The sequence below is a fragment of the Bacillus timonensis genome, from assembly GCF_000285535.1.
GTDB classification, from domain to species: Bacteria; Bacillota; Bacilli; order Bacillales; family Bacillaceae_L; genus Ferdinandcohnia; species Ferdinandcohnia timonensis.
Map to the genome: position 1 here is coordinate 1,166,348 of NZ_HE610985.1, position 57,671 is coordinate 1,224,018.

64 protein-coding genes, 1 tRNA gene and 1 riboswitch (1 of these 66 cut by a window edge) are annotated in these 57,671 nt (G+C 35.7%); of the genes, 26 read left to right on the top strand and 39 right to left on the bottom strand.

Going from position 1 to position 57,671, the window contains the following annotated elements; translation table 11 throughout:
- Window positions 1-297 precede the first annotated feature (297 nt).
- The 5 genes from BTHG_RS24340 (at window position 298) to sstT (ending at window position 4,638) form a co-directional block, all read left to right on the top strand.
- A complete protein-coding gene (locus BTHG_RS24340; RefSeq protein ID WP_232284436.1) occupies window positions 298-1,293 on the top strand; it encodes an ATP-binding protein in 996 nt (331 codons plus the stop codon).
- 19 nt (window positions 1,294-1,312) lie between these two features.
- Entirely contained in the window at window positions 1,313-1,990 is a 678-nt protein-coding gene (locus BTHG_RS06065; protein ID WP_010283290.1) for an SOS response-associated peptidase, read from the top strand.
- A gap of 134 nt (window positions 1,991-2,124) precedes the next feature.
- Window positions 2,125-2,802, top strand: a complete 678-nt coding sequence (locus tag BTHG_RS06070) for a YetF domain-containing protein (RefSeq protein WP_010283291.1) — start codon at window positions 2,125-2,127, stop codon at window positions 2,800-2,802.
- A gap of 27 nt (window positions 2,803-2,829) precedes the next feature.
- Window positions 2,830-3,108: a hypothetical protein gene (locus BTHG_RS06075; protein WP_010283292.1), complete on the top strand. Its 279-nt coding sequence runs from the start codon at window positions 2,830-2,832 to the stop codon at window positions 3,106-3,108.
- Between the two features lie 294 nt (window positions 3,109-3,402).
- On the top strand, window positions 3,403-4,638 hold the full coding sequence (sstT, locus tag BTHG_RS06080) for a serine/threonine transporter SstT (protein WP_010283293.1): 1,236 nt from the start codon (window positions 3,403-3,405) through the stop codon (window positions 4,636-4,638).
- 99 nt (window positions 4,639-4,737) lie between these two features.
- Here sstT and BTHG_RS06085 read toward each other — a convergent pair whose 3' ends face one another.
- Together BTHG_RS06085 and BTHG_RS06090 are read right to left on the bottom strand one after the other, a co-directional pair.
- Window positions 4,738-5,007: a hypothetical protein gene (locus BTHG_RS06085; RefSeq protein WP_042341579.1), complete on the bottom strand. Its 270-nt coding sequence runs from the start codon at window positions 5,005-5,007 to the stop codon at window positions 4,738-4,740.
- Window positions 5,008-5,182: 175 nt separating this feature from the next.
- Complete coding sequence (locus BTHG_RS06090) at window positions 5,183-6,679, bottom strand: pyruvate kinase (protein ID WP_010283295.1); 1,497 nt, start codon at window positions 6,677-6,679, stop codon at window positions 5,183-5,185.
- A gap of 307 nt (window positions 6,680-6,986) precedes the next feature.
- Between BTHG_RS06090 and BTHG_RS27295 the strand changes: the two genes are divergently transcribed.
- On the top strand, window positions 6,987-7,151 hold the full coding sequence (locus BTHG_RS27295; RefSeq protein ID WP_408605271.1) for a ferritin family protein: 165 nt from the start codon (window positions 6,987-6,989) through the stop codon (window positions 7,149-7,151).
- A 139-nt stretch (window positions 7,152-7,290) separates the two neighbouring features.
- Here the strand turns inward: BTHG_RS27295 and BTHG_RS06095 are convergent, their stop codons facing one another.
- Both BTHG_RS06095 and BTHG_RS06100 read right to left on the bottom strand, forming a co-directional pair.
- Complete coding sequence (locus BTHG_RS06095) at window positions 7,291-8,001, bottom strand: DUF421 domain-containing protein (RefSeq protein WP_010283296.1); 711 nt, start codon at window positions 7,999-8,001, stop codon at window positions 7,291-7,293.
- A 132-nt stretch (window positions 8,002-8,133) separates the two neighbouring features.
- Window positions 8,134-8,205: transfer RNA gene (locus tag BTHG_RS06100), tRNA-Val, on the bottom strand.
- Window positions 8,206-8,433: 228 nt separating this feature from the next.
- A riboswitch (cyclic di-AMP (ydaO/yuaA leader) is annotated at window positions 8,434-8,587 on the top strand.
- 138 nt (window positions 8,588-8,725) lie between these two features.
- On the opposite strand from BTHG_RS06100, the gene BTHG_RS06105 reads away from it, so the two are divergent.
- The 5 genes from BTHG_RS06105 to BTHG_RS06125 all read left to right on the top strand — a co-directional run bounded on the left by BTHG_RS06105 (window position 8,726) and on the right by BTHG_RS06125 (window position 12,790).
- Entirely contained in the window at window positions 8,726-9,955 is a 1,230-nt protein-coding gene (locus BTHG_RS06105; RefSeq protein WP_010283297.1) for a dicarboxylate/amino acid:cation symporter, read from the top strand.
- A 96-nt stretch (window positions 9,956-10,051) separates the two neighbouring features.
- Window positions 10,052-10,774 (top strand): alpha/beta hydrolase, encoded by a 723-nt coding sequence (locus BTHG_RS06110; protein WP_010283298.1) that lies wholly within the window; start codon window positions 10,052-10,054, stop codon window positions 10,772-10,774.
- Window positions 10,775-11,078: 304 nt separating this feature from the next.
- Entirely contained in the window at window positions 11,079-11,594 is a 516-nt protein-coding gene (locus BTHG_RS06115) for a YjcG family protein (RefSeq protein WP_010283299.1), read from the top strand.
- A 7-nt stretch (window positions 11,595-11,601) separates the two neighbouring features.
- Window positions 11,602-12,024: a GNAT family N-acetyltransferase gene (locus BTHG_RS06120; RefSeq protein ID WP_010283300.1), complete on the top strand. Its 423-nt coding sequence runs from the start codon at window positions 11,602-11,604 to the stop codon at window positions 12,022-12,024.
- Between the two features lie 91 nt (window positions 12,025-12,115).
- A complete protein-coding gene (locus BTHG_RS06125) occupies window positions 12,116-12,790 on the top strand; it encodes a DUF421 domain-containing protein (RefSeq protein WP_010283301.1) in 675 nt (224 codons plus the stop codon).
- Between the two features lie 12 nt (window positions 12,791-12,802).
- On the opposite strand, the gene BTHG_RS24345 is transcribed toward BTHG_RS06125, so the two are convergent.
- From BTHG_RS24345 to BTHG_RS06150, 5 genes are all read right to left on the bottom strand, one after another.
- Window positions 12,803-13,045, bottom strand: a complete 243-nt coding sequence (locus BTHG_RS24345; protein WP_010283302.1) for a hypothetical protein — start codon at window positions 13,043-13,045, stop codon at window positions 12,803-12,805.
- A 120-nt stretch (window positions 13,046-13,165) separates the two neighbouring features.
- Window positions 13,166-13,420, bottom strand: coding sequence for a stage VI sporulation protein F (locus BTHG_RS06135; RefSeq protein WP_010283303.1), 255 nt, complete (start codon window positions 13,418-13,420; stop codon window positions 13,166-13,168).
- Window positions 13,421-13,566: 146 nt separating this feature from the next.
- Window positions 13,567-13,704 (bottom strand): YjcZ family sporulation protein, encoded by a 138-nt coding sequence (locus BTHG_RS26150; protein ID WP_026021714.1) that lies wholly within the window; start codon window positions 13,702-13,704, stop codon window positions 13,567-13,569.
- Window positions 13,705-13,805: 101 nt separating this feature from the next.
- Window positions 13,806-14,036 carry a hypothetical protein gene (locus BTHG_RS06145; protein ID WP_010283304.1) on the bottom strand — a complete coding sequence of 77 codons (231 nt, stop codon included), beginning with the start codon at window positions 14,034-14,036 and terminating at the stop codon, window positions 13,806-13,808.
- A 67-nt stretch (window positions 14,037-14,103) separates the two neighbouring features.
- A complete protein-coding gene (locus BTHG_RS06150) occupies window positions 14,104-15,435 on the bottom strand; it encodes a S8 family peptidase (protein ID WP_010283305.1) in 1,332 nt (443 codons plus the stop codon).
- Window positions 15,436-15,698: 263 nt separating this feature from the next.
- Between BTHG_RS06150 and BTHG_RS06155 the strand changes: the two genes are divergently transcribed.
- On the top strand, window positions 15,699-16,064 hold the full coding sequence (locus BTHG_RS06155) for a hypothetical protein (RefSeq protein WP_010283306.1): 366 nt from the start codon (window positions 15,699-15,701) through the stop codon (window positions 16,062-16,064).
- 338 nt (window positions 16,065-16,402) lie between these two features.
- On the opposite strand, the gene BTHG_RS06165 is transcribed toward BTHG_RS06155, so the two are convergent.
- Complete coding sequence (locus BTHG_RS06165; protein ID WP_010283307.1) at window positions 16,403-16,780, bottom strand: hypothetical protein; 378 nt, start codon at window positions 16,778-16,780, stop codon at window positions 16,403-16,405.
- A 218-nt stretch (window positions 16,781-16,998) separates the two neighbouring features.
- Between BTHG_RS06165 and BTHG_RS06170 the strand changes: the two genes are divergently transcribed.
- Both BTHG_RS06170 and BTHG_RS06175 read left to right on the top strand, forming a co-directional pair.
- Complete coding sequence (locus BTHG_RS06170) at window positions 16,999-17,757, top strand: BMQ_0737 family morphogenetic spore coat protein (RefSeq protein WP_010283308.1); 759 nt, start codon at window positions 16,999-17,001, stop codon at window positions 17,755-17,757.
- 104 nt (window positions 17,758-17,861) lie between these two features.
- A complete protein-coding gene (locus BTHG_RS06175; RefSeq protein WP_010283309.1) occupies window positions 17,862-18,707 on the top strand; it encodes a hypothetical protein in 846 nt (281 codons plus the stop codon).
- 62 nt (window positions 18,708-18,769) lie between these two features.
- On the opposite strand, the gene BTHG_RS06180 is transcribed toward BTHG_RS06175, so the two are convergent.
- From BTHG_RS06180 to speD, 4 genes are all read right to left on the bottom strand, one after another.
- Entirely contained in the window at window positions 18,770-19,663 is an 894-nt protein-coding gene (locus tag BTHG_RS06180; RefSeq protein ID WP_010283310.1) for a BMQ_0737 family morphogenetic spore coat protein, read from the bottom strand.
- 150 nt (window positions 19,664-19,813) lie between these two features.
- Window positions 19,814-20,485, bottom strand: coding sequence for a hypothetical protein (locus BTHG_RS06185; RefSeq protein ID WP_010283311.1), 672 nt, complete (start codon window positions 20,483-20,485; stop codon window positions 19,814-19,816).
- Window positions 20,486-20,630: 145 nt separating this feature from the next.
- The gene (locus tag BTHG_RS06190; RefSeq protein WP_010283312.1) at window positions 20,631-21,518 is read right to left on the bottom strand and encodes a hypothetical protein; all 888 of its coding nucleotides are present in this window, start codon (window positions 21,516-21,518) and stop codon (window positions 20,631-20,633) included.
- A 310-nt stretch (window positions 21,519-21,828) separates the two neighbouring features.
- Complete coding sequence (gene speD / locus BTHG_RS06195; RefSeq protein ID WP_010283313.1) at window positions 21,829-22,194, bottom strand: adenosylmethionine decarboxylase; 366 nt, start codon at window positions 22,192-22,194, stop codon at window positions 21,829-21,831.
- Window positions 22,195-22,393: 199 nt separating this feature from the next.
- On the opposite strand from speD, the gene BTHG_RS24350 reads away from it, so the two are divergent.
- Window positions 22,394-23,317, top strand: coding sequence for a spermine/spermidine synthase domain-containing protein (locus BTHG_RS24350; protein WP_052307742.1), 924 nt, complete (start codon window positions 22,394-22,396; stop codon window positions 23,315-23,317).
- A gap of 61 nt (window positions 23,318-23,378) precedes the next feature.
- Here the strand turns inward: BTHG_RS24350 and BTHG_RS06205 are convergent, their stop codons facing one another.
- Together BTHG_RS06205 and BTHG_RS06210 are read right to left on the bottom strand one after the other, a co-directional pair.
- Window positions 23,379-23,732, bottom strand: coding sequence for a DUF1360 domain-containing protein (locus BTHG_RS06205; protein ID WP_010283315.1), 354 nt, complete (start codon window positions 23,730-23,732; stop codon window positions 23,379-23,381).
- 194 nt (window positions 23,733-23,926) lie between these two features.
- Window positions 23,927-25,264, bottom strand: coding sequence for an arsenic transporter (locus BTHG_RS06210; RefSeq protein ID WP_408605272.1), 1,338 nt, complete (start codon window positions 25,262-25,264; stop codon window positions 23,927-23,929).
- 606 nt (window positions 25,265-25,870) lie between these two features.
- On the opposite strand from BTHG_RS06210, the gene BTHG_RS06215 reads away from it, so the two are divergent.
- Window positions 25,871-26,311: a hypothetical protein gene (locus tag BTHG_RS06215; RefSeq protein ID WP_010283317.1), complete on the top strand. Its 441-nt coding sequence runs from the start codon at window positions 25,871-25,873 to the stop codon at window positions 26,309-26,311.
- 65 nt (window positions 26,312-26,376) lie between these two features.
- Here BTHG_RS06215 and BTHG_RS06220 read toward each other — a convergent pair whose 3' ends face one another.
- From BTHG_RS06220 to BTHG_RS06230, 3 genes are all read right to left on the bottom strand, one after another.
- Window positions 26,377-27,078: a glycosyltransferase gene (locus BTHG_RS06220; RefSeq protein WP_026021715.1), complete on the bottom strand. Its 702-nt coding sequence runs from the start codon at window positions 27,076-27,078 to the stop codon at window positions 26,377-26,379.
- Window positions 27,079-27,179: 101 nt separating this feature from the next.
- Window positions 27,180-28,097 (bottom strand): methionyl-tRNA formyltransferase, encoded by a 918-nt coding sequence (locus BTHG_RS06225; RefSeq protein ID WP_010283319.1) that lies wholly within the window; start codon window positions 28,095-28,097, stop codon window positions 27,180-27,182.
- A 150-nt stretch (window positions 28,098-28,247) separates the two neighbouring features.
- The gene (locus BTHG_RS06230) at window positions 28,248-28,496 is read right to left on the bottom strand and encodes a hypothetical protein (protein ID WP_010283320.1); all 249 of its coding nucleotides are present in this window, start codon (window positions 28,494-28,496) and stop codon (window positions 28,248-28,250) included.
- Between the two features lie 84 nt (window positions 28,497-28,580).
- Here BTHG_RS06230 and BTHG_RS06235 point away from each other — a divergent pair, with 84 nt between their 5' ends.
- Window positions 28,581-29,210 (top strand): LysE family transporter, encoded by a 630-nt coding sequence (locus tag BTHG_RS06235; protein WP_010283321.1) that lies wholly within the window; start codon window positions 28,581-28,583, stop codon window positions 29,208-29,210.
- On the opposite strand, the gene BTHG_RS06240 is transcribed toward BTHG_RS06235, so the two are convergent.
- Both BTHG_RS06240 and BTHG_RS06245 read right to left on the bottom strand, forming a co-directional pair.
- Window positions 29,207-30,553, bottom strand: coding sequence for an amino acid permease (locus BTHG_RS06240; RefSeq protein ID WP_010283322.1), 1,347 nt, complete (start codon window positions 30,551-30,553; stop codon window positions 29,207-29,209). The two genes, BTHG_RS06235 and BTHG_RS06240, sit on opposite strands and share 4 nt — an antisense overlap.
- Before the next feature lie 7 nt (window positions 30,554-30,560).
- On the bottom strand, window positions 30,561-31,793 hold the full coding sequence (locus BTHG_RS06245; protein WP_010283323.1) for an MFS transporter: 1,233 nt from the start codon (window positions 31,791-31,793) through the stop codon (window positions 30,561-30,563).
- Between the two features lie 200 nt (window positions 31,794-31,993).
- Between BTHG_RS06245 and fabI the strand changes: the two genes are divergently transcribed.
- The gene (fabI, locus tag BTHG_RS06250; RefSeq protein ID WP_010283324.1) at window positions 31,994-32,773 is read left to right on the top strand and encodes an enoyl-ACP reductase FabI; all 780 of its coding nucleotides are present in this window, start codon (window positions 31,994-31,996) and stop codon (window positions 32,771-32,773) included.
- A 39-nt stretch (window positions 32,774-32,812) separates the two neighbouring features.
- Here fabI and BTHG_RS06255 read toward each other — a convergent pair whose 3' ends face one another.
- Both BTHG_RS06255 and mgtE read right to left on the bottom strand, forming a co-directional pair.
- Complete coding sequence (locus tag BTHG_RS06255) at window positions 32,813-34,660, bottom strand: monovalent cation:proton antiporter family protein (protein ID WP_010283325.1); 1,848 nt, start codon at window positions 34,658-34,660, stop codon at window positions 32,813-32,815.
- A gap of 18 nt (window positions 34,661-34,678) precedes the next feature.
- On the bottom strand, window positions 34,679-36,058 hold the full coding sequence (gene mgtE / locus BTHG_RS06260) for a magnesium transporter (RefSeq protein WP_010283326.1): 1,380 nt from the start codon (window positions 36,056-36,058) through the stop codon (window positions 34,679-34,681).
- A 285-nt stretch (window positions 36,059-36,343) separates the two neighbouring features.
- On the opposite strand from mgtE, the gene BTHG_RS06265 reads away from it, so the two are divergent.
- Entirely contained in the window at window positions 36,344-37,519 is a 1,176-nt protein-coding gene (locus tag BTHG_RS06265) for an FtsW/RodA/SpoVE family cell cycle protein (RefSeq protein WP_010283327.1), read from the top strand.
- A 106-nt stretch (window positions 37,520-37,625) separates the two neighbouring features.
- Window positions 37,626-38,363 (top strand): bis(5'-nucleosyl)-tetraphosphatase PrpE, encoded by a 738-nt coding sequence (gene prpE, locus BTHG_RS06270; RefSeq protein ID WP_010283328.1) that lies wholly within the window; start codon window positions 37,626-37,628, stop codon window positions 38,361-38,363.
- Between the two features lie 223 nt (window positions 38,364-38,586).
- Here prpE and BTHG_RS06275 read toward each other — a convergent pair whose 3' ends face one another.
- The 4 genes from BTHG_RS06275 to BTHG_RS06290 form a co-directional block, all read right to left on the bottom strand.
- A complete protein-coding gene (locus BTHG_RS06275) occupies window positions 38,587-39,486 on the bottom strand; it encodes an RluA family pseudouridine synthase (protein ID WP_010283329.1) in 900 nt (299 codons plus the stop codon).
- Between the two features lie 200 nt (window positions 39,487-39,686).
- A complete protein-coding gene (locus BTHG_RS06280; protein ID WP_010283330.1) occupies window positions 39,687-40,481 on the bottom strand; it encodes an NAD kinase in 795 nt (264 codons plus the stop codon).
- 17 nt (window positions 40,482-40,498) lie between these two features.
- Window positions 40,499-41,140, bottom strand: coding sequence for a GTP pyrophosphokinase (locus BTHG_RS06285; protein WP_010283331.1), 642 nt, complete (start codon window positions 41,138-41,140; stop codon window positions 40,499-40,501).
- 100 nt (window positions 41,141-41,240) lie between these two features.
- Window positions 41,241-41,618 (bottom strand): UPF0738 family protein, encoded by a 378-nt coding sequence (locus BTHG_RS06290; RefSeq protein WP_010283332.1) that lies wholly within the window; start codon window positions 41,616-41,618, stop codon window positions 41,241-41,243.
- A gap of 146 nt (window positions 41,619-41,764) precedes the next feature.
- Between BTHG_RS06290 and BTHG_RS06295 the strand changes: the two genes are divergently transcribed.
- From BTHG_RS06295 to BTHG_RS27300, 5 genes are all read left to right on the top strand, one after another.
- The gene (locus BTHG_RS06295; RefSeq protein WP_010283333.1) at window positions 41,765-42,361 is read left to right on the top strand and encodes a CYTH domain-containing protein; all 597 of its coding nucleotides are present in this window, start codon (window positions 41,765-41,767) and stop codon (window positions 42,359-42,361) included.
- Window positions 42,361-42,975, top strand: coding sequence for a lytic transglycosylase domain-containing protein (locus BTHG_RS06300; protein WP_010283334.1), 615 nt, complete (start codon window positions 42,361-42,363; stop codon window positions 42,973-42,975). Before BTHG_RS06295 ends, BTHG_RS06300 begins: the two co-directional genes overlap by 1 nt.
- Before the next feature lie 159 nt (window positions 42,976-43,134).
- Window positions 43,135-43,521 (top strand): globin domain-containing protein, encoded by a 387-nt coding sequence (locus tag BTHG_RS06305; protein WP_010283335.1) that lies wholly within the window; start codon window positions 43,135-43,137, stop codon window positions 43,519-43,521.
- 32 nt (window positions 43,522-43,553) lie between these two features.
- Entirely contained in the window at window positions 43,554-44,393 is an 840-nt protein-coding gene (locus BTHG_RS06310; protein WP_042341584.1) for a ClpXP adapter SpxH family protein, read from the top strand.
- A gap of 251 nt (window positions 44,394-44,644) precedes the next feature.
- Window positions 44,645-44,824 carry a hypothetical protein gene (locus BTHG_RS27300; protein ID WP_010283337.1) on the top strand — a complete coding sequence of 60 codons (180 nt, stop codon included), beginning with the start codon at window positions 44,645-44,647 and terminating at the stop codon, window positions 44,822-44,824.
- A gap of 34 nt (window positions 44,825-44,858) precedes the next feature.
- Here BTHG_RS27300 and pepF read toward each other — a convergent pair whose 3' ends face one another.
- From pepF to BTHG_RS06345, 6 genes are all read right to left on the bottom strand, one after another.
- Window positions 44,859-46,682 (bottom strand): oligoendopeptidase F, encoded by a 1,824-nt coding sequence (gene pepF / locus BTHG_RS06320; RefSeq protein WP_010283338.1) that lies wholly within the window; start codon window positions 46,680-46,682, stop codon window positions 44,859-44,861.
- Between the two features lie 78 nt (window positions 46,683-46,760).
- Window positions 46,761-47,882 (bottom strand): competence protein CoiA, encoded by a 1,122-nt coding sequence (locus tag BTHG_RS06325; RefSeq protein WP_010283339.1) that lies wholly within the window; start codon window positions 47,880-47,882, stop codon window positions 46,761-46,763.
- Entirely contained in the window at window positions 47,879-48,019 is a 141-nt protein-coding gene (locus tag BTHG_RS26680) for a hypothetical protein (protein WP_157256132.1), read from the bottom strand. The genes BTHG_RS06325 and BTHG_RS26680 overlap by 4 nt, the downstream gene beginning before the upstream one ends.
- Window positions 48,020-48,153: 134 nt before the next feature.
- Complete coding sequence (gene mecA / locus BTHG_RS06335) at window positions 48,154-48,822, bottom strand: adaptor protein MecA (protein ID WP_010283340.1); 669 nt, start codon at window positions 48,820-48,822, stop codon at window positions 48,154-48,156.
- 350 nt (window positions 48,823-49,172) lie between these two features.
- On the bottom strand, window positions 49,173-49,568 hold the full coding sequence (gene spxA, locus BTHG_RS06340; protein WP_010283341.1) for a transcriptional regulator SpxA: 396 nt from the start codon (window positions 49,566-49,568) through the stop codon (window positions 49,173-49,175).
- Window positions 49,569-49,804: 236 nt separating this feature from the next.
- A complete protein-coding gene (locus BTHG_RS06345; RefSeq protein ID WP_010283342.1) occupies window positions 49,805-50,380 on the bottom strand; it encodes a GNAT family N-acetyltransferase in 576 nt (191 codons plus the stop codon).
- 144 nt (window positions 50,381-50,524) lie between these two features.
- On the opposite strand from BTHG_RS06345, the gene BTHG_RS06350 reads away from it, so the two are divergent.
- Window positions 50,525-50,710, top strand: a complete 186-nt coding sequence (locus BTHG_RS06350; protein ID WP_010283343.1) for a hypothetical protein — start codon at window positions 50,525-50,527, stop codon at window positions 50,708-50,710.
- Window positions 50,711-50,771: 61 nt separating this feature from the next.
- Here BTHG_RS06350 and BTHG_RS06355 read toward each other — a convergent pair whose 3' ends face one another.
- The 6 genes from BTHG_RS06355 to BTHG_RS06380 all read right to left on the bottom strand — a co-directional run.
- Complete coding sequence (locus tag BTHG_RS06355; protein WP_010283344.1) at window positions 50,772-51,971, bottom strand: putative glycoside hydrolase; 1,200 nt, start codon at window positions 51,969-51,971, stop codon at window positions 50,772-50,774.
- Window positions 51,972-52,170: 199 nt separating this feature from the next.
- On the bottom strand, window positions 52,171-53,109 hold the full coding sequence (locus tag BTHG_RS06360) for an ABC transporter ATP-binding protein (protein WP_010283345.1): 939 nt from the start codon (window positions 53,107-53,109) through the stop codon (window positions 52,171-52,173).
- 1 nt (window position 53,110) lies between these two features.
- A complete protein-coding gene (locus BTHG_RS06365; RefSeq protein ID WP_010283346.1) occupies window positions 53,111-54,166 on the bottom strand; it encodes an ABC transporter ATP-binding protein in 1,056 nt (351 codons plus the stop codon).
- A gap of 12 nt (window positions 54,167-54,178) precedes the next feature.
- Complete coding sequence (locus tag BTHG_RS06370) at window positions 54,179-55,096, bottom strand: ABC transporter permease (protein WP_010283347.1); 918 nt, start codon at window positions 55,094-55,096, stop codon at window positions 54,179-54,181.
- A 3-nt stretch (window positions 55,097-55,099) separates the two neighbouring features.
- Window positions 55,100-56,035 carry an ABC transporter permease gene (locus tag BTHG_RS06375; protein WP_010283348.1) on the bottom strand — a complete coding sequence of 312 codons (936 nt, stop codon included), beginning with the start codon at window positions 56,033-56,035 and terminating at the stop codon, window positions 55,100-55,102.
- 105 nt (window positions 56,036-56,140) lie between these two features.
- Window positions 56,141-57,671, bottom strand: partial view of a peptide ABC transporter substrate-binding protein gene (locus BTHG_RS06380; protein ID WP_010283349.1) — the 3' portion only. The gene runs 107 nt beyond the window's last position; 1,531 of the gene's 1,638 nt are visible here — the last part of the coding sequence; its start codon lies beyond the right edge, outside the window; the stop codon is at window positions 56,141-56,143.

Consider the following 57,671-nt stretch of genomic DNA (forward strand, 5'->3'; position numbering starts at 1 on the left):
AATTAAAACATAGGGTGTGTGACGAAAAGTGTTTGATCATATTGGGCATGTTCTTTACCATGTACTTATCGTTCTTTTTCCTATTCTCGTATATTATTTACTTGTTATTCAGGACCACCATTCTTCGCCAAAGCATCACTCAAAAAACTACTTATCATGATTGTCATCATCCTTTTATCAACGATGTCTTTCCCAGTAACATACGCAAATGGATTTAGTTATGATTTGAGGATTATCCCTATATTCGTCGCATTTCTTTATGTTGGTTTTTTCCAGGGGATTTCTGTTATTTTGATTATGCTTGTATATTTACAACTTCTTGATGATACGTTTTTTTTCATAACTTTGATTAATTATGCAATCATTGCTATCATTTTTTATTTATTGTTGAAAAAATATCATTCCCTTCTATTAAATAGTAAACTATTCATTTTAACAGTTATTTTTTGTTTTATTGTCCTAACAAGAGCCGCCAGCTTAGTAAAGAATAACCAAACCGAGCAAACTTTAATCATGGTTATTTTTTCTATCATTACTTGGATTACACTCCTACTTGTTGTCCTCCTTATAGAAAACTTAAAACAACAAATTTTATTACAAAGAGAACTTAGACGCTCCGAAAAATTGAATGTGATAAGCCAGCTAGCAGCTTCAGTCGCCCATGAAGTACGCAATCCTTTAACAACCGTAAATGGATTTTTACAATTAATTAATCGTGATGATAACATCACTGAAAAACAGAGAGACTATATTGATATTACCCTCTCCGAATTAAATCGCGCACAATCCATTATTAATGATTATTTATCACTTGCAAAGCCAAATAATAGTACTACTCATTTAGTTAACATCAGCGAAGAACTTTCAAAAACAATTGAACTGATGACATCATATACCAATATCCAAAATATTGAGGTCGAAGCATCAATAGAAAATTCCCTCATTGTGAATGGAAATAAAGATGAAATCAAACAAGTTTTAATCAATATTATAAAAAATGCCATTGAAGCGATGGGTAATGATGGATCAATAAAGATAGAAGCATTTTCAAAAAGTCAGGACATTATCGTAAAAATTACGGATAATGGTCCTGGAATGACTAAAGAACAGCTTTCAAAAATTGGCACACCCTTTTATTCTACAAAAGACAAAGGAACCGGAATGGGCCTAACAATTTGTTTTCAAATTATTGAACAGTTAAAAGGTACAATCGATGTTGAAAGTGCGTTAGGAATTGGCACAACATTTATTATCAAGTTGCCTACCTATCACAGCCCTTCTCCATCATCATAAAGTGAGGTTGAAACAAACAATGTGTGGACGATTTACACTATTTGCAGAGTTTGAGGAAATCATAAATCGTTTTGATATTGAAGCCGCAATTGAACAAGACCTATATAATCCAAGTTTTAACATCGCCCCTTCTCAATCTGTCCTTTCAGTCATTAATGACGGTAGCCGTAATCGATTAGGTTATTTGCGTTGGGGCTTTGTCCCTTCATGGGCGAAAGATGAAAAAATCGGGTATAAAATGATCAATGCACGTGCTGAAACTTTAGCTGAAAAACCTAGCTTCAAACAAGCTTTCCAACATCGCCGTTGTCTTATTATTGCTGACAGTTATTATGAATGGAAAAGAGGAGCTGAAAAATCAAAAACGCCAATGAGAATTAAATTAAAATCGGAGAAGCTGTTTGCAATGGCGGGAATCTGGGAGCGTTGGAAATCGCCTGAAGGGAAACCCTTGTTTTCATGTTCAATTATTACCACAACTCCAAACGAGCTAATGAAGGATATACATGACCGAATGCCTGTTATTTTGCGAAAAGAAGATGAGAAAACATGGCTAGACCCTTCTTTGGATGATATTTCAAAGGTCACGCATTTATTAAAACCATTGGCAGCTACCCACATGGAGGCCTATCAGGTATCATCATTAGTAAACTCACCTCGTAATAACTCACCGAACCTAATTCAAAAAATATGTTAATGAAAGCGACTGAAATCCGAATGTGGATTCAGTCGTTTTACTATTTAATCCCTATGAAGACCATTCATAAATTTCCTGTATTTGGAGATAAATAAAATGATTTACCTTTGATAGATTGGAGTTTACAAAAATAAATGAAATTTGCACATTTAACATTCGAACTAATTCTAGGGTTTTTCCTATTATTTATTATCGTAAAAATTGTTGGTCGAAAAATAATTCACCAAATTACACCGTTTACGTTTATTTCAGGAATTGTCTTAAGTGAACTTTTAGGTAATGCCTTGTATGACGAAACCATCAGTGCAATTTACATTGTTTTCTCGATGTGCCTTTGGGGATTTCTATTATTTATTGTCGAATTCCTTGGCCAAAAGATTATATTTTTTCGTGGACTATTTGAAGGGAAACCAATTGCACTTATTAACAACGGTTCCGTTAATAAGGAAGCCCTAAAAAAAGCCAGGATGAATATTAACCAATTACAAAGTCTCCTTCGCCAAAGCGAAACCTTTTCTATTCGGGAGGTCGCCTATTGTTATCTGGAGCCGAGTGGATCAATTAGCATTTTAAAGAAGAACAAATATCAAAAAACCACATTAGAAGATTTTCAATTACCGGAAAAACCTGTGTATGTACCTGTAACCATCATTCGAGATGGAAAAATTTTATGGGACGAGATTCAAGACTTAGGATTTAATGAAGTTTGGTTAAAGAATCAACTTCATTCAAAAAACGTATCAGATTATAAAGATGTCTTTTTAGCAGAATGGTTAGAAGATGACGGGATATTTATCCAAACCTATGAATAAAAAAATTCTGAAGAGATGTGATGAAAAATGGATTTCCCTACAATACATACAGATATTTGGGATGCAGTAATTGCAGTACCTTTAGTGATGATTGTCACACAAATTATCAAAAAACTATTTAAAGTACCTAAAAAATATGTTCCAACATTGGCACTTATTTTTGGATTAGTCATTTCAGTGTTTTACAGCCATCGGCATAGCTTAACTGCTGGAATATTTATGGGATGGTTCTACGGGTATGCCGCAATTGGCTCCTACGCCTCCCTCAAAACAACTATATTGGCATATAGAAATACGTATAAATAGACCAGAATTTTTTGCAACATTTTCACACCTTATAAAACTGAAATTATATGATAAAATAATGCCTGTACCTTTGATTGAATGGTATAGGTATTTTTAGATGGATATAAGAGCCAGTTACACAATTTGATATATTCAAAATACTAGAAACATTTTCTCAATAAAATTATTTCCATCTTTTAAAATTGATTCACAATTTACAATCTTCGTGTTAAACTTACAAATATTATATTATTCTATTAATAATATTTCATACAGCAGAATGTTGTGGACAACCAAAAACAAGGGGGAAAAAGTATGAAAGAAGTGTTTCAAAAATGGAACCAAATCAGCCTTGTAAAACGGATACTTGCAGGTATTATCGTAGGTGTTTTATTGGCCTTAATAGTTCCTGAGGGAGCAAAATGGGTTTCCATTTTCGGTTCTTTATTTGTTGGTGCCTTAAAAGCTGTTGCACCTGTCCTGGTCTTATTCTTGGTTATTGGTGCCATCTCTAAAAATAGAAGTGGAACGAAAACGAATATTAAATCTATTATTGGTTTATATGCAATTAGTACATTTTTAGCAGGATTTATTGCCGTTTTGGCAAGCTTTATCTTCCCAGTAAAATTGTCCCTTGTTACTGGAGCAGACGACCTTACACCACCAAGTGGCATTTTAGAGGTCCTTCAAACATTACTGTTTAACATCGTGGACAACCCTATCAATGCTCTTATCAATGCAAACTATATTGGAATACTTGCCTGGGCAATAGTACTCGGAATTGCACTAAAAAATGCGAACGACACTACTAAAACATTGCTATCTAATATTTCTGACGCGATCACTACTGTTGTAAAATGGGTAATCAGCCTAGCTCCAATCGGAATCATGGGGTTAGTGTTTGATGCATTTGTTACAAATGGACTTTCTGCATTAACGGAATATGGACGAATTCTAGTCCTTTTACTTGGATGTATGTTTTTTATAGCGTTAGTTGTCAATCCGTTAATTGTGTATTTCTACATTCGTCAAAACCCATATCCGCTCGTCTTTAGATGTTTGCGAGAAAGTGGGATTACAGCATTCTTTACTCGCAGTTCCGCTGCAAACATACCAGTTAACATGAATTTATGTGAAAAACTTGGACTAAATAAAGATACTTATTCAGTTTCAATCCCATTAGGTGGTACGATAAACATGGCTGGTGCTGCGGTAACGATTTCAGTTCTAACCCTCGCAGCAGTCCATACACTTGGTGTTGAAGTTGATTTTGCAACAGCCCTTATTCTTAGTGTTCTATCTGCAATTTCAGCAGCGGGTGCTTCTGGTGTTGCCGGTGGGTCTCTCTTACTGATTCCTTTAGCATCAAGCTTATTTGGTATTCCAAACGATGTTGCAATGCAAGTCGTTGCAGTTGGTTTTATCATTGGTGTCCTTCAAGACTCATGCGAAACTGCACTTAACTCTTCATCAGATGTACTATTCACAGCAACTGCTGAATTTGCGAAGAAGCGTAAAGAGCTGAAAAAGGTTGGAGCTAAGTCGGCCTAACACGTATATTGAATGATAGAAAACACCCATTTATTTGGGTGTTTTTTTTGCAAAAAAGAAGACGGCTACCTAAAATAGGTAACCGACCGGCATTACATGTTAATAAAAAGGATAGCCTCCGAAACCATATGGATATCCAAAACCATAACCATAACCAGGATAACCATATCCCCACGGGCCAGCTAAGGTACTTCCTAGTAATCCCCCTAATAACGCGCCTCCTAAGAATGGAGCACCAAATCCAAAGCCAAAAGGTCTTCCGAATCCAAAGCCAAATGGACGTCCAAAACCAAACGGTCTACCAAAACCAAATGGTCTTCCAAAGCCAAATGGTCTTCCAAAAATTCTACTATCATTTGGGTCAATCATTGAACCTGGGTGATTATTCATAAGCTGTTGATGGTCGTAAAGATTTACACTCAACTTTTATCCCTCCTCTTATTTTCAATTACAATATATTCCGCGAATGTAATAATTCTTGGGCATTTATCTAAAATGGGCTGTTTTATTACATTCTTTTTATTACATATTTATCCTCTAAACATCAAAAATCAAATTGGACGAATGACACCAATGAATTCCTTAAATGAAATTGTGGGTCTTGGTTAATTTCGTTCAACTTCTGTAAAAATTCAATTGAATTTGGAACATAAGGACCTTTATTAAGCATAATACAATCTGCTCTTAAACCTGCCTGTGCATCTGTTAATTCAGTTATTGATGGGATATTTTTCTTATTCATATTTTCTAAGACTCCAGTGGCCCATATTACAGGAGTATGGGCTGCATTACAGATTTCTAGAATGCCTTCTTGTGCGCTTAAAAACTGTTCCAATCCAATTTCAATAACTAAATCCCCTCTTGCAATCATGACTCCAAACAGACTACAATTCAGTCCTTCCATAATAATTTTGGATAATGATAATATGGCATTTTTAGTTTCTATTTTTGCAATGATTCCTTTTTTTTCATCCGTGAGTAATTCTAACTGTTGCTTTACCATTTGAATATCTTTTGGATGATTAATATATGAAATGCCAACTAAATCAATGTCTTTATACATTGATTTCAAAATCGATAAATCTGATTCCGATACGGTTGAGACATTTAAATGGACAAGGGAGTCAGGGAAATTTATTCCATTTTCTGGATAGATCGTTTCTTCTTTTTTTCTTGTTAAAAAAATTTCAATCTCAATATACTCCTCTGTATTCAATACAACCTTCCCAAATATTTTGCCATCATCAATGTACACTCTGTCATTGATTCGAACATTTCTCAAAGCTTTAGGTAATGTAACTCCAACCGATGCTGGTTCTGTATCCGTTTTAGGAATTCCAATATATTTATCATTTTTATAAATTCGCAAAATATCATTTTTCTTTATTTTTATATAGCTCTCTTTCTTGCCTTTTTTATTTTTACTAGGTGTAATTGAACCAATTCGAATTTTAGGCCCTGGAAGATCGATGAAGATTTTACATTTTGAATCATCGCCAGCACATCTTGCATTATGCTTTTCTTCTGCCTTTCTTAATGTCTGAATCATCTTTTTCCATACTGTTAAATTGTCATGTGCACAGTTTATTCTGGCAATTGTCATGCCGGCTTGCAATAAATGAGTAAAAGTTTCAGGGGTTTCAAGCATGGATCGGTCAAGGCTAACCATAATATGTTTTTTATTTTGTGTTTTTCCAAACAATTTATCACTACGCTCTTCTTTTAATGATTTCGCAGTGTTTACATCAATAAATACCTTATTAGAACAAGGGGTTGATTCTTCCTTAGAAAGGTGATTGATGATTTTATTTAAGGTATACATGATATGGGGACTACCGTTTGAAAGTGGTAAAAATGCTTTTTCTAGTAAAATATTGTTTAAATTGGGATCAACCATTTTCTGCAATACTGAAAAGGCTCGCAGATTGATTTTACTTTGATTTGTGGAATTATAGACAATGTTTTTGGAGTTATTGAAAATCATTGTTTGCGCATTTTCCCTAAGCTTTATTAAATATTCTTTTAATTTATCTTGATTCATTGCCACCACATTCCTTTCAAGGTTTCAGAACATACATTCTTTATGTAGAGATATCAATGATTGAAGTGAATGAAGTAAACGGTCCGTACCAATGGTTTGTAATACTTTTTCACATTATTCATTTATATTCAAATTTGTTAATATGTGAGTCTTTCTTTAAATCCATCAAACTATATTTATAACCAATACTTAGGTTTATGTATGCACAATAGCCCATAACACATCCAGCGAGATTTGCACGTGTTTAACAGGAAGAAAGCCATCTCCTAAAATTATTGAGGAATGCCCGGATACGTATAGAGCTGGAATTGAGTTTGCATTTAAAGACGAACAATGGGCTGTATATACTTATTTAGATATTGCAGAAAAAACTCAGGATAGTACGATTAAGGATAGATTTAAACGTGCAGCATCTGATGAACAAAATCATGCTGTATGGTTTTTGTATTTTATTCAAAAAATCAAAAAATAACACAGGACAATTGGAAAGTAGAAAAGTAGAGTGCTAAAATTATATAACCACATTTGAAGAGGTTTTTCTGGAACTTAATTAATTAATTAATTAATAATTGCTACTATGTAATCGGGACGAAGTTCTCGTCCCGGCCTATTTATTCTTTATCAATTGGAGAATGAATATGATCTCTATATGTATCAATGTAAAGATTCGAATTAGCGGCCAATACGGCATAAACAACATCATGAACCGTTAAACCTCTCTTTTGTAATTCTACTTTTAACCACGATCTAGTTATTTTATTTTGTTCTAGGTTCTCTTCAATGATTTCACCATCCATGATTAGTTCAATTGGTAACCTTTGTTCAGACATTACTGCTACCATTAAATCCTGCCTGGTTACATTTCTAAACTGCGGCTTTTTTAACACAGTCAATGTTCCATTCGTCTCTACTATCGCAAAGAGTACCTCTTCAATATTAAAAACGTCTTTTTCTCGTAATTGTTGATTTAAATAATCTAGGGTATAACGCATTTTATTCATATTTTTTTCTAATATTTTCCCATTCTGTATTACGATAGTTGGATCACCGGCTAGAAATTTTCTCCCTTTTCTATTTTTTAACGATATGATTGCAATAAGAAAAATAATAGCTACATATATAGAAAATGCAATAATCGTATGGTGGACCTTTATAGTAGTGTTGAATGCTAAATTTGCTGAGATTGCTCCTAACGTAATTGCTGCAACAAAATCAAACATTGTCATTTGTGATATCGTTTGCTTACCTAATATTCTCGCTCCTATTAGTAAGAGACTGAAAGAGGTTATTGACCTCAAAATTACTTCAAAATGTTCAGGCATACCTGCTGCACCTCTGCTAAATTATGGATAGTTTTAGTCATAACATGCAACCAATTGGTATTTCATATACCCCTTTAATTTCAATATAAAAAAAAGCCACTTTCATATTTTCTAGAAAGTGGCTTAAACCTATGAGCGATGAGGGATTCGAACCCCCGACCCCGTCCCTGTCAAGGACGTATTCTCCCACTGAACTAATCGCTCGTAATATAAAAGGATAGTTTCCAAACAACGTAATTCTCACCCTGCTAATGAATCACAATATATGGACAATTCTTACTATACATTCGCTTTAGAAGTTTGTCAATTAGATTATAGTACTTTTATTGAAATTGTCCCGCAAGTTAAGGTTGTTAAAGCAGAATCATACTAAAGCATTATTTACAAGATGTCTACTTATAAGATATAAATATAATAATGGGGCAATTTATAACTTTATATTCGCTGAATTCTCATTTTTTGAGAAACGGGGGAACCATTAACGTGCAAAAGGGCACTCGGGGTGAATCCTTTTAATAAAAAAGGTAGGAAAATACTCTTCATCCGAATCCGACAGCTAACCTCGTAAGCATTCCGGAGAGAGCGTTTGCAAAAACCTACTTTATGGCCATGAGCCCTACTCTCGTGGCCTTTTGTGTCTCCAAAAATATGCTTTTCATCGCAATTCACATTCCCTTTTGCATCCAAAAGTACACATCAACTACATCTTTAGAGGAGGTTTTTTATGTCATTAACTAAGAAGATTTTATTAGGTTTAGGTTTAGGTGCGGTTGTTGGGCTCATTTTAAATGTAACATCACCATCCGCTTTTGAATTTGCGAATACCTATATCTTTGTTCCACTAGGTCAAATTTTCTTAAATTTAATTAAAATGCTTGTTGTTCCGATTGTCTTAGTATCTATTACTCTAGGAGTAGCTGGGTTAGGCGATCCAAAGAAGCTCGGAAGAATTGGAGCAAAAACAATTACTTACTTCATAGCAACAACGACAATTGCCATTACAATTGCAATTGCACTTGCCTCAATTTTTAAGCCGGGGACTGGTGGAGGATTCGATACTACAGGAGCAACCTATGATGGTGCAACAGAAGCTCCTCCAGTTATGGAAACGTTAATTAATATCATTCCGACAAATCCTTTTACAGCGATGAATGATGCAAATATGCTTCAAATTATTGCATTTGCTATTTTCATAGGTTTAGCTTTAACTGTCTTAGGAGAAAAAACAAAGGGAATTTTAAATCTGTTTGAGCAAGCAAATGAAATCATGATGTATTTAGTTAATCTTGTAATGAAAACAGCACCCTATGGTACATTCGGTCTTATTGCAACTGCAATCGGAGGCCAAGGATATGCAGCGATTAAAGCAATGCTCGCTTATTTCCTAATAGTACTTGCTGCCCTATTAATCCATGCTGCTGTAACATATGGCGGTACAATTGCATTTCTGGCAAAACGAAATCCAATCGAGTTTTTTAAAGGCTTTGCACCTGCAATGACAGTTGCTTTTAGTACTTCAAGTAGTAATGCAACACTTCCAGTTTCAATGGACACTGCCCAAAAAAATCTTAAGGTTCCTGAACCTATTAGTAGCTTTGTTCAACCATTAGGTGCGACAATTAATATGGATGGAACAGCAATCATGCAAGGTGTTGCTACCATTTTCATTGCGCAAGTATACGGTGTTGACCTAACATTCACTCAAATTTTAGTGGTTATTTTAACAGCGGTACTTGCTAGTGTTGGTACAGCTGGGGTCCCTGGTGTTGGATTAATCATGCTGGCAATGGTACTAACTGCGGTTGGTTTACCAGCGGAAGGAATTGGTTTAATTATCGGTATTGACCGCTTACTTGATATGACACGTACAGCTATCAATATAACAGGTGATGCTGCATGTGCAGTGTATGTTGCAGAATCAGAAAAGAAACACATGGATAAAGCAACTGCTTAATAAACACCGATTAGCGACAGGGATTTTCCCTGTCGTTTTCCTTTTTAAAGCGATATAATAAGACATGTAAATTGTTTATTTGGAGGATTATTAAAGATGGTTAATAAGGGCACTGTTAGGGAAATGACTATACATAGTAAGATTTTAGATGAAGAATTTGAACTTATTGTTTATTTACCAGCAACCTACTCTCCCCTTTACAAATATAATATTCTTATCGCTCAGGATGGACGTGATTATTTTAACCTTGGAAGGGTTGCAAGGGTTGCCGATAAACTATTAGAAACAGGCGAAATGAGCAATACCATTATTATAGGAGTTCCTTATAAAAGCGTTGCAGATCGTCGTAGGAAATACCATCCGGATGGTGACCAGCATCATTTATATAAGCGCTTTTTAGCTGAAGAACTAGTTCCATTTCTCGACCAAGAGTTCCCAACCTATCAAATCGGCCAGGGTCGCGCATTAATTGGGGATTCATTGGCGGCGACTATTTCACTTTTAACAGCACTTGAATACCCACATACTTTCGGAAAGGTGATGATGCAATCACCTTTCGTAAATAAACATGTCCTTGAAAAAGTTAAAAATTTTGGAGAGCCACATCTCCTTGATTTGTATCATGTAATAGGAATAGGTGAAACCGAAGTCAAAACAACCAAAGGGGATATAGAAGATTTTTTAACCCCTAACCGTGAATTGCATGACATCATTTTGAAAAAAGGGTATCCCTATTTTTATGAAGAATTTAATGGCAACCATACATGGAAGTATTGGCAGCCTGATTTACCAAGAGCCCTATCAAAAATGTTGTCTTAACTTAATTCAGGAGAAATTTCCCTACTATAATAATTGAGGGAAGAATAAATAAGAGTTATCTTGGTGTTTTGTTTCAAACCCCAGCTGAATAAAGTTAAAGCATCCCGCGAATGCCACGATTTTTCAAAGGGAGTTTTTCGAGCAAGCCCGAAAAAAATCGGGCACAAATACACCAAGGCGTATTTGATTATTTTTTTGGTATTCTATCATTTTCAGATATTTGATATAATTATGTTATTATTTTCGTATATCGCACATCAGGTACTTCACGTTTTGAATAATAATCCAGTAGGAGGGCAATCAAATGAAATATGGCATTGTTATCTTCCCGTCAAAAAAACTTCAAGACACGGCAAATTCGTATCGAAAACGCTATGACCCACATTATGCATTAATTCCACCACATATTACGGTTAGAAATGCATTTGAAGCATCAGATGTCGAGATTAAAAATATTTCTAGGGAGTTAGAAGAGGTTTCTAACCAAATAAACCCATTTCCATTAAAAGTTTTAAAGGTTAGCTCCTTTTCCCCTGTTAATAATGTGATTTACTTGAAGGTAGATCCTAATGAAGAACTACAAAAATTACATAATGCACTTCACTCGGGTTATTTTGCAGGAGAACCCGAATATGCGTTTGTTCCTCACATTACAATAGGACAAAAGCTTTCTAGTGATGAGCATTCGGATGTGTATGGTCAATTACGAATGTTAAATATGAATCATGAGGAACAAATTGATCGATTTCATCTCCTTTATCAGCTAGAAAATGGCTCTTGGACCGTTTATGAAACATTTCGTTTAGGAAAGGAAAATTAAAAACAGTATGGAAGCAAGAATCGTAACAAACAACAAAGAAAAAGACGATGCCTACACAATCAGAAAAGTGGTTTTCGTCGATGAACAAAATGTACCTGTTGAAGAAGAGATTGATCAATTTGAGGATGAAGCTACTCATATTGTCCTTTATGATGACAATCAACCTGTAGGAGCTGGACGTTTCCGATTACTTGACGGTTACGGCAAAGTAGAACGTATTTGCGTTCTCGCTTCTTACCGTAAAAAAGGAGCAGGGAATTTGATTATGCAAAAGATTGAGGACATTGCGAAAGAGCGAGGCATATCAAAGTTAAAACTGAATGCTCAAACACATGCAGAAAACTTCTATAAAAAACTTGGATATGAGACCGTTTCTGGGCTATTTATGGATGCTGGAATACCTCATGTAACTATGGTTAAAGAAATATAAGAGTAGGATGGATGTCATTTGTAATGGCATCCTTTTTTTCATGGATAAAAAAAGGAAAACCTGCTCATTCTACCATAGAGGGGTGAGCTTTTTGGAATATTTTAGAATTGCATTTGATTTAGTGGTTGGCCTATTAGGGTTATTGATTCTGACAAAAATACTAGGAAAAACACAAATAACCCAAATTACCGCTTTCGATTTTATTTCTGCTTTGGTACTTGGTGAATTAGTTGGAAATGCTGCTTTCGATCAACATGTGGGGAGTTTTCAAATTCTTTTTGCTATAGTGATTTGGGGGATTTTAATTTATGTGATTGAACTAATTACACAGAAGGTTCGTAAGACAAGACCGTTTCTCGAGGGGAAACCTTCAATCATTATTCACAAGGGTAAAATTATTCGAGAGCATTTAAAGAAAAACAAACTGGATATTAACCAACTCCAGCACCTTCTTCGTTCCAAGGGTGTATTTTCAATTAGAGAGGCGGAGTATGCCATATTAGAAACAGATGGCACTATTAGCGTCCTAAAAAAGTCTCCCTATGAACCACCTACTCGTCAGGACTATAATATGGCTGAACAAAAGGTACGACTCCCTATTACATTGGTAAGTGATGGTGTTTTAATTAAGGAAAATTTAAAGGAAAGCGGTTTTTCTGAAAATTGGTTACAATCGGAGTTAAAAAACCAGGGTGTGGCTACATATAAGGATTTGCTTTATGCGGAATGGCGTGAAGAGGAAGGCTTATATGTCCAAGAATTCTAGCCTTCCCCTTTTTTAAATGCTTTCATTAAAAAGCAGACCTTGGCCAGTATGTTGGGCACGAATATGTTCAATGTAATGGCTTTGTTTTTTCGTCATTGATTTTCGTTCAACTTGGTGCAAATCATGGGTTCGTTGTTTAAGGTTCACTGAAACTGGATTCACCTGATGAAGCTTCATATAATTTGTTTTATAGGCAGTTGTACGGTGTACATACTGATTGAATTGTTCATTATTGATAGGTAAAATATAGCCCATCCTTTGCCCTCCCCCATTTTTATTTCATATGTATGTTTTATTACTAAAGAATTCGCTACAAGTATTGATTTTGTTGGGGTCCGGATAAAAAGGTCTGACAATTTCGTCAGACCCCTACCCTTACTTTTTGTTAATCATTTTTGAAATGGTGTTGAAGTCCATTTTTTCATTACCATTTACGATACTGTTTACAATTTTGTCTTCAAGCTGTTGATTTACTGGTTTTTTTGCAATTTTAGAGACCTTTCTAATTACATTACGAACTGTATCTGCATCTTTAAAATTTGCATTTTGCAAAGAGTTTGCTAGCTTGAATACCTCTTGCATATCTACGCCTGTTTTCTTTTCGATATTCTTAAAAAAATTATTATCCATTTCGAAGCCTCCTTACATTGTGTTATATCGTATGAACTCCGCCTATAAGTGGTGCCGAATTGTTGAAAAAACCTATTTCCTCCTTTAATGGAGAAAAGTACGAGCCGTTCGACTCGTACTTTTACATTAACGGGGAATTTTTGTGCTTAGTTATAGAAAGAAGCACCTACAATAATTAATAAGATGAACAGTACGACGATTAATACAAAAGTTGATCCGCCGTAAAATCCGCCGTAACCGTAACCTCCATAGCCGTAACCACAACCACCGAATCCGTAGCCCATATTTCGCACCTCCTCGTATAAAGAGTACATTATAAACTATGTTTAAAAGGTCGATTTTGTGAGGACAGGTGCACAGGGCAAAAGCGGAAATTAAAAAATAATTAATCCTCCATCTGCTTTTCTAAGTTACGTTGATTCTTTGAAAACCATTGATCTAGTTTCTCCATTTTAGATTCAAGTTCCTTTTCAAATCCATTAGCCTCTTTATCCAGCTGGCTTAACCCCTTTTCATTTTCTGCCGCCCATTTATCTAACTTTCCTTTTGCTTCATCGTGGTCTTTGTAATAGTCAGTTACAAAACGTTCAATTTCATTATCAAATTTACTACTCACATGGCCACCTCCCAATTACTCTATAAAATGATAAAAACAGGCTACTTGAGCCTGTTTTAAAGGAAAGTTACTCGATTGAGTTTTGTGCATTAATATACCCAGCACCATACGTATTGTAATCAATATCCTTCCATTTATCAGCGCCTCGTAGTAAATCCTTTTTGATATCATCTGGAGTAAACCTTTTGTTCTGGTTCTTCTTATTTTCAATCATTAATGCTACAACGCCAGCACAAAATGGAGTTGCCATAGAAGTACCAGATAAGGTGATATAGTTTCCATCAACACGGCTTGCCTTTTGGAATTTATCTAAATAGGAATTTGGCGAACGTAATGAAACAATATTTACACCTGGAGCCACTATATCCGGCTTTGGAACATTATAGATGGTTGGACCTCTACTTGAAAATTCAGCAATCGTGTCATCCAATCGGTCATCAAGCGTATTTTTATCATCCAATGCACCGACTGTAATCACTTTATTGCTTATACCTGGACTCGCAATCGTGCTTGGTTCATCACCTTCATTTCCTGCAGCGACACAAACTACAATTCCACTGTCCCATGCTTTTTCAACTACTTGTACCATTGGGTCCGCATCTTCATTGCTTAACCTTTGTGCTGTTGCACCAAGCGACATTGAGATAATATCAATTCTTGGTTTGGTAGAATCCTGGTTGTTTAAGATACACCATTCAACACCTTTCATTACTGTATCAAGTGAACCAGAGCCTAGTTTGTTTAATACTTTTACCCCTACTACATTTGCTTTATATGCAGGCGCCTTATATTTCCCATCAGAAGCAAATCCATTGCCAACCGCATCACCCGCACAATGGGTACCATGTCCATTATCATCATATGGTTCGATTTGACCATTAACCATATCTTCGAATCCGATAATTCTTCCTTCTAAATCTTGATGTGGATAAATTCCGGTATCGATAACTGCTATCGTTACACCTTCACCTGTAAGTCCTTTTCCATTTCGAACAATATTATCTGCTCTACCTGCTGGAGTTGCAACATTTAACAATGCTTTTACTTCTGAATTTAAATAGATTCGTTTTACATTCGTACATGTTTGTAAAAGTTCCTCTAACGCAACAGCAGTAACGGTTGCTGAACAGGACGGGATGGTATTAAATTCATATTTTAACTTGCAACGCATATGACGATTTAGGACCTCTTTTACGTTGTCTACATTTGTTTTATCATCTTGATATTCAATGATAACATCAAATTTTCTAGTCTTTTTTATAATCCCTTCCAGTCCTTTGTGTAAAAAACATGGTGTCCATTTAAAAGGGCGATATAAATTCACAAGATTTTTTCTAAGATTTTTGTCCATCTTCGAACCATAATTTCTTGTGAATTGAACCATTGAAAATCCAAACACTTCTTCACCTCCTATCAATTCATACAATAAAATATGAGTTTGATAGAAAAAATGAAGCGGTTTTTGTCCAAGTAAACGCACATTTTCATATTTTTATTACGTAAGGAAACATTTAATACCAATACAGCCTTGCCTCTAATAGGTTTTTAATTGAAGCACCTATATATTCTATTAAAAATGGTTACTTGCATTGCTTCTTTAGTCCAAGCTATTTTTTACCTTTTTGCATTTACTATAGTAAGAACATTAAGGGAGGTGACTTTATGACTAGTAGATTTAATGATGATTCTCATTTCCCATCATTATCAAACAGGCTCGGCCCGTCTGCAAATAACTTTTCTTTACACAATGTGTTAAATTCTCATGGTGTTACTCTGGTAGTAGAGAAACCCTACGAAACTAGTTTCATTGGTGAAAATCCCCTAGTACAAATTGAGAGCGAGCATATCGCTCTTGAAACGCAGCTAACATCTAAGGTCGTAGCTTTTATACCAGGTTTTAAAATTGGTGATAATATTAATATTACGATAAGTGGTAACGAGCAGGACATTGAGAAGGTAATGATTTATGGGTTACTTGAGGACTCCACTGGAGAAAATTTTCTCTCAATAGATGTTGACGAAGAATAATGAATTCTTCCTTTAAGGGATTTTTCCTCTCACCTACTTAATTATTCGCAATAAAATAGCAGATTCCCATTTGTAGGTAATCTGCTATTCGCTGTTATTTTACTTTGATCCACCACAACCACAACCGCCAGTGCCTTTTTTCTTTTTTACGGTTTGATTTTTCATTGACGTAATGACTTTAACGCCAGATTGTGTTTGCTTCTTTTTCTGCATATATTATTTCCCCCCATAGTAGGTTACTAATAAACTATGTAGGATTTACATAAATTGACACTGACTTAAGAACCTATTTTTTCACCGAAATTCTTATATAACAAAGGAGAAACTTCCCCTTCTTATTATTTATCATTATCCGTCCTATTAGGTCTGGCAATCGCATTTTGATTTTTTAAATTGTTTACAAACCAAGTATCAAGTGAATGCTTCTTCTCTTCCTGGCCAGAAGAAGGTTCAGAGGAATAAGTACGATTTTCCTTTAGAATCTTATTTTCTAATTGTAGCTCTTCAACCTGTTTTGTTAATGCTGTAACTTTATATGTTAATTCAGCCACTTGATCTTCAAGCTGCTGTTTTTCTTGAACTTGATTGCTTTTATCTGATACGTTTACAATTTCTTCGTATCTTTTTAATTTTTCCTTGTATCTAGATACCTCTGCTTGAAAATGAATGATTTTCTGTTTTAACATGATGTTTTCATCTGATATATTTTTTTTCAAAACGTCCACTCCTTTCCTCTCATGATAAAAATCTATAATATATCTAATTCAAAATGGTATGCATTTATACCTCTAATTTGCGATTTCTAGCGAAAAATCCGCTTTTGTCACAGCACATTTGACTATTAAATTCATACTATACAGTAGCCCCGATACCCAAAGGGATTAATTATTAGTACCATTGCAAAGGGTAAATTTTTTGAACAGGAGGAAAAAAGGTGAGTAGGAATAAACATAAAGAAACAGAAAACGTCTGTATTAAAACGCGTAAAATTTATGACTGGGTTACTCGTCAAGTAGAGATTCCAATCATCAATATGGCTGACGATAAACTTGATGCAAAATTTAGATGTCATGATGGGCATGGCGGTCATGGTGGTGGCCATGGTGGCGGCGGTAAAGGTACAGATAAAATTGAGAAACTTTGCCGGTTCTTAGAGAAACAGGATGAGGACTTTACTGTAAATTGTTTTCTAAGTGACGATAAAGGGCGCAGAATCGATCCTCGAGAAGATGAAGAGTTCTTCACTTGTAAAGAAATTACACCTGCTAGAGGCCGTACTCCAGTAACAGTTACACTTCCTAATGGGGATACTGTCACTCTCCAAAGAGTAAAAGCGTTAGTAAAAGGTTTTGTAGCCATTCAAATTGTTAATGAAAATGGTGAGGTAGTCTGCTCTTCTACAGGAATTCCATTTGCAACTGTACAAAACTTCTTGCTATGCGCTCCTGATGGAACAGAATTAGATTGCCATGTTTCATTCTTTGAATGCGATGCTAATCTAATTTGCGCAGAAGACTTCCAACAATTAGATGTATCTTTAACTCTATGCTTAGAAGTACAAATCGAAGCAGATGTTAAACTTGAAATCGAAGCAAAATTCTGTCATCCTCGTGAAGAAATTCTTGAACCAACACAACTTTGCCCAACAGACATTTTTCCACCTCAATGTCCAGAAGTATTCCCAGCACGTTAATTACCACACCAAAAATTAGGCTGTTGATACAACCAGCAGCCTATTTCTTTTTTTGTCTTGTTAAACATACATATATGATAAAACGGTATAAAGGAGGAAGAATCTTGAGTGGGAATAAATTTGATAATGCTTTTCCTAATAAAGATACTAAGGTACAAATGCAACAGAAAATTATCCATTACCGTTCAGAAGTAATCACATTTCAAAACAAATTGAAACAGGCCGAACTGGACCTTGAAAAAGAAAAGCTTCGAAATCACTATCTCCAAGAAAAACTATATGAAGTTGAGAATACAAATCTTGAATCCTATGAAAAAGAAATTGCAGATCTCAAGATGAAACTTTTAGCCAACGAGGTTGCATTGGAGGAAGAAAAAAATCGTGTCAAAATCATGCAAGAGAAGATTATCCAATCAACCCAGCTCGCAAAGCAAGAAGAAAAGGTTGAACCAGAACGACTATTAGGATTGAATTCATTTTTTAATTACTCTGTTATATATACTCCAGAAGAAGACATGATTGAAGAAGAAAACCACTATCATCATATATCCATTCTCGGCGATTACCTGCTTGAAAATTTTGGAACGGCTCCACTTCACCAACCCATTGTTTGTATCCGGTTATCTCCAAGAAATGGAGGTTATTTAAGTGGTAAAATAGCAACCAATAGTATATTAACTGAGAGCCAATCCGATGGAAATGTCCCCCAAGAAGAATGGCAATATGTACATGAAGACTGGAAAGAAAGAATTAAAAAAAAGGGAGAATATTGGATTAAACCTGCAAAAGCAGCAATACTTCAACCAAAAGAAAAAATTCATTTTTCTAATTTTGAGCTAACCTTAATAAAACCGAAAGAGCAGACATCTGTCATAATTGAGGCATTTTCCTACTGCAAGGAATTTCCAAACGGGATCCCTTCCCTTAATAAAATCATACTGAATCTTTGAATTACTTCCATAATCAATAAAGGTTTCTTTGTTGATTATGGAAGCTTTTTTGCAATCGCCCTCTATAAATCCTTACGGGGCTTACAAAGCCGACCTTCTACCTCAAGAAAGACCTTTTCAACTGTCATAATTTTTTGATAAAGTGATAACGAAACCAATACTTCAAATGAAAGTGTATCGTCATCATCATTTTTATCTTTTACTCTTGCATGACAATCCCCTTCTAAAACAGTGCACTTTACCATTGTTTGTTTAGGAGCCGTTAATAACACATTGTCCGTAGCGTTAAATACAATTGGTTTTGTTGTAAAAATGCAGTAGTGATTATCAACAAATTTAAGTATGATAAAGCCTTTCTTCAATATTTTCACTCGTTGTAATGAAATAGTATTCCAATCTGGTAGAGTAAGGCTTATAGAGTCCCTACCATGTTGTTGCTTTACTTCGGTACATTTAATAGGGGGCAGTTTATGTGAACCATGTATATTTCCGTGTACATCGGAAAAAAAACATTGAACTTCTGCATGATGAAGCCAATTCACAAACAAATCAGGCTTGAACTCTATTTCAAAGAGTCCCGTACAATCTCCGTCTTTCCCATCGCAACCTATTTCAATACTCTTCAAATATTCAACTTCAAATGTTTCGCATTCTCCTTTGTTGATTGAACACTGCGGTTTGTCATTTATTCCGACTTGCATTTCCCCATCGCAGCCGTCTTCAAAATATATTGATACTTTAGCAGGTACTCCAATTGTAAACTGATTCTCAATTTTCCAGACCGTTTTTGAGGGTTTTCCACAAGGAACCTTTATCTCCTCTATAATCGTTTTAAAATCAACATTTTTCAAAATATTTTCTTTGAATTCAGATTTTGTTAGCTGGTACGTCCAGTCAGTAAATTTTGTGACTTTTATACAATGTGTTTCAAGTTGTGCATGCTCATTGAGTGACAATGTTCTTACACCCCCATTGCTACCGATATTCTATGTAGTAGTAAGGAAATCGTTCCACTATAAAAAGATAAATTTTTATAGCCAATCACCAATTTCTTTAAAGAGGCATATACTAAAAAAGAAACCCATTAATCCAGGTTTCTTTCATTTTCACGAAAAATGCAATGTTTTTATATGCCGCGTATTAATGAATGTTGATTCCTCACGAGCAGTTACAATCTCGATTACGTTACTCTCAATTTGTTTAAGTTGGCCAATTTTATCTTTATCCTCTCCAAGGTCGAATACTACCATTTGTCCTTGGAGTTTTTTTACCTGCTCTTCGAATGTACGAGCCAATGTAATTCTAGATGGGTTAACTGGGAAGTTTTGCTTATCAAGTCCATAAGGTGTTTGATTAGGACTATATGGAATCAACCATTTTAAATGTTGAAAAGGAATAAACATTGTTTTATACACTGGTGAATAAAACACAAAGTAATCATTCATTAAACTTGTTATATACCCATGGATGGAATTTTTAGAGGTAACAAAGATTTCAACGAATAAACCTTTAGCGTTATTTATGATCTTTCTTAAGGAGATTTCATCTGTATGTGTGTTAATCGGGGTAGTTCCGGGATTTTCAATTTGTTCCATTTCATTCAATTTTGGAATTTTTATTTTTTGAATATGAAGTAATGGAATATAGTAAAAATCCTTGTCATTTGTATACAACACAATAATGTCTGTTCCAATATCTACAAGAATACCCATATTTTGTTTATGGCCCGAGATTTCAACAACGATATTTTCACCTATAAAATTACTTAGGTGCTTCAAACTTACTCACCTCTTTACATCACTCAATTTAGATAAAAAGTATCGGTATCATTCGCCATAAAACTTAGTGTCGTCGTCACAACGAAGAAACCGATACTTGATTTTTTAGTCATTTTCCTGATTTTTTCACTTTAGAATCAGGTTCCTATACTCTACCGTGAGTACGACCACTGTACATTTTAACTGATACTCTTTTAGATTTGTTATTATCTTGATTGTTTTGATTGCTCTCATTTTCATTTGAATTGTTATTTTGATTTTGGCTATCTTCTGATGAATCTTGCTGGTTCTGACTATTTTCTGCATTTTGATTACTTTCTTGTTTTAGTACGTAACTAATATTACGAATATGGAAAGTTGAAAGTCGACATACTTCTTTTTCACAAATAAGCACCAGATGATCATCTGAACTTTCAGCAAGAACACCTTGCATGCTTTCTGGTCCGCCACGATTAATCGTAACCCACTTATATTTCATATTTTTTAAGAGGCTGGAGAAATTTTCTTCTTCCATATATTCCGGTGTTACAAAATTATTCATCATGGAGTTATTGCTTTGTTGATTCGAATCTTCTGAATCGGAGGATTTATTATTTTTTACTGCATTACTTAAACTTTTTACATGTTCTAACTGATAATAAACAACCCCATCTTTCTCAGTATAAAGAACTAAATAATCAGTTTTAACATCAAGTAATATGCCGTTTCTTGCTTCAGGTCCTCCACGGTCGATACGAACCATGTTATTCTTCATGCTTGATAGCAATTCTGAGAATGTATTTACTGATTCAAAACTTGCTATTGTATTGTCATCAATGTTATTTGTGTTCATACTCGATGAAGAATCTTCAATTACACTCTTGATATGACTAGTTTGATAGCTGATAACCCCCTCTTCGTTAGTATATAAAACTACAAAGTCAGGTCTTACAACTAACAGCTGACCTAATCTAGACTCAGGTCCACCTTTAAAAACTCGAACAACTTTACCTTGTAAGGATTCAAGGTAGTCAACACTAATATTTCCATTCATGGCTTATTTGCCTCCTTGTCAAATATCTCTATGGGGTGTTTATATTGTATCTATATGCGTCTACACTATTTTGGTCCTAATCTATTGCCTATTTCTAAAAAAATGAGCATTTGTCCATCATATGGAAATATTGCCATTGTGCAACTTCCTTAGAGTTGTTAGTAGCCAATTTTGTTCTACTTTAATAGAACAACTACGATTTACCATTAAAATAAAATTAGTTACTAATAAAACACAAACAGACAACAAAAAGCCGGATAATAAACCCAGTTACTACAAAGGTTTATTATCCGACCCCAGTGTCTTATATTTATCCATTGATGTCCCCATTACCTCTTGCAACATTCCTCATATAAATCTCCTTTGGCTGGAAAATTTCAATAAGATAATTGGCAGCTATTTCGGGATTAACTTTGTCCCCGCACGTATAACAATCTATTGCTGCATATCCTTGCTCAGGGTACGTGTGAATTGATAGATGACTTTCAGATAGTAAAATAAGAACTGTCACTCCATTTGGATTGAATTTTTCGTAATTAACCGATAACACATTTGCGCCACATTTATTTCCTGCTATGATCATGTTTTCTTTCAAAAATCGGATATCATCCAAAATGGCAAAATCTACACCCCATAAATCTAATAGAATGTGCCTACCAGAAGTCGAGTATTGCAAACTATTTCACCACCATACTTTTTATATAGACTATGAATAAAACAATCATAATACTATAATCAATCAACCTATATTTAATAAAATCAACACAAGCACCAAATGGAGGTTAACCTACTAAAAAAGGAAATCTTACTTATTCTAGTTAAACATCCAAGCATTAAAAATAGGAATGACTATAATAATAAAAAAGTGGAAAAGGGTGATAGATTTGAAGAAAGATGACAAAGAGAATTTCCTCGAAAAGAGTGGAGATGTATGGGACAAAGCAACACTTAATTATTTATTAAATGGAAATTCAAAAGAAATCTACAATCGAAAAAGCCTATATCAGGATATTGTTATTTTAGAGGTGCCCGATATTAGAATGTACCTAGATGAACAACTGCAATTTAGTTCCGTGGATGAAAAGTTTTATCATGAAGCACTTGTCCACCCTGCCATGTTCTCCTTATCAAATTGTTCTAATGTCCTTATTCTTGGTGGGGGTGATGGTTTCGCACTTCGAGAAGTCCTGAAGTATCCTGAGGTAAAACATGTAGATTTGGTTGAACTTGATCCAATGGTCATTAAATTAGCAAAGAGTTCACCTATAGTTAAATTAAATAAAGGTTCACTTAAAGATAAACGTGTTCATATTCACGAGATGGATGCTCAAGACTTTTTTTCAAATGATACACCACTTTACCAATTAATTATTGTTGATTTTCCTGATCCTCAGAATGATGACATTAGTAAACTGTATACTAAAGAATTTTTCAGTAGAATTTCACAATACTTAGATAAAGATGGAATTCTCGTGTGTCAATCCCATTCACCAGAAGATGCACCTAGAGTATATTGGAGCATCGGATTAACCCTCCAAAGCACAGGCCTTACTACATGTTCCTACCAAACATACGTCCCTTCCTTTGGAATGTGGGGGTATCATTTAGCGAGCAAAAATAAAGATGCTGCATTTTTAAGAAAATCAAATTCAATCCCGACTGATACCTTGCCAGACGACCTTTCATCACTTTATCATTTCCCTAAAAGTATCCTCGAAGAAAAAGAGCATGCGGTAGTAAACACTTTGTCAAACCTAACGTTACATGAAATTTATATTGAAGATATATATGAGGATTAAAACGTTGTATCAAAAACAAAACAGCTTACACATCATTTTGTGTGATAAGCTGTTTTTTCTTTCAATATAGTAATTTATGAATGATGGTTTCAATAATCGCAGCACAACCTGCAATCGCCAACACGACAACTAAAGGTTCAGTTAATCTTGGTAAAAAGAAATAACAACTAAACAAAAAGATTGAACACCATATTCCTGTACACCAATAACAGCTTAATAATTCACCTATCCATTTTCGTAACCCTTTCCCCTTTATTTTAAGATACTCCTCAATAGTTCCATCAGGTAAAACTTCTTCAACAACTTCATGAAATGGACTTCTTATAAAGGCTGTAATGGTATCGTAAACCAATAATCGAGTCAGGCGGAATGTCGCTAAAGCAAATAAAAAGAATTCGAACCAGCTTATATCCATAAACGCATACTCCCTTTTTAAATTCATAACCACTCATGTTACATATTTTATGCAGAGAAATTGACAGTTTGCTATTTATATCGGTTTTCAATAAAAATGGGCTAGTTAGTGCCAATGATATAGCTCTTTTTTGAGGAGTTCCTTGATGAAAATAAGAGACATCATTTTTTTCATTAGATGTCTCTGTAAAGGAATTACGAAAAAACCAATTGTACCCAATAGTAGAGCAAAAAAAGAGATACAAATGTGGCTAATGGTATTACAATAATGGTTACACGTAAATAATCCTTCCAAGTAACCTTTATTTTATTTTGTTTTAGGATATGCATCCAAATTAGAGATGCGAGTGTTCCAATAGGTAATAATAGGGACCCTATATCACTTCCAATAATATTAGCAAGATAAATAGTTTTTAATGTAACGGGGTCGAGTCCCATCTCTGTAAGAGTTATCGTTCCAATCATTAATGCCGGATGATTATTAAAGATGTTTGATAATATGGAAACCAATCCCCCCATGATAAAGCTGGCTTGAAATAGCCCTTGTTTTACAATTGGTTCGCAAACCTTTACCAATAATTCAGTCAAACCAGCGTTGTGAAGTCCGTATATGATGACGTACATGGAGAATGCAAATACAAGAATTTGCCAAGGTGTTTTCTTTAATAAATCAACTGGACTTGTACCCAACTTTATCCATCTCCAAATGAGCAGCACTAATGATCCAGCTATTGCAACTAATTCGATAGGTATTGCTAAATATGAGGCAACGAAAAGTAGGCAGCGGATGATAAAAACAAATAACAAAACCTTTAGCATAAATTTGGTTCGCTTTCTTTTTGTTTTTACCGACATTGGTTTTTTTAAAGGGTGAAATTGTTTTGTAAAATAATTTTCTTCAATATCATGAGTAGAAATAGGTAATTTCTCTGGTAGAGCCCTTTTTACTACTAGAAACATTAACGCTGACATGAAAATTAATCCAACTGTTGCTGGTATAAACATCATTGCGGTGTGCATATAGAGACTCATCTCAACAATCTCTAATGCAATGAGGTTAACAATATTACTAACCCCGATAGGAGCACTTGATGCAGTGGCGATCAACGCACCACTTAATAGATAGGGAATTTGTTGGTGTGGTTTTAAGCGAAGATTTTTTAGCAGAATGATTAATATAGGTGTGGTTATTAAAATGCTACCATCATTATTAAATAAAAGAGTCATCATAAAACACAATAACTGTATATACCAGTAGAGACGATACCCTGATTCCTTTGCTAAAGTCACTAGCCTTGCAGCAACCCAATGAAAAAAACCAAAGCTTTCTAGCGTAATGGCCATCACCATTGTAGCAATTATTGTGATGGATGCTCCTCCAATTTTACTAATGATGTCAGTAATATCCCCTGTAGACACCATCCCAATAAGAATGATTAAAACAGCACCTATTGTTGCTGGCCAGGCTTCATTGATGTCCCTTGGTCTCCACAAGATGACAATCATTGTCATTGCAAATATAAATATTGTCATCCAAATATCAAAATTCACTATTCATCACCCCCTTCAAGTATCTTAAACTGACATTTGTCCTTACTTGTCTTATACACTATATCTATATTCCTCTCTATATATTTGGAGATAGATATTCGACCAATTCTATTAAAAATGTACGCTTGTCATCCTAATGAAACTGTACCTTTGGGAATGAAAAGAATGGATAATTTCTAGTGAAATTATACCCTAGAGACGAATGACTAAATTTTTAATAGGATTGTGTACCTTAAGGTAAAATGACTAAATTGCTAAAAAGGAGGTGAAATTTAGTGATTTCACCTATTGTTACATAGTTTCATGTATTAAAGTGAGAAATGACTAATTGAAGGCTGTTTACTTGAGCTAGCAAAAGAATTACAATACCTACCTCTGGTTATCTCCAAAAAATCCGCTTAAAAAGTAAAAAAAGGGGTATCGAATAACAATTCGATACCCCTTTTTCATGATTCCAACTCTAATAAATTCTAGGAAACCATCACAAAGGTATGAACACACAACTTACTATTTTCTCCACTAATTGCTTATACACTTTATAAGACAAACGCATAAGGTAATCATAAAGTAATTAAAGGAGGACATTCATTGAATCCAGTTATTTTTGCTTATTCAAAAAGGTCTCGAGAAAAGAAAGATGACAAAGAAGAGAAAAAGGAGAATCAGAAAAAGAACACAAACCAACAAAACAAAAAAGAAGAGAATCAGAAAAATAATTTTCAAAAAAACAATTCTCAGAAAGATGCTTATAAGAAAGACGATTGTAAAGAGTGTAAAAAAGATCGTGGCACTGAATGTAAAGGCTGTATATGCACTATCATAAAAAACTTTAAAGGGAAAGAAGTGTTTATACGAACTAAATCAGGTGATGTACTTGAAGGGACGGTAAAAGAGCTTTATGAAAATAATTGTTGTATTACAATTGTATCTCCAGAAATGATGTCCCCGTATGAACCAAAGGAAGTAACGATTATTAGCTGTAAAGACATTGAAAGCCTAACATATCAACTAAAGGAGAAAGGAAACTAGTAACGTGCTATTGGTAATAACTTTTATCGGCTGATACTTTTTGCTTAGTATCAGCCAACACTCATTTAGTTAAATTCCTTGTCGACAAAAAGTTTATAATTATCGGTCATTGTGACTATCTTGCATTTTCTACGAAGTCTATGATTAGAGGAATCAGATGTATGATGGCCATTACCATTATACCTTATATAGGCATAATTATATTTTGAAGTTGAATAAAGACTAAGTCCACTTAATTTACAAAGCCTTTGAAAACCAAGATCTTCTCCTAAGTTTACTTGCGGGAATTCTATTTCTTCGAATACAACTTTGTCAACAACCAACGTGGCACCTATTAAGACATGATTCGAATTCAAGTATATATTTTCAAACCCTTTATTATATTCACAAAGTAATTGATCATCTTGAAAATAAGTATAAATTGACGATTTCCCAATGATATGTGTTTTTGTTCGTTTCATTTCCTGGTATGCTTCCATTAAGTAATATGGACTGTAATAATCGTCATCATCCATTTTTGCTATATACGGATACCTAGCTCGTGTAATTCCAAAATTCAAGCATTCTCCCAATGACACATTTTTATCTAGCTGGTATATCGAAACATTGCTACTCTGTTTACTCCTTTCTTCAAACATCTCCTTAAAAATCGCATCGTTATGAATAATAACAATCAGTTCCTTTTCATGGAAAACCTGTGATTCATAGTTTTTGAAAATATGATTTAATAATTCCGGTCTTTTTGTGCATGTTACAACTGAAAAAATGAATCTCTCCCCCTATCTCACAATTTAGTAAGAGATAACTTTCCCAAATGGAAACGTCATCTCTTTATTGAACCCATGTCTAAGAAACTAGTATTCTTGTTTTAATGAAAAATATCCCCTTTTCTTATTTTCCTTTCAAATGAATACTTTTTGACTAATAATGAACCGTCAATTGTCTTTAAGAGTACGTCTTTACCAAAGACTTCAATTACCTCACCTACATTAAACTCAAATGTGTCTATCACTTGATCAAACGGGTATGCCTCCCATATTGTTACTATTTTACTATCTTCTGATAATAAAAATGCGCCAGGAAATGGAGTAGTCACGCCTCTTATTAAATTGTAAATTTCCCTTGTCGAAACAGATAAATCGATCTTTCCGTCCTTCGGGCCTCTTTTTTCATACCATGTTGGGATATTTTTACTTTGTGGAAATAAAAGAATTGTATCTCTTTTATAATCCTCTATTAATTTCTTTATTTGGATTCGTCCTACAAGCAATACTTTATATTGAAGTGTTCGAATTGTATCAAATTCATTTATTTCAAACATTTCAATTGAATGAATCTTCCCATCATCCGCCTTTGAATTATACTGAAAGCAATGATTGATAAATCTAGTATGACCGTTAATTAGTGACCAGTTGAGTGGAGACCGTCCTTTTCCATATGGTAAATGACCGCAACTCCCATGAAAACCAAATATCCCCTTCTCAAATTGGGAAAGTACCTCACCTGGAATAATTCGTTGCCAGCCAACTGAAATTCCCAATTCAAACGTATTATTTTTAAAGAATTCAATGTCCTGTACATCCTTTAAAGAATAAGATGAAACGATATATTGGGGGATACCATGCAATTTTGCATAATCTTGCAAATCCGAATAACCAGATATACCTGATTTTTTTTCTGCTGATACCGATACGATTAGATCTACGGGATGTAAATGATGATGAATATAATCAACCATATTTTTTGTTGTTTCTTTGTTCCCAAAGACTACTAATTTATAATGCATTCATTCTTCCCCTACTTTATTTTTTTCTACCTTCCTTTTCATCTTATGACGTCCCCTTTAGTTTAGTGTTAAGTGAAAAAACCATTTGCATAATTTGTATGGGTAGAAAGTAAAAAAAGCAAGTCAATTTGACCCGCTTCCTTATTTACGTTAAAACTTATTGGTTGCTTCAATTGCATGCTGCGTTTCTTCTAGTTTTCGAAGTCTTTCTTTTGCACGTTTGAATTCTATTTCTTCGTTTGTGGTTGCATTTTCTATCTCTCGCAATTGTTCTTTCGCCAATAGAACCATGTTCTGGGCATGCTGGAATCTTTGTGGATCATCATTTCCTTGTGACTCGATGACTGCCTTTCCGGCCTCATCGACAGATTGCAGAAATTGATGCAAATTCTTTTCCATCATTATCTTCTCCTTAAAAAAAGTGATACAACCCTCCCCTCCTGAATACAATTTTGAGACAAGTCTTTTCAAGGGGTGTTAACAGTGGGTGTACTTCTCAGTTATATTCTATTAGGTCTTAGTCTTGCAGCTCCAATAGGTCCTGTGAATGCTGCACAATTAGATAGAGGTATAAAATACGGATTTGTCCACGCCTGGCTTGTTGGTGTTGGCGCTGTATTAGCTGATGGGGTTTATATGTTAATGGTTTACTTAGGTCTTGTATCTTTCATTAATACCCCGTTTATTCAAACGTTTCTATGGCTTTTTGGTTGTTTTGTATTGCTATACACTGGTTTCGAAAGCCTGTTTAGCGCTGGTAAAATCAATATGCTGAATACCAGAAACCAGGAGCCCGCTTATAAAGCTTTTTTTTCAGGCTTCATCATGTCGATTACGAACCCGTTAACCATTTTGTTCTGGCTAGGGATATATGGCTCTGTATTGGCAAAAACAGCTTCCACTTCAACTAACAATGAGCTTATTATTTATAGTGCAGCTATTTTTAGTGGATTATTACTTTGGGATATCACAATGGCTACAATCTCAAGCGGTTTTAGAAAAATATTAACATCACGTTTATTAGCACTTATATCCATTGTATCTGGTCTTTCCCTTATTGGCTTCGGCATCTATTTCGGAATTCAAGGTGTACAGCTTTTGCTAAGTCATTAAGGTTTTTCAAGCTTTTCAAATAAGGTACCCATACTCATGGAATCTTTCTTTTTCCAGCCCGCATTTTTGATAAAAGCAAAAATCCCGATAATGATGACGAATCCTAGACTAATAAAGAAGCCTGGACGAATTTCCTTACTAAATAATGTTCCACTTACTGCTAGTAAGATAAACAACATTCCAAGATAATATTTCATTTTACCTATGAAACCAGGCTTCAAAAGTCGATTCGCAGACAAAAGGATAAAGAGCCAATTGTACAAGAGCATAAGTCCAGCACCAGTAGTTATATATTCATATATGCTATCCGGCATTAACAACGAAAAGATGATTGATGCTAGTAGTCCAGATGCTGTTAAAATAAAAGCAGGTAATGGAACTTTTAATTTTCCTTTTTTCGAAAAGATTTTTGGGGCATCACCGTCTTCTGACAAATTGACTAAAATACTGGTAACCCCATAGAGAGCAGCGACCATTGTGGAGAATCCACCAATAATAAGTGCCCCATTAAAAATATCAGCAATCAAAGGAATATTGTAATTATCTAAAGCAACTACAAATGTACTTTCGTCACCTGTAAATACCTGCCACGAAACGAGCATCACAGCTAGTCCAATAGACCCTAAATAAATTATCGTAAGAAGTAGCAGCATTACCTTTCCTGCCTTAGGTGCTTCACTTTTGTCTTTAAGCTGCGTTGCCATTAACCCCATTACCTCAATCCCACCAAAAGCATAAAAGGCAAAGATTAAAGCTGACCAAAGCCCCACTATACCTTTAGGGACATATTCAGTTGGCAGTTGCGGGTCACGTGTTCCATCGATTGTACCTGTTACCGCTAATACCGCAATCACAATGAACATAAGGATTGCGGAAATTTTGATGAGTGCAAATACATTTTCTAGTTTATTTATACCACTAGTACCAATTAATAAAACACCTAAACCTATTACTCCATAAATTGCAGCAAAAACCCAAAGAGGAATAGTTGGAAACCAAAACTTTGTAAAAATAGATAATGCCGTTAATTGACTCCCCATAATAAGAATCTCAGCACTCCAATATATCCAACCAATACTAAAACCTGCCCAGTTTCCAAATGCTTGTTTTGCATAAGTCCTGAAGGCACCTTTTTCAGTCTTCTTTGCCGTTAGTTTAGCTAAACCATCATAGACAAAATAGGTTCCTATCGCAGCAATAATAAATAAAATCAGGACAGAGGGTCCAGCTGTTCGAATTGCAATACTGGACCCTAGAAAGAATCCTGTGCCAATGGTACAGCCAACCCCAAATAGAGCCAGCTGCCACCATTTTATCTTTTTCTCACTTTTTTCCTTTGCCATATTTCCTTTACCTCTTAACCTTTTGGAATAAAGAATCTGTTCTTATTTTTTTTGGTGGCTTGATGAAAAAAAGGACTAAAATGGCCGCAATCGCTGAAATTCCAGTTACACTAAAAAACAAAAGATCATGAGAAATTTTCATTACGATTGCAAATACTGGCGGCCCTACAGCAACACCAATAAACCGCGCACTACTATAAATAGAGGTAATTGTACCTCTCTCTTCTTTTTCAGTACCATGTGTGATTAACGCATCTAAGCTTGGAAGAGCCGTTCCAATGCCTATCCCACAAATAACAAGGGCAGCTATAAAAATATACAGATTTTCCGTATAGCAAATCCCAAAAACGGCTACTGTAGCTGCAAATATTCCAGAAAATATAATCCATTTGATTGCATTTTTATCATCCCCAAGCTTCTTACCGGTAATAAATGAAGCCAGGCAAAGTGCTCCGAGCGGAATTGCAAGAATAAGGCCTTTTACCATTCCATCGATTCCGTACTTGTCTTCCAAAATAGACGATAAGAAGAAGAGCATTCCAAAAAGAATATAAAAACAAATCGCTCCGACGATAAAAATGGAAATCAGCCACCGTCCCTCTTCTTTAAGTGTTCGTTTTATTTTTCTTAGAAAAAAAGCAAAGCTTGACGTATCAACTTCATTATCCTTTGGAGTATGAACCATGAATTGAATCAAAAGAATTGAAATCAAACAAAAAATGGGGAATGCAAAAAAAGGCATATACCAAATTAAAGCTGCTAGTATTGCACCTAAAATTGGGCTTAGTACCTTTCCAAAGGTATTGGATGTTTCAATTAATCCAAGTCCTGTATTTACATCCTTCTCACTTTTACACATATCACCTACTAATGGCAAGACAATTGGAGAAGCACCTGCAGCTCCAACACCCTGTAAAAACCTTCCTACCAGAATAAGGATATAAGGACTTTCGAATAACCAAGATGCAAATCCTGATACTAAACCTCCTATCCCAGCAATAATTAAGCTTGGGATAATTACTTTTTTCCTTCCAATTCGATCGGAAAGAAATCCTGCAATCGGAATTAAAATAATCGCTACAACGGAATATATCGTGATAATCAAACTTGATTGAAACGGTGTGATTTCGAGTTCTTTTTCCATCACCGGCAATACAGGAATTAGCATAGAATTACCCAAGGTCATGACTAATGGGATAGAAGCAAGTGAAAGTACTCCCCATTTCTCTTTTTTCTGCATATCATCCTTCTCCTTCGGAATTCTAGATAACTTTATGCACTTATAAATTTTAGGTTCACCCCAAATCAATGATAATATGTATGGATGGGTTTACCATTTCTTTGTTTAGGAAAATAATAAACAGAAATATAGTATCAGATACTAAAACCAGGTATAATAAAAAGAGAATAAAATTTTTTATGGTTTTTATGGAGGTAAAAATGGAAGATTTAATTCAATTAGAAGGTAAAAATATCGTCGTAATGGGCGTAGCGAATGAAAGAAGTATTGCTTGGGGTGTCGCTGAATCCCTTTATAAAGCAGGAGCAAAAGTCATCTATACGTATCGATTAGATCGTTCACGCGAAAAACTTGAAAAACTACTTGAGAAATATAACTATCCAGCAGAAATGATTGTTAGATGTGATGTGAACAGTGATGAAAGCATCTCCCAGGCGTTTGCTGAAATCGGTGAAAAGGTAGGAACGATTCACGGTTTAGTACACTCGGTTGCATTTGCAAATGCAGATGACTTAAAAGGTGACTTTATCGATACATCAAGAGATGGTTATGCATTCGCTCAGGACACAAGTGCATATTCTTTAGTTGCAGCAGCAAGAGCTGCTCGTCCATATTTGGCAGATGATGCTTCAATTATCACAATGTCTTACCTAGGCGCGGTCCGTGCTCTTCCAGGCTATAATGTGATGGGAGTAGCTAAAGCTTCACTTGAAGCATGTGTAAGATACCTCACTTTTGATCTTGGAAAAGATGGAATCAGAGTCAATGCGATTTCCGCTGGTCCAATCAGAACGTTGGCTGCTAAAGGTGTACCAGGATTTAATGATATAATGAAAATGATTGAAGAAAAAGCACCACTTAAGCGAAATGTTACGAAAGAAGATGTTGGTAACATGTCCATCGCTATGCTAAGCAATCTTTCACGCGGTGTAACTGGTGAAGTAATCTATGTTGATTCTGGATATAATATTGTTGGATAAAAAAAGAGGGTGAACCAATAGCGTTCACCCTCTTTCCTTTTAAAATTCTAAATCGACTTTTAACTCATCCACATATTCTCTTGAGCCAGTAACGATTAACCGGTCACCTAGCTGAAGTTCAGTGTCACCATGTGGTACAATCGAGTCTTTACCTCTAAAGATTCGAACAAAGATGACATCTCCAGTAAACGGGAAATTCCGCAGCATTGTACCATCATATAGACTATTATTCATTTCAATTTGATACAAGGATTGCTCCTGATTCGTCAAGATTGTCATGATACTTGGCGCCTCAATTAATGCTCGAAGTAATGTATTTGTGGACATTAGTAATGAGAACACATCGATACCAAGTTCTTTGAGTTCCTCACCTAGTTCCCCAGATTCAATCCTCGCAATGACACGATCAACACCAATGTCCTTTGCAAATTTTGCAATTTCAGCATTTTGTTCATCAGATCCTGTTGTAATAACTAAAATATCTACATCAAACACATTCGTAGTCTTCAGATTTTCAATCGAGTAATCTTCAAGTCCCACAATATCGAATACAGAATCAGAATGCTTTTTATCAATCTTGTCCTGCATCGTGTGATAAATCGTCGTATCAAAGAGCTTTGAGTTCAAATCCCTTGTCACAGGTAATGACATTTGGTTTGCACCAATAAAGGCAACACGAATAACCGGTTCTTCATCCATTTGCTTTGGAAACAACTTTTTAAACCCTATTGGTGAAACAATACTTGCAATAACTGCAACTAAAATTAAGGCACCTGACATTCTATCATCAATGATTCCCATTTTTTCTCCAACTGTTGCTGCCGCGATGACTAGGGATAGAGTAGATGTTAACAAAGCACCTGCTCCAATTGTCGTTTTCCAGTCATACCATCGCTTAATATAGAGAATAGGTAGCATTTTTGAAATGACTAAAGCGATAAATAGTAACGGAATGAGTAATAAAATTTTAGGATCTTGGAAGAGTGCCCAGAGATCAAGTTCGACCCCAATCATTACGAAAAAGATTGGAATTAAAAATCCATAACCAAATGAATCAAGCTTTTGTACCATTTCATGATTTGGGGACAATAATGATACTAATACACCCGCTAAAAATGCCCCTAAGATATTTTCTGCACCGATTGTTTCAGACAGTGCAACAAGAATCATTATTAGAGCAAATATAGCTCTCGTACCAATTTGGATTGTTCCCTTTGACATCGTCTCAAGAAAAGAACGGTTTTGGAATCTTTTCCCGACAAAATAAAGAAGAATTCCTGCACCAAACAAGATTAACAGTAGCCACATATTGCTCTCTCCGCCACCATAAATAGAAGCAAAAACAGCCAGCAAAATCATTGTAACAAGATCAGCTACTACTGCAACTAGTAAGATAATCTGACCTATATTTGTTTTCATGATTTGGGCATCTTTTAAAGTTGGTACAACAACTCCTAAAGAAATTGTGGAAATGATTAAAGTCATTAAAAAGGCATTATCAGTAAAACCTGTCCACACGAATAAATAGGATAACAAAAGCGATAAAATAAAGATTCCAACAAAAACAACAACGGAAACAAGGAAAGTACTCGGTGCTTGCTTACCATTTGGTAGCTTTTGTCGCTTTTTACCTCCTGCAAAAGCAGTAAAGTCAATTTCTACTCCACTTAAAAACATTAAAAAGATAAATCCTAATGTGGATAATGTTTCAAGCCACATATCAGGTTCGACAACATCGAACCCACTTTTTCCGATAATAATCCCCATGATAATTTCAGCAACAACGACAGGGATTATCCGAAGTTTAAACCTATGTAGGATCAGTGGTGTTAAAAAAGCAACCACCATTACAATTACTAACGATGTTAATGAAGCACCATGTTCCATATTTTTCCCCCTTATTTATTAAACTAAATAGCCCATAAAAAAAGTTGCTAATCCAAAATAAATTAAAATACTAATAATATCATTGATCGTGGTAATAAAAGGTCCTGACGCAACCGCAGGGTCCACCTTTAAACGGTGCATCAGTAATGGTACGAGTGCACCAGCAAGAGTTGCTACAATCAATGTAAGCAAAATCGAAAATCCAACTAATAATCCGAGAAAGAAATCACCTTGCCAAAGATAAACAACTATCATTATTACCGTTCCACAAACGGCCCCAGTTATTACACCTGTCCCAGCTTCTCTTAAAATCAATAGCCACTTATTTTCTTCCTCGTCTTCACCAATTGCAATTCTTCGGACTGCAACTGCCAACGCTTGTGTTCCTGTATTACCTGCCATACCTGCAATTAACGGAATAAAAACTGCTAAAATTGCAACCTGATCTAAAGTTGCTTCAAATCGACCAATAAGACTTGCTGTTAACATACCTAGGAAAGATAAAATAATTAACCATGGCAATCTCTTTTTAGCAGAAGTAAGGATGTTTTTATCAGCAGAATCGACATCAGAAATACCTGCAAGTTTTGAGTAGTCATCTGAAGCTTCTTCATCCATAACATCAATAATATCATCGACTGTAATAATCCCTAACAAATGATTTTGAAAATCAACAACGGGAACTGCTAAGAAATTGTAGTCCTTCATTTTCCGTGCGACTTCCTCTTGGTCTTCACTGACGGACACCGATACAACACGATCATTCATAATTTCATGGATCATTGTATCGTCCTCACTTACAAGTAAGTCACGAATAGAAATAACTCCGACAAGCCGTTTTTCTTCATCTATAACATACACATAATAAATCGTTTCAGCACGTGGAGCTTCCTTTTTAAGGATATACATTGCTGATTTCACAGTTTGATTGGCATGTATCGCAATGAATTCAGTCGTCATAATACTGCCGGCAGTATATTCTTCATAATGAAGAAGCTGTTTTATTTCTCCAGCAGCTTCATCATCCATAATCGTTAAGTAGCTGGCTACCTGTTCTTTATCTAACTCATTTAAGACGTCAACTGCGTCGTCAGCATACATTTGTGAGAGCATATCGGCCACAAAGGTTGGATCCATCTCAGATAATAGCTCTTCGTATTCATGCTCATCTATTTCGAGGTTTTCAAACACCTCAGCCATTTCAGCTGGTGACAAAAAAAGATATACGTGCATTCTAGCATCTTTTGGCAACTTCGCGTAGAATTTTGCTCTTTCATATGGATGTATATCTAAAAATAAAGTTCTAAACTGGTCAATATCCTCATTTTCAAGCGCTGTAAGCAATTGTTCATTTTCTAATTGTTGTTGTTCTTTTTCACTTACTTCTTGTTGTACCATATTCATTCCCCCCTTACCATTCAAAAAATCAAAACTTAACATTCATTTCATAAAATGTAACATACGACCATTTACTTTTATTAGCAATATGTATATGATATTTTTTTAGGATGCCGTTATCTTATGATTTGCAATCAATCAAAAATAAGCTAAGATAGAATTGGCCCTTCTAATGCGCTAGAGGCGTCTTGGGCTAAATAACTAAAACATAAAATTGGATATTGAATTATACCCTGTTTTCTATGATATTAAACTCGCGCCTGATTAGAAAGGATTTTTTTATCCATGAATAAAGAAAATACTCCACAAAAAATTGATTATACATTGTTGTTTATTTTGTTTCTAATTGCAATCGTTAGTGCCATTGCCATTCAAAGTGCACAACCTTTTTTACCAGAAAAACTTAAAAACATCAATTTTGCTGCCCAACAGCTTCAATGGTACGTGATTGGAATCGTAGCAATTATAGGAACAATGGTAATCGATTTTGATCGATTTAAAATGATTTCCTGGTATTTATATGGTTTCGGAATGTTTTTATTATTAGGTTTATTTTTAGAAAAATTTATTAGTGTTCCGTTTGCTACGACAATCAAAGGAGCAACAAGCTGGTACTCCTTTCCAGGTCTAGGTAATTTCCAGCCATCAGAATTAATGAAAATCTTTTTAATCATAGTCCTAAGTAAAATTATTGTAGACCATCGTGAAAAATATCCTATTAACACGGTAAAAGATGACTTGCTACTTATTGGAAAGATATTACTTGCCTCTGCCCCACCTATTTTTTTATTAGTGAAACAGCCAGATATGGGTATGACCATGGTCTTTATGTCAATTATTGCAACAATGATTCTTGTAGCCGGAATTAAATGGAGAATTATTTTTGCAGCTCTTTTTTCAGCTGTATTTGCAGTTTCTCTAGGTGTTTTTCTATACTTCAACTTTCCGGATTTTTTCTTTAAATATATTATCCAGGACTACCAGATGGATCGATTTTATGGCTGGCTTACACCTTGGGATACTGCAGGTAATGAAGGACATCAATTAGTCCGCTCCATGCTCGCAATTGGATCTGGCCAGTTAAACGGCAAAGGCTTCCAGGAATCAGAGGTTACCATTCCTGAAGGGCATACTGATTTTATCTTTGCAGTTGTTGCAGAACAATTTGGATTCGTCGGAGCAAGTGTTGTTATTTCTTTATTCTTCTTATTAATCTATCGAATGATTCATATTGCACTTGAAAGTCACGACCCATATGGCAGTTATCTATGTGCAGGTGTAATAGGAATGATCACATTCCAAGTGTTCCAAAACGTTGGAATGACAATTGGAATCCTACCAATTACAGGCCTTCCGTTGCCGTTCGTCAGCTATGGCGGAAGCTCCCTTGCCACCTACATGATTGCAATTGGGATTGTACTCAATGTTCGTTCAAGGACGAAGAAGTTTATGTTCGATTAACTTTTATTGAGTGAAGCCAAAGTTCGTCTTGATGAATAAATAAAATCACGCCAATCGTCTTATAATAGGGGGAGTGGCGTGATTTTTTTATGGAAAGGTGTTTATGATGAAAATCGATGTGATTGGTGACATCCATGGTTGTTATCAGGAGTTTAAAGAGTTAACGACGTCGTTAGGTTATTCATGGGAAAGTGGTCTTCCATTACATAGCGAGCGAGAACTTGCTTTTGTTGGAGATTTAACAGATCGGGGCCCAGAGTCTTTGCGGGTGATTGAAGTCGTTTATGATCTAGTGGTTCAGGTTAAAAAGGCATATTATGTGCCTGGTAACCACTGTAATAAACTATATCGTTTTTTAATTGGGAACAAGGTCCAAACCACTCATGGCCTAGAAACAACCGTCGCAGAGTATGAAGCATTGAATAAAAAAGAGCAAGCATCGATTCGAAATCAGTTTATCGAATTATATGAAGGAGCACCACTATACGAAAGATTAGACGGTGGGAAACTAGTTATTGCTCACGCTGGGATACGGGAAGATTATATCGGTCGTAATGATAAAAAGGTAAAAACATTCGTGTTATACGGAGATATTACCGGTAAGAATAATCCAGACGGAACACCTGAAAGACGAGATTGGGCTAAGCATTATAAAGGTTCTCCCTGGATAGTATATGGACATACTCCAGTGAAGGAACCAAGGTGGGTAAATCATACGGTAAATATTGATACAGGATGTGTTTTTGGCGGAAATTTAACTGCACTAAGGTATCCTGAGATGGAAACAGTGGCTGTACCTTCGTCGATGCCATACGTGGCGGAGAAGTTTCGTGAATTAGGGTAGATAGTAAATGGGATGCATGGAATTTCGAACGGTGATAAACAAAGGGCTTTTTTTCTTATTTTTCGAATCTTCGATAACCGCATGATTCTCCCCTTGTCGATTGTTTTTCGACTATTCGATATTACCATTTAGACGGTTTCCGAGATACCATTTATCAAAATTTTCGACTCACTTATATCCTGATATACCTATCCAAACCACAGATCCAACACAAAAGCGACCTCTATAAGGTCGCTTTTTTCAGTAACTCTTTCATATCTTCAGGGAGTTCCGCATGAAAGACTATCTCTTTTTTATCCATTGGGTGAAAAAATCTAAGTGTTCGGCAATGGAGTGCTTGACGCTTAATCGCTACCTTCTCTCCCCCATACAAATCATCTCCTACAATTGGATGACCGATATGAGAAAGGTGAACACGAATTTGATGGGTTCTACCTGTTTCAAGTTGTAACTGAATATGTGACCAATCACCAAGCTCTTCTATAACTTTAAAATGAGTAACCGCCCTTTGTCCATCCTCTCGCACCTGGCGCTCGATGATACTATCGTCTTTCCTACCAATTGGTGCATCAACAGTCCCCAGCTCCTCATCTAACACACCATGAACGACCGCTTCATAGGTCCTTTTTAATTTGCCTGCTTTTTGTTGTTCAGATAATAAATGATGGATATGACGATGCTTGGCAACTAGTAGTAATCCAGAAGTATCCCGATCAAGTCGATTCACTAAGTGAACCGTCGCATTAAGACCTATAGATTGATAGTAATACAATAGTGCATTCGCTAAACTGCCAGTTGAACTATCACGGGATGGAATCGACTGCTGGTGTGGTGGTTTGTTCACCACTAGTACGTAAGGGTCCTCATAGACTATACATACTGGTAGGTTTTCAGGCGTTAACTCAACACTTGGTTCCTCAGGTGGAAATACTACTCTTAGTACCTCGCCTTCCATTAAACGGTGCCGAACCGTTACAGGGGAGCCATTGATAAAAATGCCGCCACCCGCAAACTTAATGTCTGTGAGAGCCGTTTTTGAAATAGCCTGCTCTCTTAAAAACTCTTTCACAATTTTTCCTGTATCTCGAGATATTATCTTCCATTCAAGTGTAAATGCCGCCAAAATACTCTTTCCTTTCCAATTGTCCAGCTACGGCTCGTAGCGACTTGCAAGACTTCCCGCACCTTTCCTACGATAAGCTCAACATCGGCTCACTTCGCTCACCGTGTTTCCTTTATCTCCTTAAGAAATATAGACCAAAAACGTCCATCCTGTAGTCCTCAGTCCGTACGTCGCTAAACGGAAACCTTTCGCATTTTGCGTTAATCCGAAATAAATGAGTCACGTACCCTTTTCCAAAATGGGAAGGGGCGAAAACGTGCAAAACGGACTTTTTCAGGTGCCACGCGGCATTGAATGGATTTCACATCCTTGTGTAAAAGGGTTAAATGGTCAATCGTAATATGAAAATCAACGTCATTCACTGGTTTCATCAAGATGGTATGATGGTTCGGTAAAATCAAGGGTGAACCAACCGTTCGGAATACACGATTATTAATCGAAGCCATCTCCGCTACCTGTATTGCCTCAATTGATGGATGTAAAATGGCACCACCGAGCGCTTTATTATACGCAGTACTTCCAGATGGTGTTGAAATACATAAACCATCCCCACGGAATGTTTCGAAAAGCTGACCCTTGATTTCAAGATCCATTACAAGTGATCCTTCTACACTTTTTACTGTACATTCATTCAACGCAAGATATCTAGACTCGCGCCCACCATTAATATAACGGATATAAATCTCGAGTAAAGGGTATTCGACCACCTGATATGGGGTTTTCGCAATTGCAATCACTAGTTTTTCAATTTCTTCTGGAACCCAGTCCGCATAGAAACCAAGATGTCCTGTGTGAATCCCGACAAATGCAGTTTTATCTAATCGACTGCGGTAACGGTGAAAGGCATATAATAGTGTTCCATCTCCGCCAACAGTAACGACAATATCTGGTTGGTCCTCATCATATGTGAGCCCGAAGTCCATTAAATACGTTTTTATTTTATGCATTAATGTATTCGAGTTCGAGTCACCTCTCGAAGTTACAGCAAATTTCATGTTTTACACCCTATCTATCAAGTTTTATCAGAATCATTGCTATCCGTTTTTCTAGAAAAAATGACTTGTGCTTCTTGAATCTCACCACGTATTTTGGACATTTCCTCATCAAGTAAAAATGCAGCCTCTGCTGCTCGTTGTAAGCGATGTTCGATTTCTTCTGGAAACCTGCCTTTATATTTATAGTTTAAGGAGTGTTCGATTGTTGCCCAAAAGTTCATAGCAAGTGTGCGAACTTGTATTTCTACTAATATTTTTTTCTCTCCACTAATAGTCTGAACGGGATATTTAATTACAAGATGATAGGAACGATATCCACTATCTTTCTTTTTGGTGATATAATCTCGTTCTTCAATGATTTCAAAATCATTCCGCATCTTTAATAGTTCAACTACCAGCTTGATATCATCCACAAATTGACACATCATTCTAAGTCCAGCGATGTCTTGCATTTCTTCTTCAATTCTGTCAAGCGGAATGCTTTTCTTTATTGCTTTATCTAAAATACTAGGGATTGGCTTTACTCTTCCTGTTACAAATTCGATTGGGGAATGGGTACCTTGCATTTCGAATTGGGCTCTCATTCCTTTAAGCTTTATTTTCAGCTCATCAACAGCTTGTTTGTACGGAGCCAAAAAAAGATCCCAGTCTTTACTCATAATAGCCCCCCATTTATCTTCGCAAACTTTGTTGCTCTTTTCACCGTTGGTTTTCACAGCAGGTGGACGTTTTCCGCTTCAACCAACATAGAGTCTTAACTTATTCAGATAAAAATGTTTTTTCTACGAGGTCAACCATCTCAGATCCGTAATTGGAATTACCTTCAATGTTTTGTAAAAGGTATTCCAATTCAGGAATGATATCGGTTAGTTCGAGTTCGTTGTGTTCTAGACGTAAAATAACTTGTTGTTTTTCATAAATCACATTTTTCAGTGATGGCCATATATCTGATGGCAAGCTCACATATATAAATTCGTGCTCATTTTCAAGCTTGTAAATAAATGCAAGCGAATCGGAATCAACCAACATTTGACCACTAGCTTGCAATCCTGCCGTGTCAAAAGCTATATTGTCCGCCATAAGCTCTAATCTGTTGTTAGAATAATTAAAATGACTAATTTCAATACGTTTTTGCATCAGTTATCTCCTTTTTCTCATTTCCAAATCCACACTTATTTTATCATATGTTCATCAATTCGATAAAGAAACTGCAAATCATTTCCTAAAAAAGTACACACGCAAATGATATAATAAAACAAACTGTAATAAAGGACGATGAAATTATGTCACAAGAGCTTGAGATTGAATTTAAAAATATTCTTGAAGAAACTGAATACCAGCGGTTACTTAAAGTATTCTCAATTGACGATACCAAAAAAGTTTTTCAAGAGAATTTTTATTTTGATACACCTGAGTTTGCGTTAAAAAATCAAGGGGCTGCCCTCCGTATCCGTGAGAAAAAAGGAACATATACACTCACATTAAAACAACCTGTTACTCGTGGTTTACTTGAGACCCATCAAATTTTGACTGCAGAGGAAGCAAAACAAATGCTCGATGGTGGGCACATCATCGCGGGTGAAGTGGCTTCTATTTTAAAAAAGTTATCAATTGAACCCACAGATGTAACATTCTTTGGCTCTCTTAAAACGAGCCGGGCAGAAGTTGAATATAAAAATGGCTTACTCGTACTGGATAAGAGTTACTATTTAAACAAAACCGATTTCGAGGTAGAATATGAAGTAACTGATGAGTTATGCGGAAAAATAGTTTTTCAAGAGCTATTACAACAATACAATATACCTATTCGTAAAACAGATAATAAAATTCGTAGATTTTATAATCGTAAGAAACAAATTCTACTAGGAGAGGAACTCTAATGAAAATAGATTTTAAAGTATTGATGGAGCTCCAGGCATTACGAAATGTTTCAACAACAGATACATCACCTAGTGATAATGACAGTTCCTTATTTAAGGACATGCTATTACAGCTGATGTCCAGCTCATCTAGTTTGCCAACTGAGAGTATTAGATCAAAAGTCAATCCTTCGTCTCTATATGCTAATAAGCATTATATGCCGTTAGACATTTCCAATACAGAACCATTAACGGCTTCTAACAGTATTAATGAATTGATTCAAAATGCTGCACAAAAGTACAATGTTGATGCCCGCTTAATAAGCTCTGTTATAAAACATGAGTCTAATTTTAATCCGAATGCAAAGAGCCATGCAGGTGCTACTGGTCTCATGCAATTGATGCCTGCTACAGCTAGAGGTTTAGGGGTGACCAATTTAACTGATCCTGCTCAAAATATTGAAGCAGGGACAAAGTACCTTCGCAATATGTTAGACCGCTATAACGGAAATACTTCACTTGCGCTTGCTGCCTATAACGCAGGGCCAGGTAATGTCGATAAGTATGGTGGTATCCCACCCTTTAAAGAAACGCAAAATTATGTAAGAAAAGTAACAGAAACCTATATCGGATGATAGCTGAGCTCTTCCTGCCTTTACAGGAAGAGCTTCTTCTTTTTGATACTTCCGATGGTAATTCCATAAATTTCATTTCACTAAAAGTGCGCTTTATTTGAGTTAATTACCTTCCATTGATAAAATGTTAGTACATTAGTTATTAAAGGAGTCACCTGAATGTCTGAAAATCTTATACCACCATATGAAGCTATTGGGGGAGAGGAAACTCTGTCTCAACTTGTTGATGCTTTTTACAAGCGAGTCGGGAATCATCCTGATTTAGTCCCCATTTTCCCTGACGATTTAACAGAAACGGCTCGTAAGCAAAAACAATTTTTAACACAATTTTTAGGTGGTCCGCCTCTATACTCTTATGAGCATGGTCACCCAATGCTACGGGCTAGACATCTTCCATTTCCAATCACACCAAAGCGTGCAGATGCATGGCTTTCATGTATGAGTGCTGCGATGGATGAGATAGAGCTTGATGGTGCAATAAGAGAATTATTTTACGATAGGCTGATACTAACAGCTCAACATATGATAAACACTCCTGACGAGTAGAAAGGGGTAAGGTCTTGAAACAAATTGAAAATATGGGATCCAATCATTCATCAAGCAATCGGCCGTTGGAAATCTATATGTTTATCGATCCACTATGTCCTGATTGTTGGGCACTGGAACCCATTTTAAAAAAGCTAACAATTGAGTATGGACGGTATTTCACAATTCGCCATATTTTAAGTGGGCGCCTTGCTTCCCTTAATATTCAAAAGAAGAAAAAGCCTGCTGATTTGGCGCAGGTCTGGGAACGCACTGCTAGTAGGTCTGGAATGTCATGTGATGGAAGTCTCTGGCTTGAAAATCCAATATCAGCTCCCCATTTGGTCTCTATTGCGATAAAAGCCGCTGAGTTGCAAGGAAAAAAAGCAGGGATTCGTTTTTTAAGAAAACTACAGGAAAATCTATTTCTTGAAAAACGTGATATTTCTACTGTAGATGTCTTAATGTCGTGTGCAGAAGAAGTTGAACTTGATGTGAATGAATTTTCAAATGATCTTCACTCATCAAGCGCAGCAAAAGCATTCCAATGTGATTTGAAAATCACATCTGAAATGGAAGTGGAAGAAATTCCCACACTTGTTTTCTTCAACGAAAATATTGAAGAAGAAGGATTGAAGATTACTGGTTGCTATCCATATGAAATGTATGTTCATATTATTTACGATATGCTGGGTGAAAAAATAAAACCCACTCCACCGCCACCATTGGAGCTTTTCTTAAAATACTTTAAATTCGTTGCCTCAAAAGAAATTTCAGTTCTGTATGATTTATCTATACAAGAAGTCGAACGTGAAATGAAAAAACTAATATTAAAGCAAAAAGTTGAACAAGTTCCTGTTAAATACGGAACCTTCTGGAGATATATAGAATAACAAAAAAGACTTGGAACAAATTGGTCCAAGTCTTTTTTCTATTTCAATAAAGGGGATGGGAGAAATTTCACTTCAAACAAAGGGGTGTTGTTTGTGTGATTACTTCTTGACTACATAATAGCAAGATTGATAACCCTTTTCAACTATTTGTACATTTTTTCACAAAGTTGTCAAATTCCTATTCTTAATACTTACGCTTGGACATAAATATAGAATATGAAACTTCCATTCAATGTAAGGAGGTATCGGGAATGAGGAAAATTGGGTTGATAATCGGGAGTTTTATGATCATCGTCACCTTTGGATTAAACATATTGGGTTTAATGAAATTGATTCCCCTCTATATCACAACCCCTCTTTTATTTCTTTCATTACTCGTGACACTTGTTATTTATAATCATCGAAATCGATTCAGGGGTTTTCGTCAATAGGTTAGGGGCATCCAGCTTGGACGCCCCCTATACTTTATTTCTTCTCTAATAATTTTTCCATCTCGGTTAGTGTAGCTTCAAATACCTTACAAGCTTCTTTAATTGGTTCTGCAGAAGTCATATCTACACCGGCGTTTTTTAGCACTTCGATTGGATAATTAGAACTTCCTGCTTTTAAGAAATTGTTAATGTAACGATCAACAGCAGGCTTGCCTTCTTCTAAAATTTGTTTACTTAGTGCAGTTGCAGCACTATAACCAGTTGCATACTGATACACATAATAATTATAGTAGAAATGCGGAATTCGAGACCATTCCAAACCAATCTCATCATCCACTACAATGTTTGTACCAAAGTATTTTTTATTAAGCTCATAATACATTTCCGTAAACAAATCGGGAGTTAATGCTACTCCTTCTTGTGCTTTCATATGAATCATATGTTCAAATTCAGCAAACATTGTTTGACGGAATACAGTTCCTCTAAAGCCTTCAAGCTGATGATTTAAAAGATATAATCTCTTTTGGTCATCATCAATTGTTTTTAATAAATAGTCACCTAAGAGTGCTTCATTACAAGTGGAAGCAACCTCTGCAACGAAAATAGAGTAGTTTCCATAAGTGTATGGTTGGTTATTTCTAGTATAGTAACTATGAACAGAGTGTCCAAATTCATGGGCTAACGTGAAAAGATTGTTAACATTATCTTGCCAGTTCATAAGGATATAAGGATTTGTCCCATATGTCCCGGATGAATATGCTCCACTTCTCTTCCCTTTATTTTCATGAACATCCACCCAACGATTAGAAAAGCCTTCTTTTAATACATTTAAATAATCTTCACCTAATGGAGAAAGCCCGTTTAGGATATATTCTTTAGCCTCCTCATAGGTGACATCCATTTTTACATCTTTCACAAGTGGTGTGTATAGGTCATACATATGAAGCTCATCCACACCTAGTGCCTTTTTACGCAGGTCGACATAGCGATGTAAAAGTGGCAAATTATCATTGATTGTATTCACAAGATTGTCATAAACTGTTTCAGGAATATTATTGCTACTTAAGGCAGCTTCACGGGCTGATTGATAATTTCGAATACGAGCATTAAAATTATCCTTTTTAACAGTGCCGCTTAAAGTACTACCAAAGGTATTTTTAAATTTCCCGTACGTGTCATACACCGCTTTAAAAGCTTCTTCTCTCACACGTCTATCAGAACTTTCAAGAAAACGGATATAACGACCGTGTGTAATTTCAACCTCTTCCCCGTTCTCATCCTTGATAGATGGGAATGTTAAATCAGCGTTATTTAACATTCCAAATGTGTTGCTTGAAGAGTCCATTACTTCATAGGCTTGTGCAAGTAGGGCTTCTTCTTTTGCCGATAAAACATGTGGACGTTCACGGTTAATATCATGTAAGGCATGTTCATAAATCTTTAATTCTTCTTTTTCACCTAAAAACGATTTAATTTTTTCCTCATCAACAGATAGAATTTCAGGAACGATAAAAGCAAGTGCACTACCAACTTGTGTATAAAGATTTGTTGCGCGGTCATATAAACCTTGATATTTCGAATTTGATGTATCTTGATCATTGCGCATATGTGCATATGTAAATAATTTCCCCATTCGTAAGGAAATCGCATCTTGATAAGCAAGTGCCTCATAAAGCTTATCTGCAGACTCACCCAGCTTACCTTGGAAGGCTTCAATCCCAGGAATCATTTCTTTTATTTCTTTAAATTCCTTTTCCCATTCTTCGTCTGAAGCAAAAATATCTTCTAATCTCCATGTATCCTGCTCGGCAATTTCACTCCGGTTTGGGAGCTTCTTAACAGTTGATTGTTCAGCCATTTTATAAACCTCCTATTTCCTATTCCTTAAAAAGTATTCGATACCTTATTGATTATCTCCTTTTTTTATAGAAAAAGTTTAAATTTTGAATTTTTTAATATAGTCCTTACCAATATTATGTTTTACCATTCCATCTTCTTCATGCTTTCCAACACTTACCATGTGTTTTTCCAAAAAAGTTTCATCCATTTTAAAGGCATCCTCTAGATTAGAAGGTATGTGAAAGTCTCTTATCTTTTGATATTTTGTTTTCGTGTGTTGTTTTAATATCCCGAAAGCTATAAGTGATTGTAGATATTCTTCAATAGCAATAGAATATTGTGTATGAAAAACTAACGGCAGCTGTCTGATTACAATATCCTTTGAAGAAATTCTCTTTGAAATCACCTCCATTACTGTAGAAAAAAAGAAGGTATCCCCTATTCGAAGTAAGAGCAAAAGATCAAGCAAAATCCACATTTGCCATATCATTGGTGGTGTATGGAACCAATAACCTGATTTAACAGGTACCCCCGCTTCAGCCGGGATATAGGACGGCGGTATTCGCTCTTGATACAAGGTAGTTAAAAATGAAGCAAGTTGATTGGTTGAATATGCGGAGTAACATAGTCTCCACGTATGTTTTTTCCTTACCCACGAATTTGGCATGGTAAACATAGAATTGTCCAATACTAGTAGCCTTGAAAAAGATATCACATTCTCTTTATAAAAGTTTATTGAACAAAAGGTTTCACTTGTTGTAAAAGGTTGTAAATTGGATAGTTTTACAAATGTAGAGGTAGTAGGGCAGTAATATAGGATACTAGGTTGAATTGGTTGATTGAAGGATGTAGCAAAAAGCCATTGAAATGGTGAAAGTCGCACAGAAGATGCGGATATTCGTTTAAACCATTTTGCGCCTAGAATCCAAATGGGTACAATTCCTATATTTTTATAAGAATCTGATCTCTTTTTAAATAATTGGTAATCGATTTGAGAGCATTGGTACTCAATAGCATACCGTTTGTTTTCGAGGGTTACTAGAAGGTCTGGGCGTTGTGAAATGTCGGGTAAAAATGGCTCGAGCTTAACATCATAGCCTTGTGCTTGAAACCAATGATAAAGCTGTCTTTTACCATTAAGGTGGTATTCAGTCTCAGGTTCGGTTTTAACCGTGCATTCCGCTCCCTTAAGATGTGCAAAATGGTGTGTTTTTTTCATACCCGCTTTAAGCTGTACTTTGTTACGACACGCGGGACAAAAAAGATTTCACTGCTACGAAGTTCAAGCAAACTTGAGCGCTCCCATTTTTCCGCTAATGAAATATATTCTCCATTTTCACGTAATGCAACAAACACGGCATCAACTCCTTATTCTATTTATTGCTTGCCCTTTAAAATTAGCATAGTTGTTATGTATGTACAATTTAAAAATTATGAACTTTTTACGCAAATCAAAAAAGCCGATTCCACGAAATGAAATCGACTTTTCCTTAGAGTGAGAAATATTTAACCATTTCTTCTAGCGCATTCTCATTAATAATCTTTTTACCATACTCTTCAATTCTATGAACAGATAATGCTGATTCTTGCCCATACTCCAAGACGATACTAAGCATGTCTTCAAGTTCATCCTCTGTGTAGACTTCCTCATTGAACTCAATGAATAAGTAATACTTATTTTCAAATGAGTACAATGAATTATTAAGTCCCTCAAGTTGGATACGATGTGCAAGTGAAATCACATCTTCAAAATCATTAAATCGAATTAAAAATTGAAAGTTTTCTTCCTCAAATTCCTCAACAAAATCCTTGTCTTCGTATTTGGAATGAAATTGTTGATCGAGTAAAGATTCAATCTTTTCGTCAACTGGAATTTTATCATCGCCAACAGGAAGCTCATATTTGTTCCCATCTTTAGATAGCTGTGCTCGTGTAACAAGAACCTCTAACCCTTTTTCTAACGCCTGGACTTGGATCCATAGTGGACCATCAATCGTGAATTCTTCTTCCTGGTGGATTTCGTCCATCATTTCCCAAAAGAGCTCTTCACTTCGCTCCCGGTTATACCAGATTTCTTCACGTTCAAATCCACGTTGTTCTATGTCATTATATGAAATATAGAATTTTACTGTATGTTCGTTGATTCTTTCGATTTCCATTACAGAACCTCTCCCTTCTTGCTCAGATTTTTGAAGGGACGTTATACCCCCGAGCCAGATGCCCTTTTATTCACTTTTCCCATAATTGCTGTAGAATAATCTCAGTCTAGAAAAAAGCCTATGTCTTGTACTTTTATTTTATGTTAAAAGATATAAGAATGGAAATAAAAAAGATGATTTTTACAAAAACAGTTAATCTGCCCGGTTTTCATTCATTCCATGAATGTGGTTAAGTTTATTTGGGTGCCTTCTGTTTTGTACCATTATAATACGAAATACGAAAGAAAACGAGGAAAATGTCCTATTAAAGAAAAAAACTTCCACAAATTTATTGTAGAAGTTTCTTGATGTTAGTTTACTAATCGTTGTGCTTCTTTTAGTTGGAAGGTACGAACTTTTCTCGGTAGGAATCGGCGAATTTCGTCCTCATTATATCCAACTTGAAGTCTTTTTTCATCGATGATAATTGGTCGACGAAGAAGACCCGGATTGTCTTGAATTAATTTGTATAAATCCTGAAGAGGCATTGTCTCAAGATTTACATTTAATTTTTGGAATACTTTAGAACGAGTTGAAATAATTTCATCTGTTCCATCTTCCGTCATACGTAAAATTTCTTTGATCTCTTCGATTGAAAGAGAATCTGAAATAATGTTTCTTTCTTGGAATGGAATATGATTTTCCTCTAACCATGCCTTCGCTTTACGGCAGGAAGTACAGCTTGGAGAAGTATAAAGAGTAACCATTAACCTTATCACTCCCTTAAAAGTAGATTATTACTTAACAATCAGCATGATTGGTCATGGATGTATATGCTAAATTAAAATTAATTTAATTAAGTAATTTCTTTAATTATTATACCTCAAATTTTCTGAGAAAGATAGACAATTTTGAAGAAAACTTTAGAATCATGAAAACCTTATAGTTCTTTGGCTCTATTATGGAAAGTAATTAAAAATCACTGCTCTTTTCATAGCAAAACTCACTCATTTTTTAATATATCCCGATTATCATTATTATCGTTAAATGATAATACTTGATCAACATCTTGGTAAGATTCCCCATAAAATTCTTTATCCTTGTATTTATGAATTTCTTCATATGTTTCTCTCATTGCTTGATATATACTTTCTTCAGATTCGTTTGTCGGTGACCAATAAAGAATCTCCATTTGATTTAATTCATTTGTTGCCAAAGATTTTCGTTCATAACCAATTGAAGAAGCATGTTCAAAACCTTCTCGCTTATAAAATTTCAGCCTTTTTCCAGTGTCTGTATCTTCATAGTTGACTGGTTCAACTTCAAGGATAATCGGTTTTCCTTTTTTCTTTAATTTTTCGATAAGTTTATGCCCTAGACCTTGTCCACGGGACTCTTTTGAAACAAAAAGGTAATCAATAAAGATAAAATGCTCAAGTTCAGCATACATGAGGACATGGTATGGTCCTTCGTCTTTGTAGTAAATGTCCCCTTTTTCCTTCAATAGTGTTTCCATATGTTCTTTAGATTTCATTTCTTCAATTGGAAAATACTGATTTAGTTTCTCATACCAGTTCATACATCTGCTCCTTGTACTTTTTATAAAACAACCTTAGTGTATGCAAGTTACATGATTTTGTTCTAATTTTAAATATTCCCTCTTTTATTAAGAGTAAACTTGGAATAGAATAGAAATAAGGTTAATCGAATCGGAGGGATATTCATGGCAAGTTACATAATGGATTTAGGTCTTATTGCTGTTCTGGTCATTGGTATTACTGCTTTGATGGGTGTTATGGCAAACGGTGTTGGGGAAAGAGTATTTGGAGGCAAATCTGGTTCTACTATTGTAAATCGTGATTTACAAGTAAAAGCTGGTTGGAAAAGCGTTGGCGGAAGAAAAAAATAAAAAGTGATAGCTGGTCCAACATTTTGGGACCAGCTTTTTTCTAATTTTTAGACGAGCCTTTTTATGGTGTATAATCTACACCTTTTGTATAGCTGTTAGCCGCATTCCATAGTAAGAACTCATTGATTCCTTGGTCTTGCAAGCCTTTAATTTGGGCTTCTATTTCCTCTTTTCCATATACTGTGTAATTACCCTTTCCAAGCCAGCTTGCTGTGAAATCTTGCAGCCACGGTCTTGAAATCGGTCTATTTTCAATTTGATTAAGCTTTTGATTTTCGACTTTTGCATATTCAGAAACCAAGCGATATGGTTCTATGTCAGGACGAGGTATTCCAAAATAAGACGTCCAATGACTAGGATAAATCATCGATGAAATAACATCCACATGCTCTGATATTTTTGAGAAGTTTTGGCCGATACCAGGAGCCTCTGGTAAAGTTGCGGTATATCCAAAAATATCAACCGAAACCTTGACATTATATGGCTCTAATTTTTCTTTCGCATATGCTACAAAATCCGTAACAGCGGCTACTCGTTTTTGAACATTCGTAAGACTCGATTGTTCATATTCCCCATAGTCATAAGTTAAGGAACGATCCCTTTTCTCAAATCCTTCAGGAAAGCGAACATAGTCAAATTGAATCTCTTGGAATCCAAGTTTCGCTGCTTCAATAGCAATTCCCACGTTATGATCCCAAACCTCTTTTAAAAAAGGATTAACAAACGCTTCCCCTCGTCCATTCGTCCAAACCTTATCTCCATCTTTAAACGATAATTCCGGTCGTTGCGTTGCTAATACAGAGTCCTTAAATACAACAACCCTTGCGATTGGATAAATTTGCTTCTCTTCAAGCTTTTTAAGCATGGCTGTCGGGTCTTTAATATAATCCTTGCTAATGCTTTTATATGGTGAACCCTCAGGTGGCACATATGTTAAATATCCAAAGTCATCCTTTACATCAATAACCATTGCATTTAGGTCAGTCCCATCTATTAATTGCACAAGCTGAGAAAAACGATCACCCCCAGCTGAATGGGCAGATGCATATATCCCTCTAATTGCGTCTGGGTATTCAAAATGATACCCAGAATTAAATTCAAAACGGGTTACCATTTCGGGGATTGTTTTTTTGGGCATTTCCAATTTGCTTGTTGGATGAGAAACCATAGGAAAAATTTGATTTTCTGCTGAACCAGCTTGGTTTACATAAAAAATACCAAAAACAATAATAATCACTAGAAAAGAGATATTCTTTTTCATGTGTTCCTCCTTCCTTCTTACTAATGTCATTGTAAATGAATTTTCCAGGAAATAATACAAATTTAGACAAAACCCTCAAAAAATTCGGATATATTCAATTGTATGAGGTATTTGCCTGTTTATTTATAGTCTAGTTATAAAACTATTCGTTATTAGTGGTAAATCCACACAAAAAAATAGCCTTCATTATGAAGGCCATTTAACTATATTTTTCTTTATATTCTTTGTATTCCTTTTCTGAACAAGCAACGAGATGTCCCGGGGTGATTTCACGAAGTTTTACTTCTTCATTATCTGAATAACCATGTTCTTTCGGGTCATAAATAAGTCTTTTTCTATTTCGTTCATAGTCCGGGTCTGGCATAGGAATTGCAGATAACAATGACTTTGTATATGGATGAATCGGATTTTTATACAAGTCATTGGCATCGGCTAATTCAACAATTTTCCCGAAATACATAACTCCAATTCGGTCACTAATATATTTTACCATCGACAAATCATGTGCAATAAATAAATATGTCAGCCCTTTTTCTATTTGTAGCTTCCTCAAGAGGTTAACGACTTGAGCTTGAATAGAAACATCTAAAGCTGAAATTGGTTCATCAGCAATAATGAAATCTGGTTTTACGGCAAGTGCACGAGCAATTCCAATACGTTGACGTTGTCCACCAGAGAATTCATGAGGATATCGATTTGCATGCTCGCGATTTAACCCAACGGTTTCAAGCAGGGAATAAACTTGTTCCATTCGTTCGGATTTATTTTTGGCAAGTCCATGGATATCAATTCCTTCAGCGATGATATCTGCAACTGTCATTCTTGGATTTAGAGATGCATATGGATCTTGGAAAATCATTTGCATCTTACGGTTGAATTTTTTTAATTCACTTTTTGATTTTTTTCCATGAACATTCTCCCCGTTAAAAAGAACTTCTCCACCTGTAGCATTATACAATCGGATGATTGTTCTCCCAGTCGTTGATTTGCCACACCCAGACTCCCCAACTAAACCAAGCGTTTCACCTTTGTATATATCAAATGTTATCCCATCAACAGCTTTTACCATGTTTGGTTTACCAACATTAAAATATTGCTTCAAATTTTTGATTTCAACTAATTTCTGTTTTTCAGCCATTTCATTCATCATCCTTTCCCTGTGAATCGGATGAGAAGTTTTTCATTCGACGCTTGACCGCTTCTGGCGGCTCCACTTTAGGCGCATCAGGATGAAGAAGCCAGGTAGCAGCGTAGTGCGTGTCAGAAACCTTAAACATTGGTGGTTCAATCTCATAATCAATTTTCATCGCATAACGGTTTCTTGGAGCAAAAGCGTCCCCTTTTGGTGGATTTGTAAGGTCAGGTGGTGAACCTGGTATTGCCATTAACTCCGTTTTATTATCATTGTCTAAGCTCGGCATTGACGACAATAAACCCCAAGTATACGGATGTTTAGGATTATAAAATATCTCATCTACAGTACCTGTTTCTACGATTTTCCCTGCATACATAACTGCAACTCTGTCCGCGACATTAGCTACAACACCTAAATCATGAGTGATAAAAATAATAGATGTTTCTAATTTTTTTTGGAGATCCTTCATTAATTCCAAGATTTGAGCTTGGATTGTCACATCCAAAGCAGTGGTTGGTTCGTCAGCAATTAATAATTTTGGACTTGAAGCTAATGCAATCGCAATCATTGCACGCTGCCTCATTCCCCCACTAAATTCATGGGGATATTGATTTACCCTTTTCTCAGGGCTAGGTATTCCAACTAGTCGAAGAAGCTCGATTGCGCGATCCTTAGCATTTCCTTTTGACATATTTTGATGCTTTGTTAAAACCTCCATAATCTGCATGCCAACCTTCATTGTTGGGTTAAGGGAGGTCATTGGATCCTGAAAGATCATTCCAATATCTTTTCCACGAATTTTTTCCATTTCCTTATCTGTTTTCGAAACAAGATCTTCACCATCAAACAGGATTTGTCCATTCGTAATTTTTCCAGGTGGCATCGGAATCAACTTCATAATGGTCTGAGAAGTTACACTCTTCCCTGACCCTGATTCCCCAACAATCGCAAGCGTTTCACCCTTATATAAGTCAAAATTCACACCGCGTACCGCTTTTACTTCACCGGCATAAGTTTGAAACGAAACTTCAAGGTCTTTTACTTCCAATAACTTTTCCATTTACTCACTCCCTTACTTGCGCAGCCTAGGGTCTAATGCGTCTCGCATTCCATCGCCAATTACGTTAAATGCAAAGATTGTGATACAGATCAAAGTCGCTGGGAAAAACAAACGCCATGGATAATATTCAAAAGCAGGTAGGCCTTCAGAGGCCATCGTTCCCCAACTGGCAAGTGGAACTTGTACACCAAGTCCGAGATAGCTCAAAAAGGATTCAGTAAAGATAGCATTTGGGATTGTTAGTGTCATTGTAACCAAAATAGGGCCCATTGAATTTGGAATCAAATGTTTAAACATGATTCGCTTAATATCTGCCCCTAATGTTTGTGCTGCAAGGACATATTCCTGATACTTTAACTGAAGAACTTGTCCTCTAACAATCCGAGCCATGTTAATCCAGCCTGTAATTGTCATGGCAATAATCATCGTACCTAATCCTTGTTCAAGTATAACCATAAGTAAAATTACTAATAGCAAATAAGGAACACCGTATAAAATGTCCGCTACTCTCATCATGAATTCGTCAACTTTACCACCCATATAACCTGATATTCCACCCCATAAAACGCCGATAACAAGATCTATAAGCGCTGCTGCAAGTCCAATAAATAAAGAAATCCGCGCTCCCTGCCATGTCCTTGTAAAAACATCTCTTCCTAGCTCATCAGTTCCAAACCAATGTACACTAGAAGGTGCCTCATTGGCGTGGGCAAGGTCTGTTGTTCGATAATCAAATTCATTCATCATTGGGCCAATAATAGCCATAATTAATAAAAGAATTAATAGAACAATACCAGCTAATGCAAGTTTATTTTTCTTAAATCTAGAAGTGACATCCTTCCAAAATGATAAACTTGGTTTTGAAATTTTTTCAGCTTCATTCTCATTTGTTATAGCAGGTGTAAACAATTCCTTTGGAATATTCTGCATAAGTTACTCTCCTTTCTTCGCACCAGAAAGCTTGATGCGAGGATCAATGAATCCGTACAAAATATCGACAAGGAGAACAGAAATCAACAGTAAGATACTATAAAAAACAGTAACCCCCATAATGACCGTGTAATCACGGTTTGTGATACTCGTTACAAATTCGTCCCCTAATCCAGGTATTCCAAAGATCTTCTCAATCACAAAACTACCAGTTAAGATTCCTGCCGTTAGAGGACCCATATAGGAAACAACAGGTAACATCGCATTACGAATTGTATGCTTAATCGTAATTGCACCTTTAGCTAACCCTTTCGCACGAGCCGTTTTTATGTAATCATTACTTAATACCTCAAGCATGCTGGAACGAGTTAAGCGCGCAATAAATGCCATTGGTGAAGATGCTAATGCAATTGCAGGTAATATAGTATGCATAAATGATTCCCATCTAGCAACAGGAAAAAGATCTAGCTTAATGGCGAAAATATACTGTAAAACCGTAGCTAAAATAAAACTCGGCACAGAAATACCCAAAACCGCTACTATCATTGCAGAATAATCCTGCCACTTATTATGATAAAGGGCTGCAATCACTCCTAAAACAACGCCAATTGCAATTGCTATGAGAATAGACTCAATCCCTAAAAAAAGAGAAATTGGAAATCCGTTATTTATGATTTCATTAACAGTCATAGCTTTATATTTAAATGATGGACCAAAATCCCATCTTGCCACATCAAATAGATAACCAAAATACTGTTTGTACAAAGGTTGATCCAAACCATAATGGGCATTTAGAGCTGCTTCAATTTCTGGAGGGACATCCTTTTCTTTTGTAAATGGACCTCCCGGAGCCGCTTGCATTAAGAAAAATGTGGCGGTTACAATCAAGATGAGTGAAACGATCATATAGAGTAATCTCTTAATTATATATTTAGCCACTTCGTACACCTCCTATTGCAATCACTTTTCAATAAGTAAGGTATATAGGCCAACTATATACCTTACTATGTTTATTCCTTATATTTGTGATTGCCTATTTTGCCATTACTCAAAATAAGCCCACTTATATTGAACATCCCCTAATGGTGAAATAACGACTCCTTTTAACTTGTCATTTTGAACCCAGTTGTTTGTGTAAAAATAGATTGGTGCAATTGGCATTTCTCCAATTACAACTTGCTCTGCTTCTTTCAGTAGTCCAAGACGCTTTTCCTTATCGGTTTCTTTAGCAGCTTGTGCAAGAAGATTATTAAAGGTCTCACTTGTCCATCCTGTATCATTATTCCCTTGTGGTACTGTAAAGATTTCAAGGAAGTTTACAGGATCATTAAAATCTGCCAACCATCCTGCTCGTCCTATTTGGAAGTTACCTTGGTCAATATTATCAAGATATACGTTCCACTCAGCGTTATTTAATGTTACATTGATTCCTAAATTTGTTCTCCACATGTCTTGGATTGCTTGTGCAACCTTTTGATGGCCTTCTGATGTATTATAGGATAAAGCAATATCAGGAAGTTCAGAAACATCTGATAGTCCCAGTTCATCTAATGCTTTTTGTAAATGTTCCTTTGCAGCATCTACATCATTATCTTTGAAATAGCCCTTTTCGTTTTCCTTAAGAATTGCCGATGGAACGAGAGCCATTGCTGGAATTTGTCCACCTTGAGTAACGTTTTCAACGATTGCTTTTCTATTAATTGCATAAGATAAAGCTTTTCGAAGGTTTTCATTTTGGAATGGTTCTTTATTAATATTGAACTTAAACCAATATGTACCCGCAATCGGGCTCTCTTGTAAGGTTCCTTCTTTTTCAAGTGTTGGAATAACGTCTGTCGGTAAAGCTGATGTTGGTGCACCAGCCCAATCTAATTCACCCTTTTTGAAGCTTTGATATTCTGTATTTGGATCATTAATCATATCCATCGTAATTTTTTCAAGCTTAACTGAATCTGCATCCCAATAATCTTTGTTTTTAGTAAGTGTAATACTTGCAGACTTATCTGAGATGACAAACGGACCATTTGAAACATATGATTCATCAACCCGATTTGCCCAATCTGGATTATCCTTTGCTATCTTACTATTGACAGGAAAATACGTGTAAAAGGCTGTTAATTCTAAGAAGTAAGCTGTCGGGTTAACTAATCTAACCTCAAGTGTTTTATCATCAACCGCCTTAATGCCGACATTCTCCATCTTCTCAATCGAGATATTAGGAGTGTTGTATGCCTCTTTTGCCCCTTCCACGTAATTGTATATTTGTGATGCATAGTCCGATTGATTGGCAGGAACTAATACCCATTTCCATGCATATTCAAAGTCGTGAGCAGTAACAGGATCGCCATTAGACCATTTTGCATCGCGGATTGTGAACGTATACGTTTTACCATCTTCAGAAACATCTATCTTTTCCGCCATAGCTTCTGCTGGTTCACCATTTTTATTAATACGAGTTAAACCTTCAAAAGCATGGGTGAGTACTACTCCTGAAGTGGAGTCAGTTGCCAAACCTGGGTGTAAGGTAGGGGGTTCAGAACTTATATTAATTCTTAATTCTTGCTTTGCTCCATCA

Excerpts from the sequence above, each read along its gene's own strand:
- BTHG_RS06300 (WP_010283334.1), top strand. The coding sequence starts at position 42,361 with ATGAAAATAGATTTTAAAGTATTGATGGAGCTCCAGGCATTACGAAAT.
- BTHG_RS06065 (WP_010283290.1), top strand. The coding sequence starts at position 1,313 with ATGTGTGGACGATTTACACTATTTGCAGAGTTTGAGGAAATCATAAAT.
- BTHG_RS27300 (WP_010283337.1), top strand. The coding sequence starts at position 44,645 with ATGAGGAAAATTGGGTTGATAATCGGGAGTTTTATGATCATCGTCACC.
- mecA (WP_010283340.1), bottom strand. The coding sequence starts at position 48,822 with ATGGAAATCGAAAGAATCAACGAACATACAGTAAAATTCTATATTTCA.
- BTHG_RS06265 (WP_010283327.1), top strand. The coding sequence starts at position 36,344 with ATGAATAAAGAAAATACTCCACAAAAAATTGATTATACATTGTTGTTT.
- BTHG_RS06225 (WP_010283319.1), bottom strand. The coding sequence starts at position 28,097 with ATGCATTATAAATTAGTAGTCTTTGGGAACAAAGAAACAACAAAAAAT.
- BTHG_RS06075 (WP_010283292.1), top strand. The coding sequence starts at position 2,830 with ATGGATTTCCCTACAATACATACAGATATTTGGGATGCAGTAATTGCA.
- BTHG_RS06095 (WP_010283296.1), bottom strand. The coding sequence starts at position 8,001 with ATGCCTGAACATTTTGAAGTAATTTTGAGGTCAATAACCTCTTTCAGT.
- BTHG_RS06190 (WP_010283312.1), bottom strand. The coding sequence starts at position 21,518 with ATGAATGGAAATATTAGTGTTGACTACCTTGAATCCTTACAAGGTAAA.
- BTHG_RS06355 (WP_010283344.1), bottom strand. The coding sequence starts at position 51,971 with ATGAAAAAGAATATCTCTTTTCTAGTGATTATTATTGTTTTTGGTATT.
- BTHG_RS06210 (WP_408605272.1), bottom strand. The coding sequence starts at position 25,264 with ATGACAATATTTATATTTGCAATGACAATGATTGTCATCTTGTGGAGA.
- BTHG_RS06350 (WP_010283343.1), top strand. The coding sequence starts at position 50,525 with ATGGCAAGTTACATAATGGATTTAGGTCTTATTGCTGTTCTGGTCATT.
- BTHG_RS06345 (WP_010283342.1), bottom strand. The coding sequence starts at position 50,380 with ATGAACTGGTATGAGAAACTAAATCAGTATTTTCCAATTGAAGAAATG.
- spxA (WP_010283341.1), bottom strand. The coding sequence starts at position 49,568 with ATGGTTACTCTTTATACTTCTCCAAGCTGTACTTCCTGCCGTAAAGCG.
- BTHG_RS06230 (WP_010283320.1), bottom strand. The coding sequence starts at position 28,496 with ATGGAAAAGAATTTGCATCAATTTCTGCAATCTGTCGATGAGGCCGGA.
- prpE (WP_010283328.1), top strand. The coding sequence starts at position 37,626 with ATGAAAATCGATGTGATTGGTGACATCCATGGTTGTTATCAGGAGTTT.
- BTHG_RS06135 (WP_010283303.1), bottom strand. The coding sequence starts at position 13,420 with ATGGATAATAATTTTTTTAAGAATATCGAAAAGAAAACAGGCGTAGAT.
- BTHG_RS06105 (WP_010283297.1), top strand. The coding sequence starts at position 8,726 with ATGTCATTAACTAAGAAGATTTTATTAGGTTTAGGTTTAGGTGCGGTT.
- BTHG_RS06290 (WP_010283332.1), bottom strand. The coding sequence starts at position 41,618 with ATGCAAAAACGTATTGAAATTAGTCATTTTAATTATTCTAACAACAGA.
- BTHG_RS06090 (WP_010283295.1), bottom strand. The coding sequence starts at position 6,679 with ATGAATCAAGATAAATTAAAAGAATATTTAATAAAGCTTAGGGAAAAT.
- BTHG_RS06325 (WP_010283339.1), bottom strand. The coding sequence starts at position 47,882 with ATGAAAAAAACACACCATTTTGCACATCTTAAGGGAGCGGAATGCACG.
- BTHG_RS06285 (WP_010283331.1), bottom strand. The coding sequence starts at position 41,140 with ATGAGTAAAGACTGGGATCTTTTTTTGGCTCCGTACAAACAAGCTGTT.
- BTHG_RS26150 (WP_026021714.1), bottom strand. The coding sequence starts at position 13,704 with ATGGGCTACGGATTCGGTGGTTGTGGTTACGGCTATGGAGGTTACGGT.
- BTHG_RS06070 (WP_010283291.1), top strand. The coding sequence starts at position 2,125 with ATGAAATTTGCACATTTAACATTCGAACTAATTCTAGGGTTTTTCCTA.
- sstT (WP_010283293.1), top strand. The coding sequence starts at position 3,403 with ATGAAAGAAGTGTTTCAAAAATGGAACCAAATCAGCCTTGTAAAACGG.
- BTHG_RS06240 (WP_010283322.1), bottom strand. The coding sequence starts at position 30,553 with ATGGCAAAGGAAAAAAGTGAGAAAAAGATAAAATGGTGGCAGCTGGCT.
- BTHG_RS06360 (WP_010283345.1), bottom strand. The coding sequence starts at position 53,109 with ATGGCTGAAAAACAGAAATTAGTTGAAATCAAAAATTTGAAGCAATAT.
- BTHG_RS06305 (WP_010283335.1), top strand. The coding sequence starts at position 43,135 with ATGTCTGAAAATCTTATACCACCATATGAAGCTATTGGGGGAGAGGAA.
- mgtE (WP_010283326.1), bottom strand. The coding sequence starts at position 36,058 with ATGGTACAACAAGAAGTAAGTGAAAAAGAACAACAACAATTAGAAAAT.
- BTHG_RS06155 (WP_010283306.1), top strand. The coding sequence starts at position 15,699 with ATGACTAGTAGATTTAATGATGATTCTCATTTCCCATCATTATCAAAC.
- BTHG_RS06245 (WP_010283323.1), bottom strand. The coding sequence starts at position 31,793 with ATGCAGAAAAAAGAGAAATGGGGAGTACTTTCACTTGCTTCTATCCCA.
- BTHG_RS06310 (WP_042341584.1), top strand. The coding sequence starts at position 43,554 with ATGGGATCCAATCATTCATCAAGCAATCGGCCGTTGGAAATCTATATG.
- BTHG_RS06205 (WP_010283315.1), bottom strand. The coding sequence starts at position 23,732 with ATGGATATAAGCTGGTTCGAATTCTTTTTATTTGCTTTAGCGACATTC.
- BTHG_RS24345 (WP_010283302.1), bottom strand. The coding sequence starts at position 13,045 with ATGGGCTATATTTTACCTATCAATAATGAACAATTCAATCAGTATGTA.
- BTHG_RS06120 (WP_010283300.1), top strand. The coding sequence starts at position 11,602 with ATGGAAGCAAGAATCGTAACAAACAACAAAGAAAAAGACGATGCCTAC.
- BTHG_RS06115 (WP_010283299.1), top strand. The coding sequence starts at position 11,079 with ATGAAATATGGCATTGTTATCTTCCCGTCAAAAAAACTTCAAGACACG.
- BTHG_RS06365 (WP_010283346.1), bottom strand. The coding sequence starts at position 54,166 with ATGGAAAAGTTATTGGAAGTAAAAGACCTTGAAGTTTCGTTTCAAACT.
- BTHG_RS06370 (WP_010283347.1), bottom strand. The coding sequence starts at position 55,096 with ATGCAGAATATTCCAAAGGAATTGTTTACACCTGCTATAACAAATGAG.
- BTHG_RS24340 (WP_232284436.1), top strand. The coding sequence starts at position 298 with ATGCTTGTATATTTACAACTTCTTGATGATACGTTTTTTTTCATAACT.
- BTHG_RS06085 (WP_042341579.1), bottom strand. The coding sequence starts at position 5,007 with ATGATTGACCCAAATGATAGTAGAATTTTTGGAAGACCATTTGGCTTT.
- BTHG_RS06255 (WP_010283325.1), bottom strand. The coding sequence starts at position 34,660 with ATGGAACATGGTGCTTCATTAACATCGTTAGTAATTGTAATGGTGGTT.
- fabI (WP_010283324.1), top strand. The coding sequence starts at position 31,994 with ATGGAAGATTTAATTCAATTAGAAGGTAAAAATATCGTCGTAATGGGC.
- BTHG_RS06295 (WP_010283333.1), top strand. The coding sequence starts at position 41,765 with ATGTCACAAGAGCTTGAGATTGAATTTAAAAATATTCTTGAAGAAACT.
- pepF (WP_010283338.1), bottom strand. The coding sequence starts at position 46,682 with ATGGCTGAACAATCAACTGTTAAGAAGCTCCCAAACCGGAGTGAAATT.
- BTHG_RS06280 (WP_010283330.1), bottom strand. The coding sequence starts at position 40,481 with ATGAAATTTGCTGTAACTTCGAGAGGTGACTCGAACTCGAATACATTA.
- BTHG_RS06110 (WP_010283298.1), top strand. The coding sequence starts at position 10,052 with ATGGTTAATAAGGGCACTGTTAGGGAAATGACTATACATAGTAAGATT.